Below are 57,671 nucleotides of genomic sequence, written 5' to 3' on the forward strand. Positions count from 1 at the left end.
AAGACCACAAACCAACAAATGGCCGCTCAGCCGTTATACACGGGTAATGGTTTGGCCCTAACCACAGACCATCTTCCCGCCGAAATTCAGTCGCAGCTAGCAGAAGCTTGGGATGAAGCAGAGAGCCAATATCAAATTGACCTAGCAGAATACGAGGCTGCTAAAGCAAAGTGGGAAGAGCTGGGCAAGCCCGATGGACTAGAACCTGAAAAACCGAAAGCCTCTCATGGTGAGAACTGGGCTGATGGTGTCTCCACTATTCTTGTGCGACCCGTAGACACAGGAACCCGTGACTCAGAACAGAAAACGGAAACCTTCCGTATTCTTGGCGGAGCACGTGGCGACCTGGCTAATGGCTGGGGTTGGGACACCTTCTTAAGCTATGGCAAAAATGAAGGTGAAAACACCTTAGCCAACGCCATCAGCAAAACAAAGTTGCAAGAAATTCTCGACGGCACCAGCGGCATTGAAGAGGAGAATATTCAGTTCTTCGGCGGTCTCAGTGATGAAGTAGCTAACTATATCGGCTACACCGACCGTGAAGATAATGAATATGAAATGATCAACTTTGGCGCCAGCCTGACTGGAGATATCGAGGCAGTTCAATTCCAAGGCGGCGCTCTTGGTTTTGCTACTGGTGTTGAGTATCGCAAAGAGTCTGGCGAGTTCAATCCAAGTATTGAAACCCAAAGTGGTGATACTTTCGCTAATAAGCAAGAAGCAACTTCCGGTGACTTCGCCGTTACCGAGGTCTTTGCGGAGTTTAACCTGCCAATTTTGTCTGGGGCCAAGTACGCAGATGAACTCTCTGTTGATGCTGCTATACGCTACTCCGACTACGATACTTTTGGCGGTCAAGCAACTTACAAAGTTGGTGCCGTTTACGCACCGACGGAAAACCTACGCTTCCGTTCCAGTCTATCTACCGCCTTCCGTGCACCTGGAATCTATGAACTCTATAGCGGCACCGCCCAGAGTTACCCATCACTAATCGACCCTTGCGCGACTAACAAAGAAGTTAATTCTAAAGGTCGAGGTGGTAACTGTGACGCACTGGGAGTTTCCGAAACTTTAGTACAGGTAGGCAGCCAAATTCCTGTAAATATTGGCGGCAATGCGGATCTACAACCTGAAGAGTCAACTAGCTTTACAGCCGGAGTTGTATGGACCCCAGCATTTACTGAAGATTTATCCATTACTTTGGATTACTTCAAGATAAAAGTTGAAGACGCGATCCAGTCTCCTGACCTCCAGCAAATACTGGATGACTGCTACCGCAATGAAGGCAAAGAAGCTGCCTGTAACTTTATTACACGCCTGAATAATAACGATATCATCGACATAAATGGCGCTAAGATGAATGTTGGTGAGATCAATACCAGTGGTATCGATATCGATGTTGTACAAAACTTCCACTATGACGCTGGTAAGCTAGCCCTCCGTGCTCAGGCTACTCACTTACTTGAATACGAAGAGCACAATTCCCAAACAGGTAGTACCACTGACTACCTCGACTACATCGGCAATACAGGCGATGCATATACCAAGTGGCGCGGCTTGGCGAGTGCAACCTGGTACGCCGATAACTGGGACTTTGGCGCAGACGTCCAGTACATTGGTGATGGCCATAGTGAAACGTTGGATATGCCGTCTCACACTTACCTGAACCTCAAGGCAGGTTGGGATGTAAATGAGGCTATGCGCTTAACCGCTGGTATCGACAACGTAACCGATCGCGATCCATCCTATACCGCAATCACTGGCGCTAACAGTTTCGATACTAATGGCACTTACGACTACCAAGGCCGCTATGCCTGGGCTGGTGTTACTTACCAGTTCTAATTAGCGAATCTCGCAAGTCAATAAATAAGAAAGGGGCCGATCAGGCCCCTTTCTTTGTTTAGCGATTAAGCATTTAAATTTAGTACGCACTTGTACTTAACATTTAATTACAAGTAGCAGAAGTTCTTAATCGTTCTGCATTATCAGGTGTAATTTTCTCTGATAGGCGTTGACTGTTGAGGGGCTAGTCACCAGCGAGAAAGCCTCTTCAAAACTCTTTCTTGATGCTGCCATTTCCCCAAGCTGATATCTGGCCAACCCGAGTAAGAAGTGGAAGCGATGATCACCCTCATAACGCGATACAGCCTTGCGCAAACGATGTTCGGCACGCTTAAAGTCGCCCTGCTCATAGGCATCCCGTGCCTGGTAGAAGAGATAATAGGGATTGCGTTCCCGGTGGTAGCGGGCACGCTTGGCATATTCATCGGCAAGTGCTTGCTGGTCGTTGTATCGGTAGAGGCGCTCCAGATTGCTGATTGCAACGAGGTTGCTGCTTTCTAAATGCAGGGCTTGCTGGTAACTATGCTGCGCCTCGATTAGAAAGCCGAAGTGGCTGTACATGGCTCCCAAATTGGCCCATAAATCGCTTCTCTGTGGACGCAGCTCCAGAGCCTTGCGCAGATATAAAAAGGCTTGCTCTCTCTCCCCTTCACGCATCAACTCAACCCCGCGATTACTGTAGTAGAGAGCAAAGGCCGTTGTGTCATCCAGGATATGCTGATCGTAAGCGGGGTCATAAGCGGCAAGGTTGAAATCGACTACGCGGCGGCCTCGCGAGCTTTCCGATACCATATTCACGTGTCGGTAAACGATGAAGGTCTCAGCCTCATCGTGGCTCCAGACGGGAGGTACTTCTACCTGGTTGAAGGAGGCCTCAGCCCCTAATTCCCTGGCCATCGCCACCATCATCAGAGTGAAGGCTAAGCAGTTACCTCGTGCCTGCCGATAGGTTTCCATGGCTGTTAAGGTAGCGCTTTCATCATACTCCACAGTGAAGTCGCGCTGCTCAAAGGCCCGTATCAGGGCTGCCAAACGACGTTGCGGGCTGGCATTTGGAACTAACCCTTTCAAATAAGCACGCATCTCTGAGTCTAACCCCAGAAGATCTTCTTGCGGCAACTCCCCCAGGGAGACCGCTCTGCCTAGCAAAGCCTCACCGCTTAAAGCATTTTCCAAGTCAACTGACTGAAGATGACCAGACGGTAGCCTCGCACATGCACTCAAGAACAGGAGCAAACTTAGCAGCAATAGGGTTTTCATTGTTATTTTCCCCTTAAAATTCCATGTTACGCAGGATTTACCACTTATCACACTGCAATGGAAGCACCCGATTACCATTTCTCTAAATTGTTCCACAACGGTTCGCCTGTAATTTAGTCAGCTGGTAAACTCTGTCCGCTGTACTGGAAGCTCTGGAAGCAGCCCAATCAATCCCGCCTCTTATTCCGGGAGAGTGGCTAGCGGAGGTTCCCCAATAACTATTACAGACAGAGGAACTTCTATGTCTTCTAATGTCGCGGACGTCACAACGGCGGCCTCTCCGAGCTCGGGCGAATTGCTCGGCCACCCGAAAGGGCTCTATATCTGTTTTGCTACAGAGCTGTGGGAGCGATTCTCCTTCTATGGGATGAAGTACTTGCTCCTACTCTACCTCACCAAGTATCACCTTTTTACCGATAGCGCGGGTTACGACGTACTCGGCGCCTATGCCGGCCTGGTATACGCCCTGCCCCTGATCGGTGGTCTGCTGGCCGACCGCTACCTGGGTATGCGCAAGGCCGTACTATTTGGCGGTGTCCTGCTGTGTCTAGGCCACTTGTTAATGGCTGTGGAAGGCCATCAGGCTATCTCCTATGCGGCAGGTACAGTTCTTTCAGAAGCCATTACTTTGAATGATGGCAGCGTGATTGCGGCAGGGACCACCCTGACTGAAAACGTAATTATTCAGGATGTGGTGGCCCTTAAAGTCTTCTTTATGGCCTTGGCACTGATCACCGTGGGAGTCGGCTTCTTGAAGCCCAATATTTCCACCATTGTCGGCCAACTCTATCCGAAAAATGATTCCCGCCGCGATGCCGGCTTTACCATCTTTTATATGGGCATCAACGTAGGTTCCTTTATTGCTACCCTGCTGTGCGGTTGGCTGGGAGAAACTTACGGTTGGGGCTATGGATTTGGTCTTGCCGGTATCGGTATGGTCTTCGGCCTGATCACCTTTGTTTGGGGCCAAAAGTACCTTGACGGCCTGGCAGAACCGAGCCGTCCGGAAGTACTGAAAGAAAAGGCGCTTGGTCCGATCAATAAAGAGTGGGCTGTTTACCTCGGCGCCATCCTGTCTCTTGGTTTGGTTTGGTACCTGGTACAGAGTGAGCCCATGGTGCACCTGGCTCAGAACAGCCTCTTGATCGTCGCAATCGTCGGCCTAATCCTGTTCTCCATGCTGTACAAAGACAATAAGAGTAAAGATGTTGTCGCCATTGGTATGGCAGCTCTCTCTGCCGGCCTTGGCCTGATTTGGGCCTTCAATGGCGACGACCTGTGGTTGGGCGGCATGTTGCTGGCTCTGGTAGCCTTTATTGGTTACGGCTTTGTCCGCCACTATAGTGAGGAGTTCTCACGCACCGTTGTACTGATGGTCCTTATTACTTCTACTATCGTCTTCTGGGCATTGTTCGAACAGTCCGCAGGTTCTATGACCCTGTATGCAGACCGTGTACTGGACCGCTCCATCGGCGACGGTGAAGTACGCGCCTCCATGTTTGGCTCACTCAACGCAGGCTTTATCATGCTGCTGGCCATTCCCTTCGCAACCCTGTGGGTTTGGCTGGGCAAGCGCGGATGGGAACCAAGTACACCGGTGAAATTCGGTTTGGGCATTATCCAAGCTGGCTTGGGCTTCGGCGCCTTGGTGCTAGGTGCTGCATACCCCACAGAGGCCGGTAAAGTGGCAATGATCTGGCTGGTGCTCGCCTACCTGTTGCACACCTCTGGTGAGCTGTGCCTCTCCCCTGTTGGTCTGTCCGCCGTGACCAAGCTGTCCATTGGCAAAGTGGTCAGTGTGAGTATGGGCACTTGGTTCCTGGCAACAGCCCTGTCAGAAACCGTTGCAACCCGTATCGGTAAGATGGCAGCTGTTCCCCAGGATGGAGCAACTGATCTCGCCTCCACTCTGGCGACTTATACCAACCTGTATGAGTATCTGATGTGGTGGGGCCTGGGTGTCGGTGCATTGATGATTGTTATCTCACCGCTGCTGAAAAAAGGCATGTGTGGTATCCGCTAGGAAGAACCACCATAGCACCAAAAGGCCGCTGTTTTACAGCGGCCTTTTTATTTTTGGCCTCCCACCTCTCTGGGATAAATAAAGCTCGGCGAACCTAATTGGCGCCGAGCCAGGCAACCAATACGCAGTCAGTAGCTTTAGCTCAGCCCAATTAATAAATTGAAGTTCTGCCAAATAAATCGAATGCCGATAATGCAGAGCAATAAGGCAAAGCAAAGTTTCAATCGCTTGGCAGATATCTTATGCGCCAGGTTAGCCCCAAGCTTGGCAAAGAGCACGCTGGTAAGAACAATCCCTAAAAAAGCCGGCCAATAGATGTAACCACTGCTCCAGTCCGGCAATAACTTATTACCCCACCCCTGAACAACAAAGCTCAGCGAACCAGAGATGGCAATAGGCAAACCAAAAGCCGCTGAGGTACCCACTGCCCGCTGCATTTTGACAGCAAAGTGCGACAGATAGGGAACAATCAGCGCCCCCCCGCCAATACCAAAAATGGCCGCGAGCCAACCAATTACCCCCCCCGAACAAATCAGCGGGAGTGAGCCAGGTAAGCGGTCATCACTCTCCTTCTGGGAGGCTGCGCGCAAGCCACTCACGCCCATACGCACAGCCATAATTATGGCGAAGACACCAATCAGGAGTTGTAGCCAGGCTCCAGGCAATAGGTCCGCAGTCACGCCGCCCAACCAAGATCCCACAAGTATCCCAGGAGTCATAATCCAAAATAGATGCCAGTCGACGGCGCCCTTAGCATTGTGAGCCCACACCGAACTTATTGAAGTAATAACAATGGTTGCTAGAGAAGTACCCACAGCCATATGGGTCAGCACTTCGGGAGAAATACCCGTCGCGGAAAAGATCAGCACCAGAGCAGGAACAATGATCAGCCCCCCACCAATCCCCAAGAGGCCTGCCGCGGTACCTGCAACAGCACCGAGTAATAAATAAACAAGCAACATTTCCATGTTGCTTCAGTTTAGTCACCCCTGTGGGACTAGGATGGGTTGTGGGCAACAGAGAAGGTACAAAGCACTCACCCCCTAACTGCGCTTTGCCAAAAGCTCAGATCAATATGACCTGAGCAACCTTACCTCACAGAGCCAGTAAGCCGCTATTCAGCCAAATGAAACGTCCACCGATAACGCAGAGCAACACTGCAAATCCATGTTTCAACCACTTTGCCGGTAGACGGTGGGCCAGATTAGCGCCGAAGCGCGCGAAGATCGTACTGGTCGCAACAATCCCCAAAAAGGCAGGCCAGTAGATAAATCCACTGCTCCAGCCTGGCAGTAGAGTGTTGCCCCAACCCTGCACCGCAAAGCTGAGAGCTCCCGCAATGGCGATGGGCAAACCGCAAGCTGCGGATGTAGCAACGGCTCTCTGCATCCGCACCTTGCAACGGGACAGAAATGGCACGGTGAGCGAACCACCACCAATACCAAAGATTGCCGAAACCCAACCAATCACTGCACCTGCGCCAGCTAATATGGGGGCTGCTGGTAAAATACCGGCACCCTCTTCCGCCCCACTGTGCCGCAAGCCACTCAGCCACATGCGAATGGCAATAACGATGGCAAAGACACCGATTAACAGCTGTAACCAGGCCCCAGACAACCAATCTGCTGTCATTCCGCCAAGCCAGGAGCCAATAAGAATCCCCGGAGTCATCATTCCAAACAAGCGCCAGTCCACCGCACCTTTTTTATTATGTGCGCGCACTGAGCTGATAGAAGTAATGATGATGGTTGCGAGAGATGTCCCCACCGCCATATGAGTAAGGATATCCGGGGAGATACCCATGGCAGTAAAAACCAGCACTAGGGCCGGCACGATAATTAAACCACCACCCACCCCAAAGAGGCCGGCAATAGTCCCTGCCGCAGCCCCCACTAACAAGTAAATAAGTAAGGTTTCCATCCAGTCTCTATCCTTTAAACAACCGCTAGCACTGACCGCAGCGCCCTTGGGCCTGTGAGTTATCACTATTTTTTGAGAGGAAATTTAGGTGGCACCCGAGTGCCGATTACTCTCGGGCTTCAACGGTGAGCCAGTCAAACCCTTCCTGCTGACAGGCAAAAATGCAGTTCTCGACACTCTCCACCATTTCTGCCAGAGCCGAACGAGCAAGTTCGAGAGTATTGTTTTTTTCGCTGATATGGGCGACCACCAGATGCTGCAGCTGCTCATAACCCACACGCTGTAAAAATCCCGCAGCCTGCTGGTTACTCAGGTGCCCATAGGCACCACCTACACGCCGTTTCAGAGAGGGGGGATAGGGCCCCTGGGCCAGCATCTGTGGATCGTGGTTGGCTTCCAGAACCAGTGCATCGCAACCTGCAAAATGGGATTCCACATGGGGCGTTACTGTGCCCAGGTCGGTCAATAAGCCCAAACTACTGCCTCGGCTGCGGAATACATACTGTGCAGCTTCTCTGGCATCGTGCGGCACGGCGACAGGTGTCACCTGAATATCCCCAATCAGGAAAGGCTGATGCCCTTCGATCAAGTGCACCTGTGGTAACTTGCCGATATCACGGGCGCGAAGAGTCCCAGGAGTCAGGTAAATCGGCAGGCCATACTTGCGCGCAAGCGGAGCGACACCGGAGAGATGGTCGCTGTGCTCGTGGGTTACCAGTATCGCAGCGAGGTCAGCCGGAGACATACCGAGCCGAGACATACGTCGCTCGGTTTCCTTGATGGTAAAGCCGCAGTCCACTAACAGACATTGGTCGCCACTGGCGACCAATGTACCGTTTCCTTTACTGCCGCTTCCCAGTGAGGCGAAGCGCAGACCCATTATTAAATCAGGTTCTGCTGAATAGAGAGCAGTAGCTGGGAGGCCTTGTTGCGCGAGAGAGGCTGACCGCGGGTATCGCGGATACGCACTTCGATCTCATCGTCACCACCCCGAATCACAATTAAGTAGCCGGGGAAGCCGCCCTCAGGAATTGAGCCGACACCCAAGCCTTTGATTTCCTTGAACAGCGCAGGCTCACTACCCTCAGAGGTATCGATACCGGCAAGGATCTGCTGCAGGGTTATCTGGTCAGCATTTTCGGCCAGCTCATCGTCCTGCTTGGACTTCTTACCCCAGGAGAACCAACCACCATCATCCTCTTCACTCTCCGCCAACTCGCGCTCTTCATCGTAGGTAACGTAGAAAAGACCGATATCGGAATCCTCGCGATGCAAGCGATAGGCGCCGGCATTCACAGCGTGGGCAACGGTAGCCCAAGCACGTTCCATCTCGAGCCCCATGGAAATATAGGGTTCGTGACCTACGGGTTCACGCAGTTGTACCTTTACAGAGCTACCACCTATGGCCTGGGCCACCAGAGAGGCCGAGGCTCCGGAGGCATCTGTGGCCAGGGCAGTGGACATCTCATCGATCATCCAGCCCTCGCGCTCCGGGCTGCTTGAGAGTTGCGGCCAGTTGACCGTTCCCCCCACAGGAGCATCCACCGCAACAGATAAGTGGCGCACGTGGACCTCAGTGGTGTCCGGCTGAACACCAGTCTCTATCTGCAGGCGATATTTATCCTTAGTATCGGGGCTCTCGTTAAATGTCATCCAGGCGGTTTCCATAATACCGGCACTGGCGTCAGACATCTCCACGGTCAGCCCGGAAGTGCGCAGGAAATAGTGCAGCTGGGGCCAAACCTCTTCGGGGGGTTGGGAAATCAATACCCAGCGGCTGTTGCCCAGCTTCTGAATTTTTACCCGCTCCAGCCCCGCATTGACCGATAGTGCCTGTGGACGCGGCACTTCAAAGTCCCCATCCTCTAAGCCATTTCCGGCGATCTGTGGAATCTCGTAGAGTTCTTCCTGGTGTTTGGCGTTGATACCCTCTGGAATCTGCAGCGGCGCCAGGCTGTCCGCCTGCTGGTAATCGTTACTGCGATCGCGAAAATAGCCATCGTTGCCGAACACACCACAACCCGCCAGGCTGAGACTAGAAATACAAAGCGCGACTCCAACGGTCAATTTGTTCATTAAAGCTTTCCTGGTTAATTCACGATTCGCAGGTTTATAGTACGCCGGCACTGCGAAGAGCCTCGCGCACTGTAGCATGATGCTCGGGCGAGAGACTGGTCAGCGGCAGGCGGATGCCACCATCAATACGGCCCATCTCCCGCAAAGCCCACTTCACCGGTATCGGGTTGGACTCCAAAAACAAAACTTTGTGCAATATTTGAATACGCTGGTCTATTGCCCGGGCAATCACGGCGTCTCCAGCCAGTGCGGCCTCACACATCTGAGCCACTGCCGCTGGGGCCACATTGGCAGTGACACTGATATTACCCTGGCCGCCCATCAACATCAGTTCCATGGCAGTACTATCATCTCCGGAGTAGAGTGCAAAGCCCTCTGGCAAGGTATCCAATAAAACTTTAGCGCGCTCCAGGTCACCGGTGGCCTCTTTAATCCCAACGATATTACCAATTGATGCCAGGCGCTGAACTGTCTCTGGCAACATATCGACGGCAGTGCGACCAGGCACGTTGTATAGAATCTGAGGAATCGGCACAGCCTTGGCGATAGCGCGGTGATGTTGATATAAACCTTCTTGGCTCGGCTTGTTGTAATAGGGCGTCACCAACAGACAGGCATCGGCACCACAGCGGGCGGCACCTTCAGTTAGATCGATCGCCTCGGCGGTAGAGTTGGCGCCAGTACCGGCAATTACCGGAATACGCCCCGCGACCTGATCCACAACCCGACGGATAATCTCAACATGCTCATTAACGTCGAGGGTCGCGGACTCTCCTGTGGTACCCACGGCCACCAGTGCACGTGTACCCTGTTCAATATGCCAGTCAACTAGGTTACGCAAACTGTCCCAGTCCAAGCTTCCGTCTGCAAACATTGGGGTGACCAGGGCCACCATACTGCCGGTAAACATCCTCTCTCCTTATTTATTGCGCTCGGCCTGGAATAGCACCGCCAAAGTCGAACTGGTATGTTACTTAGGGCGCAGAATCTATGCCAGTGCCACTAGCTCGCTACCTTCCTGCGCTTCTTTTTCTTCTTGCGCACACCTTCATAGACATTGGTTGCGCCCTCTGGACGGGTCTTAAAGCGGCGGTGAACCCACATATACTGCTCGGGCGCCTCGCGGATACGCGCTTCGATGAAGCGGTTGACCAGAATCGCGTCCTGTAGTTCATCACCGGAAGGAATTTCATCGATGGGATCGTACACTTTGAGGCGATAACCGGAATTGTCATCCAGGCGGGTAAGCACGTAAGGCACAACCCTAGCCCGCCCCACACGGGCAAATCGCGAAGTCCCTGTGACGGTCGCTGCAGGCACACCAAACAAAGGCGCAAAAACACCCTGCTTAATCCCATAATCCTGATCCGGAGCATACCAGACCGCCCGACCATGTTGCAGGGCGCGCAATACTCCACGCACATCCTTACGCTGATAAACGCTGCCACCGCCAGTATGTCGCTCGCGTCCTTTGCGTTGCATATAGTCGTAAACCGGATTTTTATGGGGCCGGTACATGCCATCCAGGGTAATACTCATACCCATCAGGGCCGCCCCCATCTCCAGAGTGGTGAAGTGCATGGCCATCAACAACACACCCTGCCCCTGAGACTGAATTTCCTGTAACTGCTCAAGGCCCTCGAAAGTACATCGCTTTCGCAACCAGCGCGCTGAGCGAAACCAGGCCATACCGGTTTCCATTAACGCGATGCCACTGGATTCAAAATTGCGGATAAGTAAGTTTGCCCGCTCGGTATCACCGAGCTCGGGAAAACACAGGGCCAGGTTGCGCTCGGCTATGGTACGGCGGCTCTTGGCCATTCTGAGCATTGCTCGGCCAAAACTGCGTCCCATTGCCAGCTGCCAGCGATAGGGCAGTTGAGCCACCAGGAACCAGAGACCGAACAACAACCAGGTCGGCCAGTATCGGGGGTGCAGCAGGGCCGCTCGAAAACGAGGTTTTTCCATCGGGTATCGCTACGCGGCCGGGGAGTTCCCCCGGCTTAATCGGTTGAATTCGGCGTAGTATAACCTATGGGATACGGCGCAGGGGTGGACAACTGGCCAGTGACACGGCGGATTAATGACGCAGCAGTGAGTCCAGCTCATCGACTGCGACGCACCAGTCAGAATCTTCTTCTATGGCACTCTCGAGAAATTGTCGCTGCCCCTCGGTCCAGAAAGATGCTGCGGACAATTTCTCATGCCGATGCAGGTAATGAGTGATCAGAAACTCGTGTATTTCCGCATCCTCTGAAGCCAGCCCGAGCTGGGCGAACAAATCATTAAGAGTGTGATGCCCGGTGGTCTCCATAAAAGCTCCCTAAAGTTTTCCCTTACCGGTTACGCAATTTTCTCTCCCAATTATAGATATCTCCACCCGCGCACTAAGGTGCCGGGTTAGGGTTTTCGCTGTGGATTGCCTCAATTGCGGCCAGCACTTCCTCATCGAGCTTCAAATCAAGGCTGGCAATATTTTGGCGCAACTGCTCCATGGTTGTGGCGCCGATAATATTAGAGGTCACAAACGGTTGCTGATTGACGAAGGCCAGGGCCATCTGCGCAGGGTTTAGATTAAATTGACGCGCCAATTTCACATAGGCCTCGGTAGCTGCACCAGTGCGCCCCCCCGTATAGCGCTGGAAGCGATCATATAGTGTCAAGCGTGCGCCGACGGGCTTTTCCCCTCCCAGATACTTCCCGGAGAGGACCCCAAAGGCCAGTGGCGAGTAAGCCAATAATCCACATCGCTCGCGCAGGGACATCTCGGCACAACCAATCTCAAAAGTGCGATTCAATAGGTTGTAGGGATTTTGGATCGAGACGATGCGCGGCTTGCCCAAAATCACCGACTCCCTAAGATACTCATGTATACCCCAAGGGGTCTCATTGGAAATGCCAATGTGGCGCACCTTACCCGCCTTGACCAGCTCCTCCAAGGCATCGAGAGTCTCGGCAATAGCGATGCCATCATCCCCTCCGTGCTGATAGCCGAGACGGCCGAAAAAATTGGTCAGGCGCTCGGGCCAGTGCACCTGGTATAGGTCGATATAATCGGTAGCCAGCCGTTTGAGGGAGTGGTCACAGGCCTCCAATATCTGCGCACGGTTCAGCCGCGGGCCCGAGCGCAGATGCCCAACGCCGGAGTTTGCCTCCCCACGCCCAGCTACCTTGGTGGCGATAATCACCTTGTCGCGCCCACCGCGGGCCGAGAGCCACCTGCCGATAAACTCTTCCGTCCGCCCCTGGGTCTCTGGCCGAGGTGGCACCGGGTACATTTCGGCGCAATCAATAAAATTCACCCCTTGCTCGAGGGCATAATTCAGCTGTTCGGAGGCATCATCGGCGCTATTTTGCTCACCAAAAGTCATGGTGCCCAGGCAGATCTGGCTCACTTTGAGATTGCTGGTACCGAGCTGGCGGTATTCCATGAAGTCCTCCCCGCAAAAACAAAATGGGAATTATGCCCCCTTGCTGCAGGTAGAAAACAGGGAAGTGAAGAAGTAATTAGGGAATAAGAGAAAATGCCATGCAGACCTTAACGCTGAGGCAAAATAAAGGGGAGTAGCGACACTACTCCCCGTCAATAGGGGCTCCAACTTGAGCCCCGCAAAAATCAACGAAACTCCGCCTCTACCAATGGGCTGGTATCCGCCTCATAGTCAACACTCTCAGAGCCAAAACCAAACAGCTTGAGAAAATCCGCCTGATAACCGTTGTAATCAGTCAACTCAAACAAGTTTTCCGCCGTTACCTGAGGCCACAGGTTTTCAATCTTAGCTTGGGTCTCCGGGCGCAGCTCTTTATCATCCATACGCAGGCGGTTCTCTTCATCGAGGCGCGGCGTATCGGTATAGAGCCCTTCGGTGTAAAGACGATACAACTGCTCAATACAGCCCTCGTGAGTGCCCTCTTCTTTCATCACCTTGTAGACTAGGGAGATATAGAGCGGCATTACCGGGATCGCGGAGCTGGACTGGGTAACCAGAGCCTTGAGCACCGCAACATTAGCGTTTGCCTTACCGCTCTCGGTAATCGCCTTGGCGGCGCGATCCAGGTCTTCCTTGGCCTTGCCGATGGTGGCGTGGCCATAAATCGGCCAGGTGAGCTTTTCACCGATATAGGTGTAAGCCACCGTCTTGCAGTTATCGGCCAGAACCCCAGCTTCGCCCAGGGCCTGCATCCATAGTTCCCAGTCCTCACCGCCCATCACCTTCACGGTGTTGGCAATCTCTTCTTCGCTGGCGGGGTCGACAGTGATATCGGAAATTTCCAGTTTGTCGGTATTCAGGTTTTTGGCGGTATAGGATTCACCGATGGGCTTTAATACGGAGCTGTAGAGTTCACCGGTCTTGGGATCTGTACGGCGAGGTGAGGCGAGACTGTAGACCACGAGGTCTACTTGCCCCAAGTCCTCTTTAATCATTTCAACAGCCTGGGCTTTTACCGTGTCGGAAAAGGCATCGCCATTGATACTCTTAGCATAAAGGCCGGCCTTATGCGCCTCGGCCTCAAAAGCTGCGGAGTTATAGTAACCAGCAGAGGCTGTGCGCTTCTCCGTGGGCGGTTTCTCGAAAAACACCCCCAAGGTATCGGCGCCACTGCCAAAGGCGGCAGTAATCCGCGAGGCCAATCCGTAACCGGTGGAAGCACCCACGACCAAGACACGCTTTGGACCATTTTCGATCACTGGCTGCGACTTGATGTAGTCAATCTGCTCACGCACGTTGGCAGCACAGCCCTGCGGGTGGGCATTGGTACAAATGAATCCGCGAACTTTCGGCTGGATAATCATCCTAACAGTCTCTCCCTATGCACTTGGGGAATCGTGGTTATGTGATCACAGATACGCGGAACACGCATCGGGGAAAACGGTGCTGCAAACCCTGCGCATCGACGCCTGAGTCACACTGATAGGTCATTCTAATGGTTGTGGCCTAGGAGTCCCATAGCCCCTTTTCCCTTCAAACAGCCTCACTGTCCAGAACCTCCCCAATAGCGGCCAAAGTGGCCAAACACCCCTAAAGTGACTTTTTGCACTATTTTTGCCCATCAGGATTAATTTCATGCCGGATATACGGCTTAAATCTCTTGTTATGGCACGCATTCCACCTGAAAAGCTCAGCTAGACTTTCTCAGGCTTGGCACGCTGTGTGCAGAACACTCCATATGCGAAAGCTATCGGTTTGAATACTGGAAGCATCCAATCCGAATAGTCACTGCGCAATTACTTACCCGTCGAGCGTTAAACCCAAAGTAAGTTAGGAAGGTCAGCGTGAAATATTACTCCCGTCACTGCGTCAAACCCTGCGATCTGAATCCCGCACAGCGCCTGTTTGGCGGTCAGCTGCTCGCCTGGATTGATGAAGAAGCCGCCATTTTTGCTGGCTGTCAAATGGGCACGCCCATGCTGGTCACCAAGCTGATGTCAGAAATTGACTTTGTTAGTTCAGCCTGCTGCGGCGATGTCGTGGAATTCGGCTTTGAAGTGGTTGGTATTGGTCAGACCTCCCTGACCGTTCACTGCGAAGTGCGCAACAAGCAGACCCAACAACTGATTGTGCAGGTGGAACAGATTGTTTTCGTGGCACTGGATGCCAACGGCAAACCCACTCCTCACGCCAAGGCCGGGATGACCCTTGAGCAGGCACGTATCGCTACGCGGCGTGAGCGGGAGCTTCGCGAGCGTCGATTGGCCGGTTAAAGCGCTCTTTAATCCCCAGAAAGCTATTCCTGTGGATGGCGGTATAATGACCATTTTGTCACTGCCGTTATCCACCATGTTGCAACTACGCTTTAAAACTCCGAGGGCCTGGGCAGAGGTAGTGCTCAAAGATTTCAATCGTTTTCTACAGGATCACGCCGCAGCCGAAAAGAAGGCCTCTGGCATGGCCGTCTCCATGTTCTCCCACTACCCGGACAAACCTCTGTTGGTGGAAGCCATGGTGAACCTGGCATTAGAGGAAATGAACCATTTTCGTCAGGTCATCAAAATTATGCACGAGCGAGGTATCTACCAAGCAGCGGACGAGAAAGATCCCTATATCCACGCCCTGCGCCAGTTAATCCGCCGCGGCCCTGATGAATACTTGATGGATCGCTTGCTCACCGCAGCCATTATTGAGGCGCGCGGTTGCGAGCGCTTTGGCCTGGTGGCCGAAGTACTACCAGAGGGGCCGCTGAAAACTTTTTATCGGGTAATCACTGAGAGCGAAGCCCGCCACCATGAACTGTTTTTAGAGTTGGCACTGGAATACTTTCCTAGCCATACAGTCGAGAACCGCCTTTGCCATCTACTGGATGAGGAAGCGCGAATCACTGAGGCACTGCCCTACCGTGCGGCTCTGCACTAGTCAGGGATGGAGGGAGTAATCCGATACAACCCACGGAGATAAGCAATCGTGTATGCTGGCGCGGATATACCTTGTCTGTAATGGGGTTTCTGCAGTTATGTCCACCCTTCGCCAACACTGGTACCGCTTGGTACTACTAAGCGTTTTCGCCTTTACTTGGGGTTGGTCCGCCTGGCAGCCCCTACATCCGGATGACTGGTTGCTGGAAAACTATCTGGTCTTTGCAGCCCTTCCCGTTATTTTGCTCAGCGCCCGGGTATTTCCTCTATCCAGGGTTTCCTACACGCTAATCACCCTGTTTATGTGCCTGCATGTCATCGGCTCCCACTACACCTACGCGGAGGTACCATTCGGTTTCTCCATGGGAGAGTGGCTCGGCAGCGAGCGCAATATGTACGACCGGTTGGTGCATTTTAGTTTTGGCTTATTACTGGCCTACCCGGTACGAGAGATATTGATCCGCCTCGCCGGCTTGCGCGGTTTTTGGGCTTACTTCTTCCCGGTAGATGTCACCTTCGCCCTGTCCTCCATTTATGAAATTATCGAGTGGCAAGCGGCGCGCACAGTTTCCCCGGAATTGGGCATCGCCTTTCTCGGTTCACAGGGGGATATTTGGGATGCGCAGAAGGATATGTTGCTGGCGGGCCTAGGCGCCATAGTCGCTATGTTGATTGTACTGGCCCTAAACCTGTGGCTGAACTCCAATACTTGGAAAGAAATACGCAGTAGTATGCGGGTTCCTGAAGGGGACAGGGCCAGAGGAGAAGCCAAACTCCTGCAATGGTGGCGCAACCGGCACAGCCATTAATCCTTCAGCCTGTCCCTGCGTAAGTCAGTGGCAGGCGGGTAGTCTGTTTCATGGTCTCCATCACAAAACTGGAACTGACATCGAATAGGTCAGCTTTGATCAGCGCCTTATAAAGGCGGTCGTAACCCGGCATATCGGTAACCACCGCCTTGATCAGGTAATCAAGGTCCCCACTCATACGGTGCACCTCCAATATCTCGGCGATGCCTTGCACCAACTCACCGAACTGAGCAGCCCAATGATCATTGTGCTGATTGGTTCGAATGGAAATATATACGGTCAGTGGCAGATTGAGTTTCTGCGGGTTCAGCAGTGTCACCCGTTCGGCAATCACGCCCTCCTCCTCCAGCTTGTTAATACGCCGCCAACAGGCGGATTTTGATAGCCCCACCTGCTCGGCAATATCCCCCACAGAGAGAGTCGCATCCCGCTGCAATAACTCGAGAATTTGTTTGTCCTGCCGGTTAAGTGCCGCTGCCATACCTGTCCCCACTCTGGCCATCAAATGGCCCATCGTCTCACTTAACCTTCAGAATTCAACACAAAGAATCTAAAAGCTTAAAATTACGGCACAAAACTTCGGTAATGAGCTGAAAAACCACATAAATAGGCACATTGTTTCACTCCCAAAGCCCTAGAGTGCCCCTATAAAACAGGGAAGAGAATCATGACCACTCTTATCAAGCACATCCGTGAATCTGTTATCGGCGATCGCACACCGATTCCGACTCCTTTTGGACCGAGGCCTTTGGTTTATGCCGATTACACCGCTTCCGGTCGTTCATTGACGTTTATCGAAGATGCCATCCGTCAGCAGGTACTGCCCTACTACGCCAATACCCACAGCGAGAGTTCCTTTACCGGTGCCCAGATTAGTGCGCTGCGCGAGGAAGCGCGGGAAGAAATTCGCCGTGCGGTCAATGCAAGCCCCGAACACAAGATCATTTTTTGTGGCTCTGGCGCCACCGCTGCGATCAACAAGCTGATTGATATCCTTAACTTGCGTCTGCCGGCTGACCTGGATAAGCGACACCAGCTACTGGAGCAAATCCCTCCGCAACAACGGCCGGTGGTTTTTATCGGACCCTACGAGCACCATTCCAATGAATTGCCCTGGCGGGAAAGCATCGCCGAACTGGTTTCTATTCCCCTGAATCGCCAAGGCGGGCTGGATCTAAACGGTCTGGAGTCCATGTTGCACACTTACGCCGAGCGACCCGTGAAGATTGGCAGTTTTTCCGCTGCCTCCAATGTAACCGGCATTAAAACCGACGTAGCGGCCGTCACCCAACTGCTACACCGCTACGGCGCTCTGTCCTTCTGGGACTATGCGGCTGCCGCGCCCTATGTGGGGATCGACATGTGTGCAGTTGGGGACAACGGGGACAAGGCAAATAAAGATGCGGTCTTTATTTCACCGCACAAATTCGTCGGCGGGCCGGGTAGCCCCGGTATTCTGGTGGTACACGAGCGGCTGTTAAAAAACTCTGTACCGGCGACTCCCGGCGGAGGCACAGTACTCTATGTCACCCCGCAAGATCACCGCTACCTGGAGGACCCGGAGCGCTGTGAGGAGGGCGGCACACCCGCCATTGTTGAGTCTATTCGCGCCGGCATGGTCTTCAAACTGCAGGGGATGGTGGGCACAGAAGAAATTGCCAGACGCGAAGAGCAGTTTATCAACCGAGCGCTGCAGCGCTGGTCCCGTGAAGAAAATATCGAAATTCTCGGTAACCTGCAGGCACCTCGCCTTTCCATCGCTGCACTGCGTATTCTCTGGCAGGGCAAGGACTTGCACTACGGTTTTGTTGTGGCACTGCTCAATGATCTGTTTGGTATCCAGGCCCGCGGTGGCTGCTCCTGTGCCGGCCCCTATGGGCACGCACTGCTCGGCATCGATATGGGGCACAGCCGCGCTCTGGAAGAACAGATTCTAAAGGGGCAAAAACTACTACGACCCGGCTGGGTGCGCCTGAATTTCAATTATTTTATCGACGAAGACACCTTTGAATACTTGCTAGAGGCAGTTGCCCTGGTCGCACAGCACGGCTGGAGGCTGCTGCCCTATTACGCCTTCGACACGGTTCAAGGAGTCTGGCGCTTCCAGCAAGAAAAACTCGGCCCAGTTGTCAGCTTGGCAGAGATGGATTTTTTCGTAGGGGCAATAAGCGAAGAAGAGGAGCCTCAACCGCTAAGGAACCTGAGCGACTACCTTGCTATCGCGGAGGAGGAGCTATGCCGAGCTCGGCCGGAGGCGCATTACTGCGAATTAACACTACCTGCAGATGCCGAAGTACTGCGCTGGTTCACCAGCCCCAGGGAGGCAGCGTTGGCACTCTGAGGCCGCAACTCCAGAGCTTCAATGATCAACGCAACAGCAGCAGGGGTTGCCGGGTTTTTAGCAGCATCTTGGCGGTGATGCTCCCCATTAACAGATCACGCAGGCGATTGTGGCTGAAGGCCCCCATCACTGTGAGGTCAATCTGGTGTTCTGACTGATAGGCAATCAAAGCTTCAACCGGATTGCCCTCCAGGTGGCTGGCTGTAACCGCCAGCCCCGCAGTATCCAGCTCAGCGCTGGCCTGCGCCAGCAGCTTCTCCGCCACATCCGCAGGTCCCACATTGACCAGGTGGCAGGACATCTGCCGGAACAGAGGGCTCTCTGCCACCAGCGACAGGGCCTTGCGCGCGGCTTCGCTACCATCGTAAGCGAGCATAATGCGCTTAGGTGGCTGGAATTCCCGGTTAACCACCAGAATCGGCTTGTGCAGGGCACGCACCACCGTCTCCAATTGCGCACCCAGGCCCTGGTCAGAATCCGCGTGCTCTTCACCGCGAATACCGAGCACCAGCACACGAATCGAATCCTCAAGCTCCACCACGGACTCGGGCAAGCTGTCGTGGCGCTGGCAGCTCATTACCTGCTCCACTCCAGCAGCCTCAACGCGAGTACGCGCGGCCTGCAACATCAGTTTGCCCTGTTTTACCAGCAGCTGCGCGCGCTGTTGCTCCAGCGCGGTCAGCTCTTCCAGTAACTCTTCCTGACTGCCGAGGCCGATGCTACCGGTGAAATCCGTTACCGCCGGCACCTCACTGCGTTCGATGTTATGCAACAGCTTTAGTGGCGCACCCAAGCTATCGGCCAGCCAGGCCGAATAATCACAGACTGCGCCGGTGTAATGGGAGCCGTCGATACAGGAGAGTATCAGCGGCGGTGTAGCACCATTACTAAAGGAGTTATTGTTATTGTCGCTGTTGCTTACGGCCATCAATGTCCTCCAAGAACCCTTTCAATTTCCTCGGGTTTATCATGTACGCCGAACCGGTCGACGATTGTCTCACTGGCTTGGTTAAGTCCCACCAGCTCTACCTGGGCACCCTCGCGACGGAATTTCAGCACAACTTTGTCTAGGGCGTTCACCGCGGAGATATCCCAGAAGTGCGCGCGGCTGAGGTCGATCACTACCGTATCCACGACTTCTTTGAAGTTGAATGATGCGGTGAATTTATCGGCGGAATTAAAGAAAACCTGCCCAATCACTTTATAGGTTCGACGGCTCTGCGCCTCGTCCAGTTTACTGCTTACATACATAAAGTGGCTGACTTTGTTGGCAAAAAATAGCGCGGCCAGCAACACCCCAACAAACACACCATAAGCCAGGTTATGGGTCCACACTACCACAATCACAGTGGCCAGCATGACCAAATTGGTGGAGAGCGGATAGTGTTTCAGGTTGCGAATGGAGCTCCAATCAAAGGTGCCAATAGAGACCATGATCATGACCGCCACCAGGGCCGCCATAGGGATCACCGCCACCCAGTCACTGAGGAACACCACCAGGGTCAATAGGCCAATACCGGCCACCAGGGTGGAGAGTCTACCGCGACCGCCAGACTTCACGTTGATTACCGACTGGCCAATCATGGCGCAACCGGCCATTCCACCGAGGGAGCCGGCAGCGATATTGGCAATCCCCTGCCCCTTACACTCGCGGTTTTTATCGCTGTTGGTATCGGTCAGGTCGTCGACAATGGTTGCCGTCATCAGAGATTCCAGCAGACCGACCACAGCCAGGCCAGCGGAATAAGGAAAGATAATCTGCAGGGTTTCAAAATTCAGCGGTACTTCGGGCCAGAGGAAGATCGGCAGAGTATCCGGCAGTTCACCCATATCGCCGACGGTACGAATATCCAGCCCCATAGTTACGGCCACTGCGGTGAGCAGTAGGATACACACCAGCGGTGAGGGCACCGCTTTACCAATCACCGGAATATAGGGGAAAAGATAGATAATCCCCAGGCCCGCTGCGGTCATGGCGTAGACCTCCCAGGAGCCACCAATCAACTCGGGCATCTGCGCCATAAATATCAGAATGGCCAGGGCGTTCACAAACCCGGTCACCACCGCCCGGGACACAAAGCTCATCAGGCTGCCCAGCTTGAGGTAACCGGCAATAATCTGCAGTACCCCGGTGAGCAGCGTCGCCGCCAGCAGATACTGCAAGCCGTGCTCCTTCACCAGCGTCACCATCAGCAGCGCCATGGCCCCCGTGGCCGCGGAAATCATGCCTGGCCGGCCGCCCACAAAGGCGATCACTACGGCGATACAGAAGGAGGCGTAGAGTCCAACCCTGGGGTCCACCCCCGCAATAATAGAGAAGGCGATCGCCTCTGGAATAAGAGCCAGGGCCACTACCAGGCCTGCGAGAACGTCGCGACGTATATTGCCGAACCAGTCGGCTTTGGTCGATGAGAGCAACGATGGAAGGAACATAAACGCAATAAATTTGAATTGATCAAAAAAAGGCCGCGCACTCTACCACATGCACAGTCCCCCCGCATAAATCCCCACTACAGACCAAAGATTCAGCGGATAGACCTCGCCTTCAGTCTCCCCAGCCCTAGCTTTATGCATCTTCCACGGCCTCTTAGCACTAGCGGACAAAGCGGACAGCGGACACTTTTTGCGGACACCCCCGAAAAAGCCCCGGACTACCAATAAGTCAAAAAATTCATATTTTTCAAGGAGTTAGAAATTATTTCAAAGTTGGCACACCCCTTGCTGAATACCCGGCAAAACCAGTTTTTTTGATTTGCATCCGAATAGAAAATTTTTTGCATCCAAGTTGGAAAAGCAAAAGCCCCAATTAGAGAGTAATGGAAAGCGAGATGATCAGAGACACTTCCAGGCAAGATACAAAAATCGAAGCCGTGCCGCTGTGGAAGAATCCAAAAGTAATTAAGAGTACCCTCGGCCTCGGCCTGGCCACCGCTTTCCTCACCTGGGGTATCAGCGCCTGGCATAGCACCAGCTCCGTGGATAACACCCTATCTCTATCAAGGATCAATATCGCCCAAGTGGAGCGCGGTGATCTAGTGCGCGACCTGGTGGTTCAAGGCAAAGTCGTCGCCGCCAACAGCCCCACCCTATTTAGCCCCGCTCAAGGTATCGTGAAGTTTTCCGTGAAAGCCGGAGATAGCGTAAAGGCCGGTCAGATCCTCGCCAGCGTCGACAGCCCAGAGCTGTCCAACCAACTGGCCCAGGAAAAGGCGCAACTGAACCAGCTCGGTGTGCAGCTGCAACGGCAGAAAATCCAGGCCAAGCGCCAACAGATGGAGAACGAGCAAAAAGCCGACCTGGCCAAAGTCGATCTCACTGCAGCTAAGAGGGAGTTAAAGCGCTCCGAACTCTCGATGGAGAAACAGATTATCTCCCTACTCGACTTTGAGCGCAGCAAAGATGAAATGGCCCGCGCCCAGCTGGAATACCAACAGGCCGTACAAAATGCAGAGCTGGAGAAAGAGTCCCTCACCTTTGAAACCCAGACTCTGGAGCTGCAGCTATCACAACAACAACTGCAAGTGGAGGAATTGGAGCGCCGTGTGCGCGAGCTGCAGATCCTCTCTCCAGTGAATGGCACAGTCGGCAGTCTCGCCGTCACCCAACGTAGTGCAGTGCCCGCTAATTCACCGCTGATCACTGTAGTGGATCTCACCAGTTTCGAATTGGAAGCCGCCGTGCCAGAAAACTACGCCGACGACCTGGGTCTGAATATGGCCGTGGCTATCAACCTTGGAGGACGTGAACTGCCCGGCGAAATCACCGCGATATCCCCTGAAGTCATCGACAGCCAAGTCATCGCCCGTGTGCGCTTTAGTGAGGGACAACCCCAAAACCTTCGCCAGAACCTGCGTCTCACCGCTCGCGTACTGCTAGAGAACCGCAATGATGTGTTGCTGGTAAAACGTGGAGGCTTTCTGGATCAGAGTGGCGGCCGCTTTGCATTCCGTCTCAACGATCAACAACAGGCAGAGCGCGTTGACATCCAAGTCGGCGCGCTGGGATTGAAGCAAGTGGAAATTGTTTCCGGCCTGCAAGAGGGCGACCAAATCATTATTTCTGCCTCCGAAGGATTGGATACGGCGCAGCTGGTAGCCCTGAAAGAATAAGTCGAGCAAGACATTTAACACACGCAAGCTACACCCACTCAGCTTGCGCAACTAATCAACGATTTAAAAATTCAGTGATAAACAAGGAATATCGCCATGCTTAAAATGCATAACGTCCGCAAGAGTTTCCGTACAGACACCATAGAAACCCACGCCCTCCGCGACTTCAGCCTGGAAGTAAAGGAAGGGGAATTTGTCTCTGTCACCGGACCCAGTGGTTCAGGCAAAACCACCTTTCTCAATATCGCAGGGCTACTGGAAACCCCAACCGGTGGCCAATATTTGCTGGACGGTGAAGACGTCAGCAACCTGAATGACCGCCAGCGCTCCCGCCTGCGCAACGAGAAAATCGGTTTTATTTTTCAGGGATTCAACCTGATTCCAGATCTCAATCTATTCGACAATATCGATGTGCCTCTGCGCTATCGCGGCTTTAACACTAAAGAGCGCCGTAAGCGCATCGAAAAAGTCCTGGAACAAGTAGGTCTATCTGCCCGAGCTAAGCACCTTCCAGCACAGCTGTCCGGTGGTCAGCAGCAGCGTATCGCCATCGCCCGTGCCCTGGCCGGCGAACCGCGCTTCCTGCTCGCGGACGAGCCCACCGGAAATCTCGACTCCCTGATGGCGCGCCAGGTTATGGAGCTTCTGGAGTTTATCAATGAATGGGGCACTACTATCGTGATGGTCACCCACGACCCCGAGCTGGCCCGCCGCGCGCATCGCAATATTCAGATTGTGGATGGGCAAGTGTGTGATCTGCGCCCGGTCACCGAGCAACCTGAAGCCGCTACTGCTTAAGGAGCCTGCAGTAATGATTGGATACTATATTTCCCTGGCTCTGCGCAGCCTGCGCAGTACACCGATATTAAGTGCACTGATGGTCGCGGCCATCGCGGTGGGTGTTGGTGCCTCCATGACAGTGCTTACTTTGAACTACACGATGTCAAAAAATGCTCTCAAGCATAAAGATGACGTACTTTTCGCAGTACAGCTCGATGGCTGGGATGTTAATGAAGCCGCAAATACCACCAATGAAATTCCCTGGCAGCTAACCTATAGAGACACTCAGGCCCTGCTACGCTCCGATATCCCCACTCACCAGGTGGCCATGCACCGCTATGGTTTCACCGTGGAGCTGGAAGATTCAGCGATCCGACCTTATACCGCCGATATCCGCATAACCACTCGCGACTTCTTCGCTCTGTTCGATGTTCCTTTTATCTATGGAGGAACCTGGGAACAAGCAGCTGATAACTCCCCCTCGCAAGTGGTAATACTCTCCAAGGCCACTAATGAAAAATTATTCTCGGGAGAAAACAGCGTTGGCGAAACCGTTATATTAAATAGCCAGCCTTTTACAGTCATTGGCGTTATTGATACCTGGGAACCCTCACCCAAAGTTTACGATGTAAACAACAGTTCCTTTGCAAAAGTTGAATCCCTTTTCGTGCCTTTTGGCCTCCACCGCAAGCTGGAAATTTACAGCTGGGGGAACACTAATGGCTGGGGTAATAGTGGAGAAGGAGAGGGAGAAGGCTACGAGGGTTTCCTACAAAGTGAGAGCGTCTGGATTCAATTTTGGGTTGAACTCCGCGATAGCGAACAGAAAGCTGAGTACGAAAACTTCCTAACCGCATATATTCAAGGACAAAAGGACCAAGGGCGCTTCGAGCGACCATTAAAGTTTGCCCTGAGTAAACCTTCCGAGTGGCTAGTTCTTAACGAAGTTCTCAGCGATGACAATCGTATATTGGGCTGGGTATCTCTGGCTTTTCTGTTGGTTTGCGTTATCAACGCAGTAGCTCTGCTACTAGCCAAGTTTCTGCGCAAAGCGCCCGAAGCGGGTGTGCGCCGGGCGCTTGGTGCCAGCCGTAATGCCATCTTCACACAGCACCTCATTGAAAGCTCTACCATCGGTATTCTCGGTGGGATAGTTGGTATTTTACTTGCTTTTATGGGCATCAGTGGAATCCGTTATTTGGCCATGGGACAACTGGATACAGTGGCCAAGATGGATTGGATAATGGTAATAGCCGCCATCGGGCTTGCCCTGATCGCAAGCCTGCTGGCAGGGCTTTACCCAGCTTGGCGTATCAGTCGCACTAATCCATCCATTTACCTGAAAACCCAGTAAAGGACGAGTCATGCTTGAATTAAAACCCATGTTATCCGCCCTCTGGCGTAACAAAGTTCCTGCCATGCTGATCGCTCTGCAGCTTGCATTGACACTGGCAATCATCAGCAACACGGCTGTTATCGTAAAAGATCGCATTGCAAAAATAGAAAGACCTACTGGTATTGCCGTAGAGGAGATCATAGCCATCAACGTAATGGCGATCCCTAATAACTACGATATGATTGGAGCTGTATCTTCTGATTTAGAATTACTGCGAAAACTGCCTTTCGTCCAAGATGCAACGGTTACCAATCAAGTACCTTTATCCCGGTCAGGTTCCGCGGGCACTTTTTACAATCAACCTAATCAGGAAATCGGTGGAGAAGTCTCTAACCGTTACAATACAGACCCAAACTTTATCAATACTCTGGGCCTAAAATTAGTGGCGGGGCGAAACTTTACCAGTGCTGAAATGCAATATTTTGATCCCAGTGAAAATCGGGATATCAATGTCGCAGTTATTACCCAGCAATTCGCGGATAAAATTTACCCAGACCAAGATCCTATTGGAAAACCCCTCTATGATGGCAACACTTCCCATCCAATAGAAATTATTGGTATTGTCGAACGGCATCTGGGCGCTTGGGTGGATTGGCCAAAAGCAGGCAATGTGGCCTTTTTCCCCATTGTCAGAAATACTCAGGACGTCAATTATTTAGTACGTGCCGAGCCGGGAAAGCGCGATGAAGTGTTGAAGACCTTAGTAGAGAAACTGTCAGAAAGGGATCCTCAAAGAGTTATAAGAACCAGAGTTCTCTCAGAGTATGTCGCTCGCAGTTATGCAGGCGATAACTTAATGGTAAAAGTGTTATCTATTGTTGCAGCCACGCTCAGCTTTATCGTAGCACTGGGAATTGTCGGCCTGACAATCTTCTGGATTAATCAGCGGGCCAAACAAATTGGTGTAAGGCGTGCACTAGGTGCAACCCGCAGTAATATCAGCCGTTATTTTCTGATTGAAAACAGCCTGATTGCCGCTACTGGTATTGCCCTGGGCAGTGCCGCAGCCTTAATCGCCAACCAATATATGGTGCGCGATTACTCCCAGCCGGTATTAACCCTGCTGCCACTCACTATCTGCGCTCTATTGGTACTGATTGTCAGTCTTTCTGCAGCTCTAGCACCAGCACTTCGCGCTGCCAATATTTCCCCGGCGACTGCAACACGAAGTGTATAAAGATTGGACTTGGTGGTCAGCCTTCTTAATAGCCTGACCACTATTCTTAAGAAAACATAGAAGGATTTTTTATGCGCAATTATTTTAGAGCTGTAGGTTTTACAGCTATATCGCTTTTCATGTCCACAGCACTTGCCGAGCAGCACCCAGTCGTTGCCGGCCCTCAAGCCACAAAGGAATTAGAACAAGAAATCACAACTGTGGATTTACAACTGTTTGATGCAGTTTTCAACAGCTGTGACATCGACAAACTGAGCCAGCTTATAACCGAAGACTTGGAAATGTACCACGATAAATGGGGAAAAACGGCAAGCTCCGCACAAGAGTTTCTCGATGGTATTAGCGGTATGTGTGAACGACAAAAATCTGGCAGCGATATCAAGGCACGCCGCGAGTTAATTGCTAAAAGCGTAAAGATATTCCCAATCAACAACTACGGCGCGATCCAAACTGGAACACATAATTTTTATGGAATTCACGCCAACAACAAAGAAGTACTGCGTGAAAGTGGACAATTTACCCATCTCTGGCAAAAGGTAGATGGACAATGGAAGCTCGCCAGGGTGCTGAGCTTTGATCACCAACCTGCCATCAATAGTCAATAACTCCTAACACTTTGGTGAATTCCTTCGGCTGGGGCACATATTGCCCTAGCTGCAGTTCCCCCTTAATACCCACTCATTGCATAATGCTCAGCTTACAAGCTGGCTCTTGGTCCTATGGATAAAATACTCATTATCGACGATAACAGCGGTATCGTCTCAGCCCTAGAAATACTGTTGTCACTGCACGACCTACAGCCTCTCTGCGCCATTACCCCCCAGGCAGGTCTGCAACTGTTGCGGGAAAACCGGGATATCAGCCTGGTGATCCAAGATATGAATTTCACCGCGGATACTACCTCTGGTGAGGAGGGGCGCGAATTGTTTTTTGCCATTCGCGAAATTAACCCAGATCTACCCATCATTCTTTTGACCGCCTGGACGCAATTGGAAATGGCCGTGGAGCTGGTCCGCGCCGGTGCTGCCGATTACCTGGGCAAACCCTGGGACGATAACAAGCTGATTTCCACCATCAATAATCTTCTTGAACTCGGTGAATTGCAAAAACGGCAACGGGCTTCCCAGCAAAAGGCCATCGATGCCCGCAGTGAATTACAGGATAAATTCGACTTGCGCGAGATCATCTACCGCAGCGATAAAATGCAACAACTGCTAGAGATGGCCACGCAGGTGGCCAAATCTGATGTACCAGTTCTAATTACAGGGCCCAATGGAGCCGGCAAGGAAAAAATTGCCGAAATTGTGCAGGCCAATTCCATGCTACGTGACCAACCTTTTGTAAAGATCAATGTGGGCGCCCTACCGGAAGAGCTGATGGAGGCGGAACTATTTGGTGCCGAGCCAGGCGCCTATACCGGCGCTGGTAATAAGGCCCGTGAAGGACGTTTCGAGGCCGCCGATGGCGGCACCCTCTTTCTCGATGAGATCGGCGAACTTTCTGCCAGTGGGCAGGTGAAGTTATTGCGTGTACTGCAAACCGGCGAGTTCCAGCGGCTCGGTAGCAGTCAAACCCGCAAGGTTAAGGTACGAGTGATCAGTGCCACCAATAGCGATCTGCCCCAAGCCATCACTAATGGCAGCTTTCGCCAGGACCTGTTCTACCGCCTGAATGTGATTGAGTTGCGCCTGCCCCCCCTGTGTGAACGCCCCGAGGATATAGCCCCGTTGGCCATGAATTTTTTACAGGATAACGGCAGTTCAAAAAAACTCTCCCCCCAAGCGTTGACCGCCCTAACCCGCTATCAGTGGCCCGGCAATGTGCGTGAACTGCAAAACGTGATGCAACGCGCTTCGGTTCTCTGCCGTGGAGATACGATAGATGAAGCACTGCTTGCCCTGCCGAAACAGGCCTCAATAGACAGGGCCGAAGTACATTTCGAGCCCAGCCGCGAACTCCTACAGCAAACGCTGGCCAGCTGTAATGGCATTATCGCCCAAGCTGCCAGGGAACTGGGCATGAGCCGTCAGGCACTGTATCGCCGACTGGACAAACACGGTATTCCCTATTGATGTCGAAATATTTCTCTCTGGAAGGCCGTATCCTCGCCTTCTCCATATTGGCTCTAGCCATCGCCGCCGGCCTGCCGTGGTTATTAAGCTTTATTGGTTTGGACGCCCGTCTCTCCTGGACCCTGGGCCTTATCCTGGGAATTTGTACTCTTATCAGCCTGATACGTCTGGCACTAAAGCCCCTGACCTCCACCCTGAAATCCCTACAGGGTGGATTGCTCAACTTTCGCGATGGTGACTTTTCTATTTCACTGGTCTCTCCCCGGGATACTGAACTGAGCAAGATCACGAATTTATACAATGATATCGGCGAGCACCTCAGGCGCGAACGCGCCCATATCTATCAGCGGGAATTACTTCTGGATACAGTAATACAAAGCTCTACCCAGGCTTTGATCCTGGTGGACCAGAGTGATCATATTATTTATTCCAACAGTAGCGCTAAAAAGTTACTCAATGGCGGGAAACCTATTCAGGGTTTACTGTTGCAAAAGTTGCTGCCCAACAGCCCGAAAGAAATTGCCAGCGCCATACAAAATTGGGATAACGGCCTGTTTAATTACACGGATAAATATGGCAGCCACTCCATGCATATTGGCAACAGCACATTTGTACTCAACGCCCACAAGCACCGCCTGATTGTTATGCGCGAGATGACAAAGGAGCTCACCAAGGCGGAAGTAGAGGTATGGAGAAAAGTGATTCGCCTGATTAGCCATGAATTAAATAATTCCCTCGCCCCCATCTCCTCCCTGGCCCACTCAGGAAAAATGCTGATCGCCAAACCGGATAAAGCCGCGGCGCTTGGAAAGGTGTTCGATATTATTGCCGAGCGCTGCAAACACCTGACTGAGTTCACCCAAGGCTATGCCAGCTTTGCCAAATTACCCCCACCAAGCTGTGAACAAGTCAGCTGGCAAGAACTTGTAGAACGCACAGCCCCCTTACAGGAATTTATTTTAAAAGGTGAACTACCAGAGCGACCAGGCTACTTTGATCCGGTACAAATTGAGCAAGCTCTACTAAATTTAATCAAAAATTCCCGTGAAGCAGGTTCCAGCAGTAATGATATCGAACTGTCGATTCACACTGATGGTCTGGGTCAACAACTGGTTATTGCCGACCGTGGTTGTGGCATGAGTGAAAAAGTGTTGCAACAAGCGCTGCTGCCATTTTTCTCCACCAAAGAACAGGGAGTGGGCCTGGGCCTCGCCCTCTGTAGAGAAATTGTCGATGCACACGGAGGGCACATTCAGTTAATGAACCGAAACGGTGGCGGCTTGCAAATCTCACTATGGCTACCCTGGGAGCAAGAAGCTTAATAGCAAAAATTTAAATTAAACAATTAAAATAGAAATTAAGCCTTCCAAGAAGGGTTAAGATAAAAAAATAATTCCAGAGTGTGCACCCACTATCTCAGTGCAAAGCAACGTAAATAACCGAGTAAAAAAATACCAAGTCCATCACAAAAAAAGTGCTGTGGCTCTTCCCTCTTACTTCGTTGAACAACATGGGGCTACTGAAAAGTTCAGCCGGCCCTTAAGGCTCGGGTAACGCACCGGCAAAGTGCCCTTAAAATTTATAAAAATCTCCCGAGTTCTTTGTTAAAACAAAAATGAAAGAAGGGATCAATGCTAAAAGTAAATAGTCTGCTGCCCGTCAGCGCGCTTGCTCTCAGCCTGATGGCTGCGAACAGTTACGCTGCACCCTCACCTCAGCTACAAGGTGGCAATCAGTTCGACCTGGTAATCGCCAACGAAGCCAAGCTGATAGACATGCTCAAGCGCTCAGGCCGCATTAGTAAAAATGCATCCATTGGCGAAGCCGAGCGCACTCTACACCAGTTTCTGAAAGAACGTGCCAGTAAAAACCAGAACCTGGCCCAGGATTTGTCCAGTGAAACGGTACAAATGATGAAGCATGCCCGTGGCGGCAAGCATCCCAAATTAGGACGCGGTAAAGGCAAGGGGCGCTTTCATGGCATCGGCCGTGCACCGGCACCTATTCAGCTCGAAAACTATGAAGGTGAGATGCGTACCGCGAAGGTTCTCGCAATCCTGATGGACTTCCCCGATTTCCCCCACAACAGCATTGAGCCAGGGGAAACGGATATGTACTACGAGGACTATGCCGCACAACACTATGCAGACCTGCTGTTCTCCCAACAGGGCTTCACTGGCCCCCAGGGTGAAAACCTACTGTCTATGCAGCAGTTCTACTGGCAGCAATCCGGCAATAGCTACTCCGTCGAAGGTGCAGTAGCAGGTTGGTACACTGCCAGTCAGCCAGCAGCTTTCTATGGCAACAATGAAAACGGCGATGCCCGTGCTCTGGTGCGTGAAGCACTGCAGGCTGCCGCAGCTGATCCCAGCGTTAACCTCGCTGACTTCGATATCGAAGACCGCTACGACCTTGATGGGGATGGCAACTATTGGGAAGCCGACGGCTTGGTGGACCACATTATGATCTTCCACTCCTCAGTGGGGGAAGAAGCGGGTGGCGGCCAGCTGGGAGAAGACGCGATCTGGGCGCACCGCTGGAATCTCGGCGATGTTTTCTCTATTGAGGGAACTACCGCATCAGTGGATTACTGGGGCGGCACCATGGCGGCCTACGACTACACAGTACAGCCTGCCGACGCAGCAGCAGGTGTTGTCAGTCACGAGTACGGCCACGACTTGGGTCTACCCGACGAGTACGACACCGATGGTTCCGGCCGCGGTGAACCCGTCTCCTCCTGGTCAATCATGTCCAGCGGCAGCTGGGCCGGTGTTATCCCTGGCTCAGAACCCACGGGTTTCTCTGCTTGGGCAAAGGAGTATTTGCAAACCAACCACGGCGGCAACTGGCTGCACGGCGAGACCATCGCCCTGCAAGATATTCCCCGTCGCGGCATCCCTCTCCTGCTTGACGAGGCGGTACACAAGGGCACCAACAACGATGCGATCCGTATCGACCTTCCCAAAAAGGAAGTGGTCGTGACCGTACCAACCAGCGGTGAGTACGCCTATTTCAGTGGCAGTGATAACAACCTGCAAAACTCCATGGTAATCCCTGTCGACCTGACCGATGCTCAGAGCGCAAGCCTGACCTTCAAGGCCTGGTATGACATTGAGCAGGATTGGGATTACGGTGCGGTTATGGTTGACCTGGGTGAGGGCTTCGTCTCCATTCCCGGTAACATTACCACCGAGACCAGCCCCAATGGGCAAAACCCGGGCTTCGGTATTACCGGCAGCTCCAGTGGTTGGGTCGATGCCGAATTTGACCTGAGTGCCTACGCTGGCCAACAGTTCAACCTGTCCATCGCCTATATTACCGATGCCTATGAAGCCAACCCCGGCCTGTTTGCCGATGACATCACCATCAATATCGACGGCCAAGCCGCCCTCTTCGATGATGCGGAGAGCGACGGCAACTTCAGCCTGACCGGTTTCAGCCGCCACCCCGGCTACAACCTCCACGACCACTACTACCTATTGGAATGGCGTACCCACCGCGGTGTAGACCAAGGTCTGGCACACATAAATGTGGCCGGTCAAATGCTGACCTATAACGAGGGTCTCCTGATTTGGTATGCGGACACCAGCTATGAAAACAACTGGGTAGGTGTCCACCCCGGTAATGGCTTCCTCGGCGTAGTCGATGCAGATCAGCAGGTTCTGAAGTGGAGCGATGACTCCGTTGCATCTACTCGCTACCAGATCCACGATGCCACATTTGGTGTCGACTGGGCCCAGCGGCTGACACTGGATCTTCTGGAAGATTACGGCATCACCATGACCGATATCCACAACCGCCCCCATCGGGTATTCAACGATCGTAGAAGCTTTAGCAGCGATGAGATCCCCGATGCTGGCCGCGCGATTACCCCTTACGGTTTGAAAGTTCGCGTAGTCACGCAGAGCAGAGACAAGTCGGTAGGTAAAATCCTTATCTCTCAGAAGTAATTCTGTTTTGAGATAAATCTGGAAGGCGGCCAGATGGCCGCCTTTTTTTATAAGCGAATAAGATTTTTTCTCATTTCGTTTCCTTTCTGCAGCAATACAAACCCTCCTGCAGAAATTCCAAACCGAGCTACTCTGAAATTCTGAAGACTAAAGCAAAGCGTTTTGGAAATTTTGCCAATGGAAAAACATCAGAATATTACCCGCAGAAGGTTCCTTAAGTTATCCGGCGGTGCCCTGGCGATTCTTCCGGTTAGCATAATCGCCACTGATCGGGCCAGCGCCCAAATCAAGGCGACCAAGGAATCGGTCAATTACCAGGACACACCGAAAGATGGCAAGAAGTGTGTGGACTGCCAGCTATTTACACCACCCAATGCCTGCATAGTGGTGGAGGGCGATATCAGCCCCGAGGGCTGGTGTAGCCTGTTTGTTCTCAAACAGGGCAATGCCACTTCAGACTAAGCCGGCACCCGCAGCTCACCGCGCAGCTTACTGACATCGGCGCGAGGCGGTAGGCCGAACATGCGGCTGTATTCACGGCTGAAATGGGAGGGACTTTCGTAGCCCACCCGATAACTGGCGGAAGCTGCTTCCAACCCCTCTGAGAGCATCAGACGGCGTGCCTCGTGCAGACGCAGTTTCTTTTGGAACTGCAGTGGCGACATGCGGGTTATCTGCTTGAAGCTGTGATATAGGGAGGACTCGCTCATATTGGCTTGTTCGGCCAGATCGCTGATACGCAGGGGCTCGGAGAAGCGGTCTTTGAGCACCTCTATCACCCGCGATACCCGGTTAGCCTGGCTGTCCGCCATGGCAAACTTGCGCATGCGCGCACCGATCTCACCCATCAGAGCCCGATAGATAATCTCCCGCCTCGCCATGGGCGCCAGTATTTGCGCGTCTGTAGGATTTCCTGCCAAGTGCACTAAGCGGCTCACTGCATCGAGAATGCCCTGATCCATCTGTGTTACACAGAGGCCGCAGCTGACCTCCGGGCAGTCATAGCCCGCTTCAATGCCGGGAGCCTTATCTCCCAGCTCCAGGACCAGGTCTGCCACCTCTTTGGGGTCAATAATCAACTTTACCCCAAGAAAGGGGACATCCTTGGAGGCCCGCTCTACTCGCCCCAAAATCGGCAAATGTACAGAAGTTGCGACATAACTGAGGGGCATATAGGAAATTTCCCTATCCCCCAACTCCAGGGTTTTGCTGCCCTGGATAATAAAGTTCAGTGAAGGCGTATAGACTGACGAGGCACAGGCGAGCGGCTCATTGCAGCGAATCAAGGCCAAGCCATCCAGCTCAGTCTCCGTCAAGCCTTGCTCTGGTGCCTGACGCATCAGGGTTTGGATCAGTTTTTGCCTGGTCGTCTCCAACTCCGCCGGAATAACTTCTGCTACCGCTCTCTCTTCACTACTCATAGTTTTTCCTCGCGCCCACGTGCCCTGGGCGGCATCAAACAAGGTGGCTGACAGTATACGGAGTTTTAGGCAACTCTCGCAGGATTTTGCAGGATTGGGCAATTACTGTGCAGCAATAGATAACTTACCGTAATCTCCTACCGTATAAAGCCGTGATAAATTCATTAGTGATTCACAAACCTAGTTATATATACAGTACTAATTGATTGACTTAAAGGTCTTTCTCAGACTGTCACCTCACTGAGAAAAATAGAAATAGGCAATCAAGCCATAGTTACCGGATACCGCCCCCCTATTGCGCCCTATTAAAGTTGCCTCCCAACTGAGAGGAGTGCCAAACGGCCCCTCTCTTCCGAAGCAAAGGGAGTACACGCGTTATGGTGAAGAAACTTACCGCCACACTGTTCGGCCTCTCCGCACTGGTCCTGGCTGGCTGCGGCAGCGAAGAGCCCACTGGGCAGCAACCGCCCCCTCCGGCCGTAGAAGTTGCCCAGGTTAGCACCGAGGCAACCACTTTGTGGCGCAGTTTTACCGGCCGCGTTGTCGCTCCGGAGACCGTTGAACTACGCCCCCGTGTCAGCGGGTATATCGACCAGGTATCTTTCACTGAAGGCGCCCTGGTAGAGCGAGGTGATGTGCTATTCACTATCGATCAGCGCCCCTACAAAGCCAAACTGCGTGCCGCTGAAGCGGATTTACAGCGGGTACGCAGCGAACTGGCATTCAATACGAAGCAGGCCCGCCGCGCCCAGCAGCTGCTGGACAGTAAGGCCATTTCACGAGAAGAATACGACCGCCGCATCGCCGCGCGGGATGCCAAGCACGCAGCCCTGAATGCCGCCGAAGCCGCTGTGGAAAACGCGCGCCTCAACCTGCAATACACCGAGGTGACAGCCCCTATTAGTGGCCGTGTTAGCCGCGCCCAGATAACCCGCGGCAATCTGGCCAACGCGGATACAACCCTGCTGACCACCCTGGTTTCTGTAGATCCCATGTACGTGTATTTCGAAAGTGACGAGCAGACTTTTGCCGCCAGTCGCAACCTACTTAACAGCGATGCCAGGCCCCCAGTTCATATCGGCTTAGCAGGCGAACACGGCTACCCGCATAAAGGTCAGTTGGATTTTATCGACAACCGCCTCAACAGCCACACCGGCACTATCCAGTTCCGAGCTGTAGTCTCCAACCCCGAAGGCACATTTAAGCCAGGGCAGTTCGCCCGCGTGGAAATGCCTATCGAAGAAATGGCCCAGGCAGTACTGATCGATAGCAAGGCAGTACTCACCGACCAGGATCGACGCTATGTCTATGTGGTCACGAAGGAGAACTTGACGGAGCGTCGCCCGATAGAAGTGGGCCCGCGGCAGGGGGAGCGCACGGTAATCCGTAGCGGCCTTCAAACTGGCGAACGAATTGTAGTCAACGGCCTCCAGAAGATCTTCTTCCCCGGCATGCCGGTCGCACCCGAGATGATCGCCCAGCAGGGTCAAGGCAGTAGCGCTCAGGCCGCCGGACACTGAGCCTAGGTGTTTCCACTACTTTTGGACACCGAGTTTTGGGCACCGAACGCCCAACGAATCCTATCAATGGAATCCGAGCGGCCTGAAAGCCGCTTCCCAGGTAGCAGCGTATGAATTTTTCCCGTTTCTTTGTCGACAGGCCCATCTTTGCCTCGGTGCTGTCGATTATTATTTTTGTAGTGGGATTGATTAGCATCCCGTCATTACCAGTCAGTGAATATCCTGAGGTTGTACCGCCCAGCGTGCAAGTAAGTGCCCGCTACCCTGGTGCCAACCCCAAGACGATATCCGAAACTGTTGCCACACCACTGGAAGAAGCCATCAATGGTGTGGAAAACATGATCTACATGAAGTCGGTGGCCGGCAGTGACGGCACCCTCACTTTGAATGTCACTTTTAAACTGGGCACCGACCCAGACCAGGCCCAGGTTCAGGTACAAAACCGGGTATCCCAGGCACTACCCCGTCTACCGGAAGACGTGCGCCGCCAGGGGGTAACCACGCAGAAGCAGTCGCCCAACCTGATGATGGCGGTGCATCTGATCTCTCCAGACGACAGCCTCGATGCCACCTATATTCGCAACTATGCGGTATTGCATATCCGTGATGAGCTGTCGCGTATTCCCGGTGTGGGCCTCGCCGCCGTCTTTGGCTCCGGGGACTATGCCATGCGCCTGTGGGTAGACCCGCAAAAAGCGGCGGCCCTGGGCGTGACTGCAGCGGATATCGTCAGCTCAGTGCGTGAGCAAAATGTGCAGGTGTCGGCCGGACAGATCGGCGCCTCGCCGATGCCCAATGGCTCTGATTTCCTGATCTCTATCAACGCCAAGGGCCGCCTGCAAAGCGAAGAAGAGTTTGGCAATGTGGTACTGAAGACCGGCAGCGATGGTGAAATTACCCGATTGCGTGACGTGGCGCGGGTTGAACTGGCCTCATCCCAAGACTCTCTACGCGCCTTACTAAACGGCCGCCAGGCGGTCGCCATTCCGATTTTCCAGTCTCCAGGCTCCAATTCCCTGGAAGTCTCCGCTGCAGTGCGCGAGAAAATGGCGGAACTGGGAGAACAGTTCCCCGAAGGCCTGGAATGGAAAGTTGCCTACGACCCAACCGTATTTGTCAGCACTTCCATCAGCTCTGTGATCAAGACCCTGCTTGAGGCGGTATTGTTGGTAGTGCTGGTGGTTATCCTGTTCCTGCAGACTTGGCGCGCCTCCCTGATTCCACTCTTGGCCGTGCCGGTATCCATTGTTGGTACCTTTGCGGTGCTACTGATGCTGGGCTTCTCGATCAACACCCTGACCCTGTTCGCCATGGTACTGGCCATCGGTATCGTGGTGGATGACGCCATCGTGGTGGTGGAAAACGTTGAGCGGAATATCGAGGAGGGACTGACACCCTTAGCCGCTGCCCACCAGGCCATGCGCGAGGTGAGCGGTCCGATTGTCGCCATCAGTTTGGTGCTCTGTGCAGTGTTTGTGCCCATGGCCTTCCTGGACGGCATCACCGGCCAGTTCTACCGCCAGTTCGCCACCACTATTGCCATCGCCACCATTATCTCCGCGATCAACTCCCTGACCCTGTCCCCGGCCCTGGCGGCTACCCTGCTGAAGCCCCACGGTGCCAAGCCGGATATGCCCGCGCGCATTATCGAGCGCCTGTTCGGCTGGTTATTCCGCCCGTTCAACCGCTTCTTCCAGCGCAACTCTGAACGCTACCAGCGGGTGGTGGGCCACAGCCTCAAACGCCGCGGTATCGTATTTGGGGTCTACCTGATATTGCTCGGCGGTACCTTCGCCCTGTTCCAACAGGTGCCCGGAGGCTTTATTCCGGTTCAGGATAAGACTTACCTGGTGGGCAGTATCCGCCTGCCTGAAGGTGCCTCCCTGGACCGCACTGAAGAAGTTGCGCGCCGCGTGAGTGAATTGGCTCTGGAAACAGAGGGCGTTGCCAACGCGGCCGCTTTTGTTGGCTTTAACGCCCTGCAAGGCACCAATACCCCCAACGTGGGCACGGTATTTATCTTATTCGACGACTTCGATGTGCGCGAACGCAGTGCCACCGAAATCGCCGCGGAGCTAAACGGCAAGCTCTCCCAGATCAAGGAAGGCTTCGCCATGACCTTTATGCCACCGCCCATCTTCGGGCTGGGCGCTGGCTCCGGTTACTCCCTCTATGTCCAGGACCGTCGTGGTGCCGGCTACGGTGAGCTGCAAAATGCCACCAATATGCTGGCTGGGGCCTTGAGCCAAGCCAGCGGCCTCAGCTATCCCTTCAGCTCCTACCAGGCCAATGTGCCGCAGATGGACGCCGAGGTAGACCGCCTACAGGCCAAAGCCCAGGGCGTGCGTATGGACGACCTGTTCGGCACCCTGCAGCTGTATTTCGGCTCCATGTATATCAACGACTTCAACCTGTTCGGTCGCACCTACCAGGTGGTTGCCCAGGCAGATGCGCCTTTCCGCGATGAAGTGCAAGATCTCGACAATCTCTACACCCGCAATATGAATGGGGAGATGGTGCCCATCAGCACCATGGTGACCCTGCGCCAAAGCTACGGACCCGACCCGGTCATCCGTTACAACGGCTATCCCGCCGCCGATTTGATGGGGCAATCCGATCCCAGCATGCTGTCTTCCTCTGAAGCACTGGCGGCGGTTGAGCAGGTAGCCGACCAAGCCCTGCCTCCGGGTATGCAAATCCAATGGACCGACCTCAGCTTCCAGCAGGTCAATCAGGGCAATGCCGCTATGGTGGTTTTCCCACTCGCAGTACTGCTGGTATTCCTGGTACTGGCCGCACTCTATGAGAGCTGGGTGATGCCGCTGGCGGTTATTCTGATCGTGCCCATGTGTCTGTTGGCTGCACTATTCGGTGTTTGGGCTACTGGCGGCGACAACAATGTATTTGTTCAGGTAGGGCTGGTTGTATTAATGGGGCTCGCCTGTAAAAACGCCATTCTAATTGTGGAGTTTGCCCGCGAGCTGGAAATGGACGGCAAGGGTACCGTAGAGGCAGCCTTGGAGGCCTGTCGCCTGCGTTTGCGTCCAATCATTATGACTTCCGTAGCCTTTATTGCCGGCGTGGTGCCCCTGGTACTAGCCAGCGGTGCCGGTGCCGAAGTGCGCAACGCCATGGGTATTACCGTATTTACCGGCATGATTGGCGTAACCCTGTTTGGCTTGTTCCTGACCCCAGTGTTTTATGTTGCACTGCGCAAACTTGCCGGTGGCAGCTTGTCCAACACAACAAAAACTAATGAGCCAGCACTGATTCAGGATTCAATGGAACAACCGGCGCATAGCTAGAAATAACCCCCAACTTCAAGCCCCCGCTGCGCTCTGCTCGGGGGCTTTTTTTTTGCTATGGCTCTTCCTTTTTCCAGCGGGCACTGGGGAAAACCAATACATAAAGCCAGGTAAACAGACAGAGAGGCATGCAGAAAAAAATCACGATCACCCCCAGCAGCACACGCATAAAGTCACTGCCCTCTTCATGCTTTTCTGCGCGATCCCACAGATAAGACCGGTAGCAATGATCCGGCCCATCGATAGGGATAAAGGTAAAATTGATCACCCATTCCAAAATCCGCCAATAACGGCGTAAACGTGTCTCCTGCACCCGTGAGAAATAACCGCAACGACCAGAAATAGTGGCATCGGGATTGCCACCAGCAATAGCATTACCGAGCTGATCAATTGCGATGCAGACATTGATTATCCAGCTTCTTCTGGCGCCTCTCATTACACGCTCGTCTAATTAAAAGAAATCCGGCAAGCACTGCCACTCGCCAAGTAATGTATAGACGTATCGAGACAAGAGCAGCCCCCGAGTTGTACAGACCTGTCACTTCAGATAAAAGGGTCGGCTAGACTTCTCACAGGTGGCAAAGAAACCTTTGCCGGCTTAGAAAGTTGTAGGCGCAGGGGTTTCTCCTAAAAAATGTTGCATATCGCCACCATTGCCACCCACTCGGAAAGAATGTTTCCCGTACTCCAGGAATCCGCCAGACGCAATGGCGTATCACTTACCATTCTTGGGCGCGATCACCCCTGGAAAGACTTCTCATCCAAAATGGATATTTTGCTTCCTTTTTTTCAAACGCTACCTGAGGAGGACATAATCTGCTATCTCGACGGTTTCGACTCATTGATATTACCGTCAGTACGCCTGCTCGAAAAAAACTTTCATTCCTTTGGCAAGGATATTATTTTTTCCAATGACTACCGGCACGATGGTGTTCAGGGGTACTTTGAAAAAAAATTCTTTCCTAACGAACATGTTTTTTCCACGGGAATATTTATTGGAAAAAATAAAGCGCTACAAAACCTATTCCAGGCAGCCCGCGGAATGTATCCCAATTACTGCGATGACCAGAAAATACTGCGGCGCTATTATGCGCATCACACTTGTGAGCAGGTGGATATAGATCACGAGGCCAAGTTATTTTATAATTTTGACATGGCCGATCCCAGTTACAACCTGCTCAATCAAGTGGACCATATTCAGGGAGGAAAAATTTACCTGCTCAACGGGCAGAGTCCCAGCATTATTTCCTTCCCCTGCAGCTGGTTCGCCATTGGTATCAAGAAAAACCTGCATATCCTGCTGGAAAAGCTGGGCTATGACTACTACCCGGAAGTGAATATCAAGGGCACACTTAACGGCTTAAAGTACTATATAGGCACTTCGATAAAAGAAAGTATTAAAACACTGCTGAAGTAACGCAATACCTTTGCCGCTTCCATAATTTTACCCCTGACTTCACCCGAAGCAGTCACGAGCAATATCGATCAATAGAAGCTGTAACTTAATTCAAATGGTGAATAGGGCCCGGCACACCAGTCGCCAGTATCCAATTGATAACAAGGCACTCCCGCAGCAATGCAGTTGTCCAGTTCACCCATATAGGGATCACAAACCAGGCAAAAGCGTGGGAATGCAGTCAGTTCATCGGGCGGAACGGGACTGTGCTTATAGGAATAATAAATTGCGGTGCCATTTAAATCCTGCCAAAAACCATCGGCACAGCCACCGAGCAGCTGCGCCACAATCAATGACAGTAAAACTTTACTCTTCATAGGAAATACAACGCCTTCCACCGGAAATATCAAAGCAACGGGCACTCTCAGGACAAATTGATCCGGGCGCCAATTCCTCAGAGTCACCGGGGCAACTGGAATGACTGGACCTGCGTGTTGAGGGAGCTGCGGGCATTGCTTGAGAGGGATATGCGCGATATTCCGCATGGCGGGGTATCGGCGCACTGGTTGGGTAGACCACCTGGTTGCGCGTATCCGGGGTACCGCAAGCTGGAAGCAGCAAGCTGGTACACAACGCGGCAATGGCTATAGGGAATTTTTTCATGGGCTTGCCTCCGTATCGGCACCACGCGAAACCTAATTCGCGTACTTCGGTAAATGATCGGACGGTGCAGCCACAACCTTGCGCACTACATTCCCAGACTCGCAGCTCGGTGCTTAGTACACCCTCAGAACCGGGAAGAACCAGGCGGTGGAGTCGTACACCTGGTGAGTGCAATGCCCTTCACACTCATTATTAACAGGCAAGGCCTGAGCAGGCGATGAAACAATCGAGTCGGCTTCGACAAAGCCACCTTCCTGCCCGCTAGCCTGAGCCTCGAAAAAGAAAGGGTCTTCCCCTTCCACTTCCTCCGCGGGTAAGAATAAGCAACCCTGCACCGCCAGAGCCGCTACAAGCGGCAGAGCGAATTTCCTTGAAGGCCTCATGATCCGACACTCCACTTTCAGTGTTGCGCTGATAGCTGTCTTTCAAAAAAGTCTAGCCGGCGAGGATTATCCAGCCAGTTGGCGCCAGGTCATTTCTGCGTGCAATTCATTTTTATAAAGTTTTATGCGCCATTTTAGGTACTTTTGTGGGTAACTGGTTAAAAGTTTCTTCGCAGTAAGGCACCTAGGAGTCCGTTCTGACTAAAAAAAGCGGCCATAGGCCGCTTTTTGAGGGTTGTGCTGTAGCTTATGAATAGGCTATAGCAGCAGGCGCCGCACATCCGCAAGCACACTCACCAGGTAGGTCATAAAGCGTCCGGCATCGCCACCATTGACCGCGCGGTGGTCGTAAGAAAGCGCCAAAGGCAGCATCTGCCGCGGCTCGAAGTCCTCGCCGTTCCACACCGGCTTCACCGCCAACTTGGAAACACCGAGGATGCCCACTTCTGGCGAATTGACGATCGGGGTAAATCCGGTACCGCCAATAGCACCCAGGCTTGAGATGGTGAAACAGGCACCCTGCATCTCGTTGGGCTTCAGCTTGCCATCGCGGGCTTTCAGGGCCATTTCAGTGGCCTCGGCCGCCAGCTCGTACAAGCCTTTTTTATCCACATCGCGGATAACCGGCACCATCAAGCCTTTTGGCGTATCCACCGCCATACCCACATGTACATAGTCCTTGCGCACAATCTGCTCGCCATCGTTGTGCAGGGACACATTGAAGCTGGGCTCTGCGCGCAGGGCCGCGGCTACCGCTTTCAGCAGGAAAGGCACAGGCGTGAGTTTCACACCGCGCTTCTCCGCCTCAGCCTTCATAGACTTGCGGAAGGTTTCCAGCTCTGTGATATCCGCATCATCAAACTGGGTGACGTGAGGCACATTGAGCCAGTTGCGCGACATATTGGCTGCGGTGATCTTGTGGATCTTGCTCATCGGCTCCACGCTCACCGGGCCAAACTGGCTGAAGTCGATATCCGGCATCTTGGCGATACCGATTCCACCGCCGACACCAACCGCACCGCTCTCGGCTTTCTTCACCTGCTCGCGGATATAATTATGCAGATCGTCCTTGGAGACCCGGTTGCGCGGACCGGTGGGCTTCACCTTGTTCAAGGTAACACCCAACTCACGGGCCAATTTGCGTACGGCGGGACCGGCATAAACCTGGGCTGCAGCAGTGAGATTGCGTTCCAGCTGGTAATCTTTCTGCGGCACTGCCGGCGGCTCAACAGATAAAGGGGCCTGCTGTGGAGCACTCTCGACAGGCGCAGCAGCTGCCGGAACCGCGGCTTGAGCTGCGGGCGCGGCGGCACCGCCTGCGGCAACCACGTTCAATACACCGAGGGTATCGCCCGTAGAAACCTTATCGCCTTCTTTAACGGCGATAGAAACTACAGTACCGGCGCTGGGGGAAGGGACATCCATGGAGGCTTTATCGCCTTCCACCACAATCAGAGAATCACCCTCTTCGACGGTATCACCGGGTTGCACACTGATCTCGATCACATCAACCGCATCGGCACCGCCCAGGTCCGGGATCTGGATCGTTTCCTCTTTCGGCTCGCCGCTCGCTGCTGCCGCAGGGGCTTCAGCTACAGGCTCTGCCGCCGGCGCAGCTTCTTGCTTGGCGGGGGCTGCAGCGGGCTCCTCTGCTGGAGTTTCCGCGACATCGGTTTCGATCTCACCGATCACATCGCCTTCAGAGACCTTATCGCCCTCTTTTACGCTGATGCTGAGGATTTTGCCGGCCACCGGGGCCGGCACATCCATGGAGGCCTTGTCGCCCTCCACCACAATCAGAGAATCCTCTTGCGCGACGGTATCACCGACGGCAACCGTAATTTCAATCACATCCACCTGATCGGCACCGCCGAGATCAGGCACTTTAATGACTTGTTTTGCCATAGGAGTTCTGCCTTCTCTTAGCTGATGCGCGGGTTAACTTTTTCGGCGTCGATATTGAGCTTCACGATCGCTTCGGACACTTCTTTCGCATCAATCACACCCTGCTTCGCCAGCCCATTCAGAGCGGCAATCACCACATAGTTGCGATCCACCTCGAAGAAGCGACGCAGCTGCTCGCGGCTGTCACTGCGGCCAAAACCATCAGTACCCAGGGTGGTCAAGTCCCCATCGATAAATTCACGCAGGGGCTCCACATAGGAACGGATGTAGTCAGTGGAAGCGATCACCGGTGAGGTATTGCCCTCAAACTGCTCGGTGATCCAGGCTTTGCGCAACTCGGCTTCCGGGTGCAGCATATTCCAACGCGCCACATCCTGGCCTTCGCGGGCCGCTTCCACAGCAGAGGTGAGGCTCCAGACATCGGAGGTCACGCCAAATTGATCGGCGAGGATATCCGCTGCTGCCAGCACTTCGCGCAAAATAGTACCGCCACCAATCAACTGCACATGCTTCTTGGCAGTCTTGCCCTTGGCGCCTTTCTTGACGTTGGACTGGAGTTTGTAGATACCGCGAATAATGCCCTCTTCCACGCCCTGGGGCATTTCTGGTTGCAGGTAATTTTCATTCTCGATGGTGATGTAATAGAAGACATTCTTCTGCTCCTCGTACATCTCCTTGAGGCCCCGCTGCATAACCACAGCCAACTCGTAACCGTAGGCCGGATCGTAGCTGCGGCAGTTGGGGATAGTGGAGGACAGTACATGGCTGTGGCCATCCTGGTGCTGTAGGCCCTCACCATTCAAAGTGGTACGGCCGGCGGTGGCGCCTATCAGGAAGCCGCGCGCCTGCATATCGCCAGCGGCCCAGGCCAGATCGCCCACACGCTGGAAGCCGAACATGGAGTAGTAGATATAGAAAGGCACCATCGGCACGCCGTGGTTGCTATAGGCCGTAGCCAACGCCATCCAGGCAGACATGGCACCGGCTTCGTTGATACCCTCTTCCAGCACCTGGCCTTTCTTATCTTCCTTGTAATACATGATCTGGCCGTGATCCACCGGGGTATAGCGCTGCCCTTCAGAAGAGTAGATGCCCAGCTGGCGGAACAGGCCTTCCATACCGAAGGTACGGGCTTCATCGGGCACAATCGGCGCGATGTTCTTGCCGATATTCTTGTCTTTTACCAGTGCGGCGATAGCGCGCACAAATGCCATGGTGGTGGAAATTTCGCGCTCGCCGGAGCCTTTGGTCAGCGCGCTGAAGGCATCGAGACCGGGCACTTCCAGTTTTGGGCACTCAATCGGGCGACGGGGAACCGGACCGCCCAGGGTCTTGCGGCGCTCCGCCATATATTTCATTTCCGGGCTATCCGGAGACGGACGATAGTAAGGCACTTCTTCCAGCTCTTTATCGGTGAGCGGAATGGCAAAACGGTCGCGGAAGCGCTTAAGGGAATCCAGATCCAGCTTCTTCACGGAGTGGGTATCCATCGCCGCTTCACCGGCGGAGCCCAGGCCGTAGCCTTTAACTGTTTGCGCCAGGATCACAGTGGGCTGGCCTTTATGGGCCATGGCAGCCGCGTAAGCTGCATAGACTTTATAGGGGTCGTGGCCGCCGCGATTGAGCTTCATAATCTCATCGTCGGACATATCCTTGACCAGCTCCAGCAGCTCCGGGTACTTGCCGAAGAAGTGTTCGCGGGTATAGGCGCCGCCGTTGGCCTTGAAGTTCTGCATCTCGCCATCGACCACTTCGTCCATGACTTTCTGCAGTAGCCCCTTATCGTCTTTCTCCAGCAGCGGATCCCACAGGCGGCCCCAGAGTACTTTAACGACATTCCAGCCGGCACCGCGGAATACACCTTCCAGCTCCTGCACGATTTTACCGTTACCGCGCACCGGGCCATCCAGGCGCTGCAGGTTACAGTTAACCACGAACACCAGGTTTTCCAGTTGCTCACGGCCGGCCAGGGAAATGGCGCCCAGAGTTTCCGGCTCATCACATTCGCCGTCGCCGAGGAAAGCCCACACCTTGCGGTCACCGCGCGGTGACAAACCACGTGCGGACATGTAGCGCATAATATGCGCTTGATAAATTGCCTGAATCGGTCCCAGCCCCATGGAAACTGTGGGGAACTGCCAGTAATCCGGCATCAACCAGGGGTGTGGATAAGAGGAGAGACCGTTGCCGTTCACTTCGCGGCGGAAGTTATCCAGCTGCTCCTCATCGAAGCGTCCTTCCAAGTAAGAACGGGCATAAATACCCGGCGCACTGTGGCCCTGGAAGAAAATCAGGTCGCCGCGCTCCTCACCTTCATTGCCGCGGAAAAAGTAGTTGAAGCCCACATCGTAGAGTGTGGCGGCAGAGGAGAAGCTGGAGATATGACCGCCGAGGTGGTCGTTATTCTGGTTGGCACGCACCACCATCGCCAGGGCATTCCAGCGAATCAGGGAGCGAATACGGCGCTCCATAAATAGGTCGCCGGGCATGCGCTTTTCCGCATTGGGCGGAATGGTATTGCGGTAAGGGGTAGTGATAGCCGCGGGTAGCTGCACTCCGACATCGGTAGCGCGATCAGACAGCTGCTTTAGAAGGAAGGCGGCGCGCTCTTTGCCGCTGTAGCGGATAACCGCCTGCAGCGCATCCAGCCATTCCTGCGTTTCGAGGTTATCGGTATCTTCGTGCATCAAATGCTCCTCGGCGAATTAGGCGACGTCGAGTCGGTCTATTTCTCAAAAATCGGTACGCGGGCAAACTACAGCGCAGGCGAAAAAATGCTTCCTTTTTTTCGGGCTTCCGCCAATTCACCGCCGTTGGTGGCGGAAATGCAATGTGTGAATCTTCACCCGATCGCGGCGGAGAGGAAAAGCGGCGCCAGTCTGTGCCGCGAATGCTTAGTTTGACTGTAATTATCTGTTCCGGGCCCCACTCTAACGTGGCGGACAAAGCCCCATTCCCGGTTATTAGCGGAAGCGATTGTAGTATTACTACAAAAAATTTTCCAGATAGGACGGTTAGTAACAAACAAAACAAAACGGCAAAAAAATTATTTGCCATTTTGCTGTTTTACCGGAATATTTTATGGAAAGTTTGAGAAATCAAATTACAAAATCGAGTCTCAAATAAAGGTGCCAGTCACAGCTGCACCAGCTCCCCGCCAGATTGGTATTCAGCGTAGACCAAGTAGCGCAGTGGACCACCCGCCGCCATAGCATCGAAGGGATAGCAGGTCACCAGTAGCAGGCCGCGCTCGGCAAAAACCGGCAGACGTTCGCGCGCACTATTTACGATGCGCAGCTCCGTCACCCGATACGTGTGCCAGCGCCCGTCTTCACCCTGCAGGTAAATGCCATTGCCGCGCCGCAGGGTTTGCAGCCCGGCAAAGTGCGTATCCCGGTGCGCAGCGATTACCGTGGTGCGAAAATCACCGGGCTTGCCGGAACCATTAAGCAAGCCGGGACCAAAGGCGAGGGATTCTCCACTGCCCCCCGCCAGCACTATAAAAGGACGCTGGCCCTGCAGCTTGAGCTTGGCCACCGGCCGGGTATCCGCCCAGGGCCAGGGCTTTTGCGGAACCCCGCCCTGCAACTGCTCCTCCCAGGCACTGGCAATCAGCAACTGAGCCAGCTGCGCCTTGGCCAGCAGCCAGGAGGCGGAGCCCAACTGCCACAAACCCACCAGCAGGCACGCTGAAAAAAGCAGCAGGCGCATCACTGCGGCGTACTCCCCAGCTGCGCCTCCAGACCACTGTTACAGCGGCGCAAATCCGGCACAACCTTGCGCAGCAGGCGGCGGATTGCCCCCATCAAATTGGCGCGCATTGAGCGGCCGCGGCGTAACAATGCTGCCAGGCTGAGCAGACTCAAGGCTGCGAGCAGCTGCGCATAAACGCCTGTGGCCGTACTGGGGTAAGCCTGGCGCTGCAACACCTGCCCTCTAGGCACCATGTTGGTGAGCGCAGTTTGGGAGAGCTTTTCTTCGGGCTTGCGCACCAGCTCTTCTTCAACCGCAACAAAGCTGGTGTAGGGGCTGGCGAGTTGATGATCCAGGGCAAGCTGTAAAATCTGTGCACGCAGAGCCTGACCCGCATCGCTCTCCTCACCCAGCTGGGTCTGGCGGTCGCGCAGGGATTCCATTTTGTTGCGCGCCCACAAACTGCCGATGCCCTTGCTACTGGGGGCCTGCTCCAGTGTCAGCGCCAGGTTGCGCACAAACTGCTTACCGGCCATACGCCCACGCAACTGAATGCCCCCCTGCAGCGACTGCCCTTCCACCCTGGCCACCAGCTGCAACGGCTCGCCGCGATAGAGATCGGGGATTCGCTTGGGATAGGCATCCGCCAGCACACCCTCGGGCCAGCTCAACTGCAGATCGGTGGCCATAGGGTTTTCCAGCTTGGCGAATAAGGTCTGCATGCGCCTGCGCACCTCGGAAAGATCGCCGATGGTGACGAAAGAACCGCGGCCAAACTGGGCGGCTTTACGCATAAAATGGCTGTTGGGCGCCGAGCCAATGCCCACCGTAAATAAACGCGCATCGCCCAGGTGTTGGTGGATTAACTCGAACAGCGCCTGTTCATTGCCCACCGCACCATCGGTAATAAATACCACCTGGTGTACCAGGTTGTTGTTATCGGGCAACTGCTGGCCTAACGCCAGGCGCAGCGCCGCAGCCATCTCGGTGCCGCCATCGGCATTTAAACGTTCAACTTCCCGGCGGGCGCGCTGAATATTCTCCGCACTCGCCGCCAGCGGGCGTGGGAAAAAAGCACGGGGGCTGTTATTAAATTCGATTACATTAAAACGGTCACCACCATCTAGACGCGAGAGCGCCAGGGTAAGACTCTCCTTGGCCTGGCGGATAGAGTTACCGCTCATAGAACCGGAGGTATCGATCACGTAAACCACTTCCCGCGGCAATCGCTGGGCGCGAGTGCCCTCATCCGGTGGCAGCAGCATTAGCTGCAAATAGGTACCGGATTTTTTATCCGCACTTTCCCTGCCATCCGCCTGCACCCCGGCGGCACGCTCACCAACATGCTCACTAAACAGCGCCGCACGCGGCATGGCCGAGGGCTCCGGCTGCCAATTTAAAAGAAAGTCCCGATCCATTTTTGCCCTGCCCTTGCGCAGACGGATCGAGTAGCGCTCTCCGGCTTTTTCATCGATAGCAATATCGTGATAAGGACTGCCGATTTTCACCAGCGGCAAGCCGCCCTCCAGCTCCACCTCAATGGCAATATTGTGACTGCCCACCGCTTCCAACTCTGCCGCCGACTGCATCAACGGGGTAATCGCTGCGGCATCCGGTACCTGATCAGTGGGCAGCGCCCAGCCACTGCTCTGAGTGGCCAGCTCCAGCTCGGTACCACCGAGGGCTTGTGAGGAAATGGGTTCACCGGGGATATAACGGGGAGTCAGGGTGGTGGGTAGCCGCAAAGAAAAAACGCCGTTGTCATAGGTCACCGGCTGCAGGTAGCGAATATTCACCTGCACCGTTTCTCCCGGTGCGATATTGGCCACTTTGTTGGTAAACAGGTTGGGCCGCTGTTGCTCCAGGAGGGCCGCGCGCTTACCCGCCGCGCGCGCGGCCTTATAAATCTTTGCCGCCTGTTTGCGTTCGCGTACCTTGCCAACAATACGGCGCTCGCCCAATTGAATCTCGAGGCCAGCCACCGCTGCCTGCTCGGGCAATGGCAGTGCGTAAACCGCCTCCTGCCAGCTATCGCTGGTATTTTGAAAAGCCTGCTGTAATTGCACTTCCGCAACCAGACCACGCACCACCATTTTGACACTACTGTGCAGGTGCACGGCGGGCACATAGCGGCCCGGCTCTGCGCCGCTAAACAGTAAATCCCCCGCTTGCACATCGTCCAGGGTAACCGGCTCAGCGGTAGCCGTATCATTTTCAGAGACAAGCGCCTGAGCACTGACCTCGGCCCCGATTGCCGCAATCACCACCGCTAATACCACCACAATAAACAACAGCCAACGCCCCGCCCCCCCGGCCTTCTGGCGGCGGCGGTAATATTCCTCTGTCGGCAACATCAGATCGTCTTTATGGAACCGCTGCCCAAACAACATCACCCTGTTCACTCACTTCCCTCCACTTTTAAATTGGATGTTGAAGTGATTAAACAGGGGGATGTGGGCAAAAGGCGGCAGGGAATCGGGTGGGAAATGGGTGGAATTATGGCGAATTGTGGCGAAAAAAACAGATCAAGAGGACCTGGGTTTCTAAAGTAACCGAATCAGCAATACACCTTAGAAAAAAGTAGCCTATAAAAATAAAACTATGAACAAAAATCTCTGACAACCATTTGGAGAAAAATTAAGCCATCTCGCACGCAAAGACTTTTTTAGATTAATCATGCCTAATATATTCAACATCGAAACTACACTTCACAAATATCAACATGATGCATAGCCCCGCAAAGGGGTCACCTTCCGCCAACACCCACCTGAGTTATTTATTTTCCCACTTAGGACCCACATTGAACGTAAACCCCTCTAAACTCTTTTTATGCGGGCATGTTACACCACTACCTGGAACCCCACTTAGAGTGCTCCAATTTTTAGCCAGCGTCAAAATCTCCCGAGCAGAAGCCCCAATACCGTTAAAAATTTTATCAACTACCATTTCCTTCCCAAGTCTCTCATTAAATCTAATTGCCTCACTAACCAAAACACACATTGTGGCAAAAGATTTTTTCGCATCCTTTCTAGCTGACGAATCATTATCATTCGCCTCAGAGCTATAATTAATAAGATTCCCAAAGTGGGCGGTAACTGTACTGACACTGAAAGGCTCAACCTGATTATCAGTAAGCCCTAAATGATCATAATTTCCAAAATCAGAAAAAACATGTGAATTGTTATCTTTAGATAGGCCATACTCACCTACATAAAACTTTTCCATCTTACTATTTTCAAAAGCAATCAAGTACAAATCTTTAGTGCGCATATGAAGCTTCAAACTAGAGCAACCATGTCGCACAATCACATACGCTAATCCACTCCTATTATCTACGACCCTTAGTTCGCGTGCAATAAATCTTATATCTGAGAGGTAACACCCCCCTCCATTAAATTCAACTTATACTCTTTTGGCATTATAGCTCCTTTTCTCATCCCTCAAAACTGGCAGGATATTATCAAAACAAGCTATACAAGGCCTCAATTTATAATTACAAAAAATTACAATTTCAAAAAAAACCACCCCAAACATCTAACGAGCTAGCAAAAACAATCTAACTCATAAGAATAATTAAACTGGATACCGAAGACCCTCCACATCAAATCGCATTAATAATACATAAAGCACTACTAAGCATCTGAATTTTCCAACAATGTAAAACTAGCACCAGCTCAAATTTTGATGACATCCGTATCTAGCCCGCACCTTAAGGATCGCTATAGCCTTCATAACATTTCCAATAACATCCCACCCCAAGCCATGAAAATAAAAACCATCAAACATAAAAAAACCGGCGTAAACGCCGGTTTTTTTCAATCAATCTGATATCAGTCGATCAGACCATAATCCCTACGCAATACTTCAAGCAATTCCGCTTTGGGATTATCGGATATCTCCAGTTTCGTACCAATAATCTTCTCAGCAATACCAACATAAGTATTAGAGAGATCCATCAGCATAGATTCTGGCAGCTCATTGTCGCGAGCCAGAGCCAGGCGCTCATCCATACGGTCTTTGTTTAGCAGGATATCGGCATCGGCGAAGTAGTTGAGCAGAGCCTGGCGGAAACCCTCTTTGGATTTTTCCACAACCTTGCCCGCGCGATACTGTTCGCCGTCCCAGATACGGGAGGAGTCCGGGGTACCCACTTCGTCCATATAGATCAGCTTTTCTTCACCATTGGCATCGGTGACATAGCCGAACTCAAACTTGGTATCGACAAAGACCTGGTCGAGCTTTTCCAGCTCGGCGGAGATCAAATCGAAACCTTCTTTTAACAACTGCTCGTACAGGTCGATATCGCCCGCGCTGCGAAAGCCGAAGGCCGCGAAATTGTCTTCGATATTCTTGCGAGTGACATTGACGTCATCTGCTTCCGGCACGCCGGGGATGCCCTTGAGAATACCTTTGCTGGAGGGGGTAATCAGCAATTCTGGCAACTTCTGGTCTTTCTGCAGGCCATCGGGAATTTCAATGCCGCAGAACTCGCGCTCGCCCTTTTGGTAAGAGCGCCACATAGAGCCAGTGATGTACTGGCGGGCGATCGCTTCGATCATCACCGGGCGCGCCTTCTGTACGATCCACACCAGCGGATGTGGGATATCCAAAATATGGCTGTCGGCCAGGCCCTGCTCTTTAAACCGCTTGAACCAGTGGTTGGAAATCGCGTTCAGTGCCGCGCCCTTGCCGGGTACGCCGCGCATGCCGCCTTCGCCGATCCAGATGCAGTCGAATGCGGAGATGCGGTCGGAAATCACCATTACCGCGAGAGGGGTGTCCGGGGAAACCGGGTAGCCTTTTTCCTCAATCAGGCGGCGGCTATCTTCTTCGCTCAGCCAGTAAACGGAACGGACTTTGCCGCTGTGGACAGGCTTGTCGGTACGGATCGGCAGGTCATTATTGACCGCTAGAACTTTGTCAGCCAGGCTCATGGGCTCTCACCTATTCGAAGGAGCAAATAAAAGAAAGCGCGGCATTCTAGCAATGGCCCGCGTCGATACAAAGAAAAGAAGTTGGCAGGGAGCCCCTGAACAATTCCGTGATGCCTCTGGCTTTCAGGCCGGTTACAGGCAGGGCTCGGCTGTGCAGGAGTGCCTAGACGTTTCAATAAGTCGCAACGCAGAGTGTGAGTCACTCTAAAAGCTCTCTAGGGCGGGCCAGGTATTGCGAAATAACAATGGCTCAGAGGCTCCCTGCGGGTGCGCCGGCATTACTCCGATATACGCTTGGCCTCCCACTCGGCCTGGTGCTCGCTGGTGGGCCAGGCACTCATAATGGCCTTAAGCAGGGTCGCCAGCGGAATAGCGAAGAAGACGCCCCAGAAGCCCCAGATACCGCCGAAAAACAGTACCGCCAGGATAATTGCCACCGGGTGCAGATTGACGGCCTCAGAGAACAACAGTGGCACCAATACATTGCCATCGAGCAGCTGGATAATGCCGTAGGTCATAATCAGGTAGAAAAACTCATTGCTCCAACCCCACTGGAACAGGCCAATGGCCGCCACCGGGATGGTCACCACCGCCGCGCCGATATAGGGAATCAATACACTCAGGCCCACCGCCACCGCCAGCAGCAGGGCGTAATTGACCCCCAGCAACAGGAAGGCGGCGTAGCTCACCGCTGCCACTATACCGATCTCCACTACTTTGCCGCGCACATAGTTGGCCACCTGGTCGTTCATCTCGTGCCAGATCTGGTGCAGCATGGGGCGCTGCTTTGGCAGGAAAGAGGTACACCAGCGGATCAGCTGGTCGGAGTCCTTCAAGAAGAAAAATACCAGGATCGGCACCACCACCACATAAATCAGCAGGCCGGCAAAAATAGGCAGGTTGGTGAGAGAGAAAGCCAGCAGGGTCTGCCCCATGCCACCCAGCTCTTTGCCGAGGGTATTAAAAACCTCGTCGATCTGCGCCGCAGAAATCAGGCGCGGGTAACGCTCCGGCAGTAGCAACAACAGCTCCTGGCCGCGCTGCACCATATTCGGCAACTCCGCACCGAGGCGCACCAGCTGGCGCCAAATAATCGGTAGCACCACAAATAGCAGGCCCACGATAGTGCCCACTAACACCAAGCAGGAAAGTGTTACCGCGAGCCAATGGGGCACCCGCCAGGACTTCAACTTTTGCACCATGCCCTGCATCAGGAAGGCGATTACCAGGGCCGTAAGCACAGGCGCCAGCACACCGCCGAGCGTGGCCAGTACCACCAGCGCTACGGTGAGCAGCAGCACGAGCAACACCACTTCTTCCTGACTGAAGTAGCGGTTCACCCAGCCTTTAACAATCGACAACATAGACTCTCGGGATTGATTCTTCATTTGCCAGCGTACAGCCAATATAGAAAGGTATTATCACGCCTCTCGGCGCGCAGCAGGGGCCTGCCACTCAGTGCGGCAAAGCTGTGAAAATCGCGCCAGGAACCCTCATCGGTGGCCATCACACACAGTAAGGTCCCCGCTTCGTATTGGCGCAGAGCCCTGCGCATAGCCAGCAGAGGCTGGGGGCAGGGCAACTGGCGAGCGTCCACCGTTACCGCCGCATGCCAGTTCGGCACAGAGTTTTTATCAACGGTATCGGAAGGGGGCACGGCCATTGGCTATTTGGTCACAAGCTTTACAGAGCCGCGGATTATAACGCGTAATCTGCGCCAGTTACCGACAATGCTTAACCCTTTTTAACCTTCCCACTGGCGCCGGCCAGAACCTTTACCGCCCCACCCTGTCTAACCCTCGACAGTTCAACGGGGTTGCGTATAGAGTTGGACTATAGATCCTTCATGGACAGACCGAGCAGTAATCAAAATGACTGATCCCCAAAAAAGCCTGCCTCGTCGATCAAACAAAGCGCCTCTCTCACTGCGATTGCGCAATACCCTAAAGGCACTCGGCTTAGGCCTGTTGCTCAGCAGCACTCCCATTGCAGCCACCGCTGACTCTGAGGGAATCCGCCTGCCGGAACTTGGAGACAGCACCAGCGGCCTGGTATCCCCCCAGCGCGAGAAAGAACTGGGCCAAATGTGGCTGCGTATATTTCGCAGTCAGGTTAAAACCTCCTCCGATGCACTGCTGCAGCAGTACGTCGAAAAAACCGTTAAGGGCCTGGCAGAATACAGCCCCCTGGAGGACAAGAATATTGATGTGGTCGTGGTAAATAATGAAACCATGAACGCATTTGCGGTACCCGGTGGCATTATGGGTATTCACACCGGTCTCTTCCTATTTGCGAAAAACGAAGATCAGTTTGCTTCGGTGGTCGCCCACGAACTGGGCCACCTCAGCCAGCGCCACTACGCCCGCTCCCTCGAAGCCCAGCGCAACAACACCCTGCCCACCCTGGCCGGCATGCTCGGCGCCCTGGTACTCGCCGCCACCGCCGGTGGCGAAGCGGGGCTCGCCGCCCTAACCGCAACTCAGGCCGCAGCGCTCGACAGTCAGCTGCGCTTTAGCCGCAAGAATGAACAGGAGGCCGATCGGGTCGGTATCGAAACCTTGGCAAGATCCGGCCGCGATCCAGATGCCGCCGGCGAGATGTTCGAGCAGATGCTCAAAGCCACCCGCTACTACCGCCGCCCACCAGAGTTTCTGCTGACCCACCCGGTGACAGAGAAGCGTATCGCCGACGCCAAGCTGCGCTCCCAGCGCATGGAGGATGTCGAACCCAGCGATAGCCGCGATTACCATATGATGCGCGCGCGAATTCGCCTGGCCACTGAAGCCACGCCACAGCAGGCCGTTAAACGCTTCCAGGCCGAACTTAATGGTATCCATGACAACGAAGATGCCGCCCGCTACGGCCTGGCATTGGCACAAATCGCAGCAGGAAGGCCGGATTCCGCCCTGGACACCCTGCAGCCGCTCCTCGATAAGGAGCCCTCCAAAGCGGCTTTTGTCCTGGCGCGCGCCGATATTGACCTGGTACGCCAAGACTATTCAGGCGCCACCCAGCGCTTACAACAGGCACTGGACCGCAACCCCGGCGACCACGCCCTGGTGATGGGGCTCGCCAACGCTCATTTTAAAGCGGGCAATTATCTGGCGGCAGAGCGCATGCTGGCCAAATACAGCCGGGTGCGCAAGAAAGACCCCGCCGTATGGTACCTATTGGCCGAGAGCCATGGCTTGGCCGGGGATATCGTCGGGGTGCACGAGGCACGAGCCGAATACTATATTTTGATCGGTGTTTTCGATAAGGCCCTGCAGCACCTGCGCCACGGCATTCGCATGACCAAAGACGACTATCAAACCAATGCCATCCTGAAACAGCGCCTTAAAGACGTCATCAAGATGCAGGAAAAAGCCAAGGAGCTTTGACCTCACTCATTAACAACACAAACAAAAAGAGCGGCCTCTAGCCGCTCTTTTTTATTGGCACTGGAGCCCGCTAGGCACCTTTAACCCTTGCGGAAATCCAGCATTCTCTGCAGCGGAATCATCGCCTTACGGCCCAACTCCGCATCTACAAAGATCTCGTTATCACCGCGCTCCAACACCCCACACAAATTCTCCAGGGAGTTCATCGCCATCCAAGGACAGTTCGCACAGCTGCGGCAGGTGGCGCCAGCTCCGGCAGTGGGGGCAACCATCAATTCTTTATCCGGGCACTCCTGCTGCATCTTGTAGAAGATGCCCTGGTCGGTAGCCACGATAAAGCGCTTCTCTGGCCGGGTCTTGGCTGCATTGATTATCTGCGAGGTGGAACCCACCACATCCGCCAGTGCAACCACCGAGGCAGGGGATTCCGGGTGCACCAACACTACGGCATCCGGGTAGAGCGCCTTCAGGTCCTCCACACCTTTCGCCTTGAACTCCTCGTGCACAATACAGGAGCCATCCCAAAGCAGAACATCCGCACCGGTTTCACGCTGCACATAACCACCGAGATGCTTATCCGGGGCCCACAGGATTTTTTCACCGTTGGCATCCAAGTGGTCCACTACATCCAGGGCGATACTGGAGGTAACCACCCAGTCCGCTCTCGCCTTCACCGCCGCAGAGGTATTGGCATAGACAACGACCGTGCGATCCGAATGCTGATCACAGAACTCGGAAAACTCATCCGGGGGACAGCCCAAATCCAGGGAGCAGGTAGCCTCCAGGGTGGGCATTAACACACGCTTATTCGGCGTCAGGATCTTGGCGGTCTCGCCCATAAACTTCACACCGGCCACCACCAGGGTATCGGCGCTATGCTTGGCACCAAAGCGGGCCATCTCCAGAGAGTCGGATACACAGCCACCAGTCTCTTCGGCCAACGCCTGGATTAATGGGTCTGTGTAATAGTGAGCCACTAACACGGCATTCTGCTCTTTAAGCAGACGCTTGATACGCTCGCGCCAGGCTTGCAACTCCTCCTCACTGTACTGAGACATAACCGGCTCCGCCAAGTGCGCCTGCACCAGGGAGAGGGAATCTACCGTTTCTGCAACAACGGACTTTTGGGTCATGGCTAACTACCACCAGCGAAAAACGCGCAGTATACCGCATTGCGACGCCATATCAGCGCACCTAAAGTATCAACAGCTGGTAATTCGACAGCACCGCAAGATGAGTTACGCCCCATGCCCGGGCTGCAGAGCCCAGGAGAACAGAGAAGCAGTTTTGCGAGCCCACATCCAGGCAAAAAAGCCTTCCTATTAATGGGGAACCCCTAAAATGGAGCAGGTTGAAAACATTGTGATTGGTGCTGGAGCCATTGGCCTCGCCAGTGCCTATACCCTGGCCATTAGAGGGCAGGATGTGCTGGTTCTGGAACAACACACCAATATCGGCACAGAGATTAGCGCCCGCAGCAGCGAGGTGATCCACGCCGGCATTTACTACCCAAGCAGCAGCTTAAAGGCTAAAGCCTGTGTCGCGGGCAAAGCCAAGCTGTATCGTTTTTGCCGCGAGCATGCGGTCCCACACAAAGCCATCGGCAAATTAATCCTGGCTACCAACGAAGCCCAACTCCCCCAACTCAAAGCCTTGAAAGCCCAAGGAGATAAGAATGGCGCCGGCCATTTACAGCTGCTGAGCGCAAAAGAAGCCAAGGTAATGGAACCCCAGCTGCAGTGTCACAGTGCAATTTATTCACCCACCACAGGTATCTTCGATAGCCACGCCCTACTATTGGCACTGCAGGGCGCCCTGGAAGCACATGGCGGCCAAGTGGCACTAGACACAGCGGTAAAAAAACTATCGCGTGAAAGTGACCACTACCAACTCACCATGAGAGATGGCTACCAGCTCGGTACCAAGAATTTGATCGTAGCCGCAGGGCTACACAGCCACCAACTGCTCTGTAAAATCAACGACAAAAGTATTCGACAACTAGTCCCAAACCAATTCCTGGCAAAGGGGAATTATTTTTCTCTCGACCACAAACCCCCTTTTTCCCACCTGATCTACCCCCTGCCAGAACCCGGCGGACTGGGCACTCATCTCACACTGGATTTGGAGGGCTATGCCCGCTTTGGACCCGACGTTGAGTGGGTAGAAAAAATTGATTACACCGTGGATAAAAAACGAGGGGAAAGGTTTTATAAAAGTGTTCGCCTTTATTGGCCCGAGCTCCCCGCAGAAAGCCTAAAGCCAGATTACGCTGGCATTCGCCCAAAGCTCACGGCAAAAGGCGGCCCAACCGAGGACTTCAAAGTATTCCACTGGGGCGAAAATCAAGAACCACAACTAGTAGCCTTTTTCGGCATTGAGTCACCCGGCCTTACCAGTTGCTTATATTTAGGGGAGATGGCAGCAGACTGTATTTGCCGCTAAATACTGCACTCCGTGAAGACAAATAAATGCCTTAAAGGCTCAGCCAAGTAGGGAATTTTCAGGCGCGAGCAAACCAGTGCTCACATGAAAGTAAAAAAATAAAAGTAAATCTGTAGAGAAATGGTGGGTCGTGCTGGATTCGAACCAGCGACCAATTGGTTAAAAGCCAACTGCTCTACCAACTGAGCTAACGACCCTTAGGAAGTTGGGCGAACTTGGTATGTCCCAACTCAGGATGCTTTTACTTCTCTCGCAGATCTGTAAAAGCTGTGGGGTTACTGTGGATATCCCCGGCGGAAATGGTGGGTCGTGCTGGATTCGAACCAGCGACCAATTGGTTAAAAGCCAACTGCTCTACCAACTGAGCTAACGACCCTTTTCCGTGCCTCGATGTGAGGAGCTGCGTATCTTACGGATCTATTTTGAAAAGACAATACCTAACCCGAAAAAAAATCTAACAAATTTAAGGGGTTAGGTATTTCCCATAAAAATGACACCAACTGACAATCAGCTGGCATACAC

48 protein-coding genes and 2 tRNA genes (2 of these 50 running past the window's edge) are annotated in these 57,671 nt (G+C 53.5%); 20 read left to right on the forward strand and 30 right to left on the reverse strand.

All coding sequences use genetic code 11. The features are described 5' to 3' along the window. Positions 1-1,842, forward strand: the 3' portion of a protein-coding gene (locus tag ACJJIC_RS20125; RefSeq protein WP_444899016.1) for a TonB-dependent receptor plug domain-containing protein. The gene continues 900 nt to the left of window position 1, outside the view; only the last 1,842 of its 2,742 coding nucleotides appear in the window; the start codon falls outside the window, past its left edge; its stop codon occupies positions 1,840-1,842. Between the two features lie 126 nt (positions 1,843-1,968). Here the strand turns inward: ACJJIC_RS20125 and ACJJIC_RS20130 are convergent, their stop codons facing one another. Beyond that, positions 1,969-3,102, reverse strand: coding sequence for a tetratricopeptide repeat protein (locus ACJJIC_RS20130; RefSeq protein ID WP_445357740.1), 1,134 nt, complete (start codon positions 3,100-3,102; stop codon positions 1,969-1,971). Between the two features lie 241 nt (positions 3,103-3,343). On the opposite strand from ACJJIC_RS20130, the gene ACJJIC_RS20135 reads away from it, so the two are divergent. Further along, positions 3,344-5,125 carry a peptide MFS transporter gene (locus tag ACJJIC_RS20135; RefSeq protein WP_252084672.1) on the forward strand — a complete coding sequence of 594 codons (1,782 nt, stop codon included), beginning with the start codon at positions 3,344-3,346 and terminating at the stop codon, positions 5,123-5,125. 137 nt (positions 5,126-5,262) lie between these two features. Here the strand turns inward: ACJJIC_RS20135 and ACJJIC_RS20140 are convergent, their stop codons facing one another. From ACJJIC_RS20140 to fabV, 9 genes are all read right to left on the reverse strand, one after another. Next, positions 5,263-6,087: a sulfite exporter TauE/SafE family protein gene (locus tag ACJJIC_RS20140; protein WP_444908768.1), complete on the reverse strand. Its 825-nt coding sequence runs from the start codon at positions 6,085-6,087 to the stop codon at positions 5,263-5,265. A gap of 133 nt (positions 6,088-6,220) precedes the next feature. Continuing rightward, a complete protein-coding gene (locus ACJJIC_RS20145; RefSeq protein WP_252084670.1) occupies positions 6,221-7,045 on the reverse strand; it encodes a sulfite exporter TauE/SafE family protein in 825 nt (274 codons plus the stop codon). A 106-nt stretch (positions 7,046-7,151) separates the two neighbouring features. Next, positions 7,152-7,925, reverse strand: a complete 774-nt coding sequence (locus ACJJIC_RS20150) for an MBL fold metallo-hydrolase (RefSeq protein ID WP_444883845.1) — start codon at positions 7,923-7,925, stop codon at positions 7,152-7,154. Between the two features lie 2 nt (positions 7,926-7,927). Further along, positions 7,928-9,121: an NlpB/DapX family lipoprotein gene (locus tag ACJJIC_RS20155; RefSeq protein WP_252084668.1), complete on the reverse strand. Its 1,194-nt coding sequence runs from the start codon at positions 9,119-9,121 to the stop codon at positions 7,928-7,930. 34 nt (positions 9,122-9,155) lie between these two features. Further along, complete coding sequence (gene dapA / locus ACJJIC_RS20160) at positions 9,156-10,031, reverse strand: 4-hydroxy-tetrahydrodipicolinate synthase (RefSeq protein WP_444908766.1); 876 nt, start codon at positions 10,029-10,031, stop codon at positions 9,156-9,158. 92 nt (positions 10,032-10,123) lie between these two features. Further along, entirely contained in the window at positions 10,124-11,089 is a 966-nt protein-coding gene (lpxL, locus tag ACJJIC_RS20165; protein ID WP_444908765.1) for an LpxL/LpxP family Kdo(2)-lipid IV(A) lauroyl/palmitoleoyl acyltransferase, read from the reverse strand. A 112-nt stretch (positions 11,090-11,201) separates the two neighbouring features. Further along, on the reverse strand, positions 11,202-11,435 hold the full coding sequence (locus ACJJIC_RS20170) for a DUF2789 family protein (RefSeq protein ID WP_252084665.1): 234 nt from the start codon (positions 11,433-11,435) through the stop codon (positions 11,202-11,204). Between the two features lie 73 nt (positions 11,436-11,508). Then, entirely contained in the window at positions 11,509-12,552 is a 1,044-nt protein-coding gene (locus tag ACJJIC_RS20175; RefSeq protein WP_445357741.1) for an NADP(H)-dependent aldo-keto reductase, read from the reverse strand. 185 nt (positions 12,553-12,737) lie between these two features. Continuing rightward, a complete protein-coding gene (gene fabV, locus ACJJIC_RS20180; RefSeq protein WP_444908763.1) occupies positions 12,738-13,916 on the reverse strand; it encodes an enoyl-ACP reductase FabV in 1,179 nt (392 codons plus the stop codon). Between the two features lie 480 nt (positions 13,917-14,396). Here fabV and ACJJIC_RS20185 point away from each other — a divergent pair, with 480 nt between their 5' ends. The 3 genes from ACJJIC_RS20185 (at position 14,397) to ACJJIC_RS20195 (ending at position 16,282) form a co-directional block, all read left to right on the forward strand. Beyond that, on the forward strand, positions 14,397-14,825 hold the full coding sequence (locus ACJJIC_RS20185) for an acyl-CoA thioesterase (protein ID WP_252084662.1): 429 nt from the start codon (positions 14,397-14,399) through the stop codon (positions 14,823-14,825). A gap of 76 nt (positions 14,826-14,901) precedes the next feature. Then, complete coding sequence (locus ACJJIC_RS20190; RefSeq protein ID WP_444910997.1) at positions 14,902-15,474, forward strand: tRNA-(ms[2]io[6]A)-hydroxylase; 573 nt, start codon at positions 14,902-14,904, stop codon at positions 15,472-15,474. 97 nt (positions 15,475-15,571) lie between these two features. Next, the gene (locus ACJJIC_RS20195) at positions 15,572-16,282 is read left to right on the forward strand and encodes a DUF2238 domain-containing protein (RefSeq protein ID WP_444908762.1); all 711 of its coding nucleotides are present in this window, start codon (positions 15,572-15,574) and stop codon (positions 16,280-16,282) included. A gap of 4 nt (positions 16,283-16,286) precedes the next feature. On the opposite strand, the gene ACJJIC_RS20200 is transcribed toward ACJJIC_RS20195, so the two are convergent. After that, positions 16,287-16,763 carry an Lrp/AsnC family transcriptional regulator gene (locus tag ACJJIC_RS20200; RefSeq protein WP_444883841.1) on the reverse strand — a complete coding sequence of 159 codons (477 nt, stop codon included), beginning with the start codon at positions 16,761-16,763 and terminating at the stop codon, positions 16,287-16,289. 186 nt (positions 16,764-16,949) lie between these two features. Between ACJJIC_RS20200 and ACJJIC_RS20205 the strand changes: the two genes are divergently transcribed. After that, complete coding sequence (locus ACJJIC_RS20205; RefSeq protein ID WP_444908761.1) at positions 16,950-18,623, forward strand: aminotransferase class V-fold PLP-dependent enzyme; 1,674 nt, start codon at positions 16,950-16,952, stop codon at positions 18,621-18,623. Positions 18,624-18,648: 25 nt separating this feature from the next. Here ACJJIC_RS20205 and ACJJIC_RS20210 read toward each other — a convergent pair whose 3' ends face one another. Next, a complete protein-coding gene (locus tag ACJJIC_RS20210) occupies positions 18,649-19,551 on the reverse strand; it encodes a universal stress protein (RefSeq protein ID WP_444908760.1) in 903 nt (300 codons plus the stop codon). Next, positions 19,551-21,056 carry a SulP family inorganic anion transporter gene (locus tag ACJJIC_RS20215; protein ID WP_445357742.1) on the reverse strand — a complete coding sequence of 502 codons (1,506 nt, stop codon included), beginning with the start codon at positions 21,054-21,056 and terminating at the stop codon, positions 19,551-19,553. The genes ACJJIC_RS20210 and ACJJIC_RS20215 overlap by 1 nt, the downstream gene beginning before the upstream one ends. A 395-nt stretch (positions 21,057-21,451) precedes the next feature. Here ACJJIC_RS20215 and ACJJIC_RS20220 point away from each other — a divergent pair, with 395 nt between their 5' ends. From ACJJIC_RS20220 to ACJJIC_RS20260, 9 genes are all read left to right on the forward strand, one after another. Continuing rightward, positions 21,452-22,732 carry an efflux RND transporter periplasmic adaptor subunit gene (locus ACJJIC_RS20220; protein ID WP_444908759.1) on the forward strand — a complete coding sequence of 427 codons (1,281 nt, stop codon included), beginning with the start codon at positions 21,452-21,454 and terminating at the stop codon, positions 22,730-22,732. 96 nt (positions 22,733-22,828) lie between these two features. After that, entirely contained in the window at positions 22,829-23,530 is a 702-nt protein-coding gene (locus tag ACJJIC_RS20225; protein ID WP_444908758.1) for an ABC transporter ATP-binding protein, read from the forward strand. A gap of 13 nt (positions 23,531-23,543) precedes the next feature. Next, positions 23,544-24,866, forward strand: coding sequence for an ABC transporter permease (locus tag ACJJIC_RS20230; RefSeq protein ID WP_445357743.1), 1,323 nt, complete (start codon positions 23,544-23,546; stop codon positions 24,864-24,866). Between the two features lie 10 nt (positions 24,867-24,876). Further along, a complete protein-coding gene (locus ACJJIC_RS20235) occupies positions 24,877-26,085 on the forward strand; it encodes an ABC transporter permease (protein WP_444899029.1) in 1,209 nt (402 codons plus the stop codon). Between the two features lie 71 nt (positions 26,086-26,156). Next, complete coding sequence (locus ACJJIC_RS20240) at positions 26,157-26,690, forward strand: nuclear transport factor 2 family protein (RefSeq protein WP_444908756.1); 534 nt, start codon at positions 26,157-26,159, stop codon at positions 26,688-26,690. A 114-nt stretch (positions 26,691-26,804) separates the two neighbouring features. Next, entirely contained in the window at positions 26,805-28,157 is a 1,353-nt protein-coding gene (locus ACJJIC_RS20245) for a sigma-54-dependent transcriptional regulator (RefSeq protein WP_444891276.1), read from the forward strand. Next, positions 28,157-29,479: a sensor histidine kinase gene (locus tag ACJJIC_RS20250; protein WP_444908755.1), complete on the forward strand. Its 1,323-nt coding sequence runs from the start codon at positions 28,157-28,159 to the stop codon at positions 29,477-29,479. The genes ACJJIC_RS20245 and ACJJIC_RS20250 overlap by 1 nt, the downstream gene beginning before the upstream one ends. Before the next feature lie 309 nt (positions 29,480-29,788). Further along, complete coding sequence (locus tag ACJJIC_RS20255) at positions 29,789-32,107, forward strand: immune inhibitor A domain-containing protein (protein ID WP_444908754.1); 2,319 nt, start codon at positions 29,789-29,791, stop codon at positions 32,105-32,107. A 177-nt stretch (positions 32,108-32,284) separates the two neighbouring features. Continuing rightward, a complete protein-coding gene (locus ACJJIC_RS20260) occupies positions 32,285-32,569 on the forward strand; it encodes a hypothetical protein (RefSeq protein ID WP_444888065.1) in 285 nt (94 codons plus the stop codon). On the opposite strand, the gene ACJJIC_RS20265 is transcribed toward ACJJIC_RS20260, so the two are convergent. Beyond that, positions 32,566-33,528: an AraC family transcriptional regulator gene (locus ACJJIC_RS20265; protein WP_444908753.1), complete on the reverse strand. Its 963-nt coding sequence runs from the start codon at positions 33,526-33,528 to the stop codon at positions 32,566-32,568. The two genes, ACJJIC_RS20260 and ACJJIC_RS20265, sit on opposite strands and share 4 nt — an antisense overlap. 377 nt (positions 33,529-33,905) lie before the next feature. Here ACJJIC_RS20265 and ACJJIC_RS20270 point away from each other — a divergent pair, with 377 nt between their 5' ends. Both ACJJIC_RS20270 and ACJJIC_RS20275 read left to right on the forward strand, forming a co-directional pair. Then, the gene (locus ACJJIC_RS20270; protein ID WP_445357744.1) at positions 33,906-35,048 is read left to right on the forward strand and encodes an efflux RND transporter periplasmic adaptor subunit; all 1,143 of its coding nucleotides are present in this window, start codon (positions 33,906-33,908) and stop codon (positions 35,046-35,048) included. 110 nt (positions 35,049-35,158) lie between these two features. Then, positions 35,159-38,353, forward strand: a complete 3,195-nt coding sequence (locus tag ACJJIC_RS20275) for an efflux RND transporter permease subunit (protein ID WP_444891280.1) — start codon at positions 35,159-35,161, stop codon at positions 38,351-38,353. A 55-nt stretch (positions 38,354-38,408) separates the two neighbouring features. On the opposite strand, the gene ACJJIC_RS20280 is transcribed toward ACJJIC_RS20275, so the two are convergent. Next, positions 38,409-38,789 carry a hypothetical protein gene (locus ACJJIC_RS20280; RefSeq protein WP_252084645.1) on the reverse strand — a complete coding sequence of 127 codons (381 nt, stop codon included), beginning with the start codon at positions 38,787-38,789 and terminating at the stop codon, positions 38,409-38,411. A 198-nt stretch (positions 38,790-38,987) separates the two neighbouring features. Here ACJJIC_RS20280 and ACJJIC_RS20285 point away from each other — a divergent pair, with 198 nt between their 5' ends. Further along, a complete protein-coding gene (locus tag ACJJIC_RS20285; RefSeq protein WP_444883826.1) occupies positions 38,988-39,770 on the forward strand; it encodes a glycosyltransferase domain-containing protein in 783 nt (260 codons plus the stop codon). Positions 39,771-39,838: 68 nt separating this feature from the next. Here ACJJIC_RS20285 and ACJJIC_RS20290 read toward each other — a convergent pair whose 3' ends face one another. The 11 genes from ACJJIC_RS20290 to ACJJIC_RS20340 all read right to left on the reverse strand — a co-directional run bounded on the left by ACJJIC_RS20290 (position 39,839) and on the right by ACJJIC_RS20340 (position 52,990). Then, on the reverse strand, positions 39,839-40,126 hold the full coding sequence (locus ACJJIC_RS20290; protein ID WP_444899035.1) for a hypothetical protein: 288 nt from the start codon (positions 40,124-40,126) through the stop codon (positions 39,839-39,841). Next, positions 40,116-40,412, reverse strand: a complete 297-nt coding sequence (locus tag ACJJIC_RS20295; protein WP_444883825.1) for a hypothetical protein — start codon at positions 40,410-40,412, stop codon at positions 40,116-40,118. The genes ACJJIC_RS20290 and ACJJIC_RS20295 overlap by 11 nt, the downstream gene beginning before the upstream one ends. A 113-nt stretch (positions 40,413-40,525) precedes the next feature. Then, positions 40,526-40,795, reverse strand: a complete 270-nt coding sequence (locus ACJJIC_RS20300) for a hypothetical protein (RefSeq protein ID WP_444883824.1) — start codon at positions 40,793-40,795, stop codon at positions 40,526-40,528. A gap of 258 nt (positions 40,796-41,053) precedes the next feature. Next, the gene (gene aceF / locus ACJJIC_RS20305) at positions 41,054-42,700 is read right to left on the reverse strand and encodes a dihydrolipoyllysine-residue acetyltransferase (RefSeq protein ID WP_444908750.1); all 1,647 of its coding nucleotides are present in this window, start codon (positions 42,698-42,700) and stop codon (positions 41,054-41,056) included. 17 nt (positions 42,701-42,717) lie between these two features. After that, the gene (gene aceE / locus ACJJIC_RS20310; protein WP_252084639.1) at positions 42,718-45,387 is read right to left on the reverse strand and encodes a pyruvate dehydrogenase (acetyl-transferring), homodimeric type; all 2,670 of its coding nucleotides are present in this window, start codon (positions 45,385-45,387) and stop codon (positions 42,718-42,720) included. Positions 45,388-45,835: 448 nt separating this feature from the next. After that, the gene (locus ACJJIC_RS20315) at positions 45,836-46,411 is read right to left on the reverse strand and encodes a class GN sortase (RefSeq protein ID WP_444910996.1); all 576 of its coding nucleotides are present in this window, start codon (positions 46,409-46,411) and stop codon (positions 45,836-45,838) included. Further along, positions 46,411-48,795, reverse strand: a complete 2,385-nt coding sequence (locus tag ACJJIC_RS20320; RefSeq protein WP_445357745.1) for a marine proteobacterial sortase target protein — start codon at positions 48,793-48,795, stop codon at positions 46,411-46,413. The genes ACJJIC_RS20315 and ACJJIC_RS20320 overlap by 1 nt, the downstream gene beginning before the upstream one ends. A 370-nt stretch (positions 48,796-49,165) precedes the next feature. Further along, complete coding sequence (locus ACJJIC_RS20325; RefSeq protein WP_445357746.1) at positions 49,166-49,702, reverse strand: ribosome-inactivating family protein; 537 nt, start codon at positions 49,700-49,702, stop codon at positions 49,166-49,168. A 521-nt stretch (positions 49,703-50,223) separates the two neighbouring features. Further along, positions 50,224-51,327: a phosphoribosylaminoimidazolesuccinocarboxamide synthase gene (locus ACJJIC_RS20330; protein ID WP_445357747.1), complete on the reverse strand. Its 1,104-nt coding sequence runs from the start codon at positions 51,325-51,327 to the stop codon at positions 50,224-50,226. A 278-nt stretch (positions 51,328-51,605) separates the two neighbouring features. Further along, positions 51,606-52,691 (reverse strand): AI-2E family transporter, encoded by a 1,086-nt coding sequence (locus tag ACJJIC_RS20335; RefSeq protein WP_252085962.1) that lies wholly within the window; start codon positions 52,689-52,691, stop codon positions 51,606-51,608. A gap of 20 nt (positions 52,692-52,711) precedes the next feature. Beyond that, complete coding sequence (locus ACJJIC_RS20340) at positions 52,712-52,990, reverse strand: sulfurtransferase TusA family protein (RefSeq protein WP_445357748.1); 279 nt, start codon at positions 52,988-52,990, stop codon at positions 52,712-52,714. A gap of 208 nt (positions 52,991-53,198) precedes the next feature. Between ACJJIC_RS20340 and ACJJIC_RS20345 the strand changes: the two genes are divergently transcribed. Beyond that, positions 53,199-54,707, forward strand: a complete 1,509-nt coding sequence (locus ACJJIC_RS20345; protein ID WP_444908745.1) for a M48 family metalloprotease — start codon at positions 53,199-53,201, stop codon at positions 54,705-54,707. 80 nt (positions 54,708-54,787) lie between these two features. Here ACJJIC_RS20345 and nadA read toward each other — a convergent pair whose 3' ends face one another. Continuing rightward, positions 54,788-55,840 (reverse strand): quinolinate synthase NadA, encoded by a 1,053-nt coding sequence (nadA, locus tag ACJJIC_RS20350; protein WP_444908744.1) that lies wholly within the window; start codon positions 55,838-55,840, stop codon positions 54,788-54,790. A 208-nt stretch (positions 55,841-56,048) separates the two neighbouring features. On the opposite strand from nadA, the gene ACJJIC_RS20355 reads away from it, so the two are divergent. Further along, a complete protein-coding gene (locus ACJJIC_RS20355) occupies positions 56,049-57,149 on the forward strand; it encodes an NAD(P)/FAD-dependent oxidoreductase (RefSeq protein WP_444908743.1) in 1,101 nt (366 codons plus the stop codon). A gap of 121 nt (positions 57,150-57,270) precedes the next feature. Here the strand turns inward: ACJJIC_RS20355 and ACJJIC_RS20360 are convergent. From ACJJIC_RS20360 to queC, 3 genes are all read right to left on the reverse strand, one after another. After that, positions 57,271-57,346 (reverse strand) — tRNA-Lys (locus tag ACJJIC_RS20360). A gap of 103 nt (positions 57,347-57,449) precedes the next feature. Next, positions 57,450-57,525 (reverse strand) — tRNA-Lys (locus tag ACJJIC_RS20365). Between the two features lie 131 nt (positions 57,526-57,656). After that, on the reverse strand, positions 57,657-57,671 hold the 3' end of the coding sequence (queC, locus tag ACJJIC_RS20370) for a 7-cyano-7-deazaguanine synthase QueC (RefSeq protein WP_444883815.1). It continues 663 nt past the right edge of the window; 15 of the gene's 678 nt are visible here — the last part of the coding sequence; its start codon lies off the right edge, out of view; its stop codon occupies positions 57,657-57,659.

The sequence above is a fragment of the Microbulbifer mixtoriginis (SeqCode) genome (assembly GCF_052468275.1).

Coding starts and splice junctions, on each gene's coding strand:
- ACJJIC_RS20130 (WP_445357740.1), bottom strand. CDS start 3,102: ATGAAAACCCTATTGCTGCTAAGTTTGCTCCTGTTCTTGAGTGCATGT.
- ACJJIC_RS20135 (WP_252084672.1), top strand. CDS start 3,344: ATGTCTTCTAATGTCGCGGACGTCACAACGGCGGCCTCTCCGAGCTCG.
- ACJJIC_RS20140 (WP_444908768.1), bottom strand. CDS start 6,087: ATGTTGCTTGTTTATTTATTACTCGGTGCTGTTGCAGGTACCGCGGCA.
- ACJJIC_RS20145 (WP_252084670.1), bottom strand. CDS start 7,045: ATGGAAACCTTACTTATTTACTTGTTAGTGGGGGCTGCGGCAGGGACT.
- ACJJIC_RS20150 (WP_444883845.1), bottom strand. CDS start 7,925: ATGGGTCTGCGCTTCGCCTCACTGGGAAGCGGCAGTAAAGGAAACGGT.
- ACJJIC_RS20155 (WP_252084668.1), bottom strand. CDS start 9,121: ATGAACAAATTGACCGTTGGAGTCGCGCTTTGTATTTCTAGTCTCAGC.
- dapA (WP_444908766.1), bottom strand. CDS start 10,031: ATGTTTACCGGCAGTATGGTGGCCCTGGTCACCCCAATGTTTGCAGAC.
- lpxL (WP_444908765.1), bottom strand. CDS start 11,089: ATGGAAAAACCTCGTTTTCGAGCGGCCCTGCTGCACCCCCGATACTGG.
- ACJJIC_RS20170 (WP_252084665.1), bottom strand. CDS start 11,435: ATGGAGACCACCGGGCATCACACTCTTAATGATTTGTTCGCCCAGCTC.
- ACJJIC_RS20175 (WP_445357741.1), bottom strand. CDS start 12,552: ATGGAATACCGCCAGCTCGGTACCAGCAATCTCAAAGTGAGCCAGATC.
- fabV (WP_444908763.1), bottom strand. CDS start 13,916: ATGATTATCCAGCCGAAAGTTCGCGGATTCATTTGTACCAATGCCCAC.
- ACJJIC_RS20190 (WP_444910997.1), top strand. CDS start 14,902: ATGTTGCAACTACGCTTTAAAACTCCGAGGGCCTGGGCAGAGGTAGTG.
- ACJJIC_RS20195 (WP_444908762.1), top strand. CDS start 15,572: ATGTCCACCCTTCGCCAACACTGGTACCGCTTGGTACTACTAAGCGTT.
- ACJJIC_RS20200 (WP_444883841.1), bottom strand. CDS start 16,763: ATGGCAGCGGCACTTAACCGGCAGGACAAACAAATTCTCGAGTTATTG.
- ACJJIC_RS20205 (WP_444908761.1), top strand. CDS start 16,950: ATGACCACTCTTATCAAGCACATCCGTGAATCTGTTATCGGCGATCGC.
- ACJJIC_RS20210 (WP_444908760.1), bottom strand. CDS start 19,551: ATGGCCGTAAGCAACAGCGACAATAACAATAACTCCTTTAGTAATGGT.
- ACJJIC_RS20215 (WP_445357742.1), bottom strand. CDS start 21,056: ATGTTCCTTCCATCGTTGCTCTCATCGACCAAAGCCGACTGGTTCGGC.
- ACJJIC_RS20220 (WP_444908759.1), top strand. CDS start 21,452: ATGATCAGAGACACTTCCAGGCAAGATACAAAAATCGAAGCCGTGCCG.
- ACJJIC_RS20225 (WP_444908758.1), top strand. CDS start 22,829: ATGCTTAAAATGCATAACGTCCGCAAGAGTTTCCGTACAGACACCATA.
- ACJJIC_RS20230 (WP_445357743.1), top strand. CDS start 23,544: ATGATTGGATACTATATTTCCCTGGCTCTGCGCAGCCTGCGCAGTACA.
- ACJJIC_RS20235 (WP_444899029.1), top strand. CDS start 24,877: ATGCTTGAATTAAAACCCATGTTATCCGCCCTCTGGCGTAACAAAGTT.
- ACJJIC_RS20240 (WP_444908756.1), top strand. CDS start 26,157: ATGCGCAATTATTTTAGAGCTGTAGGTTTTACAGCTATATCGCTTTTC.
- ACJJIC_RS20245 (WP_444891276.1), top strand. CDS start 26,805: ATGGATAAAATACTCATTATCGACGATAACAGCGGTATCGTCTCAGCC.
- ACJJIC_RS20250 (WP_444908755.1), top strand. CDS start 28,157: ATGTCGAAATATTTCTCTCTGGAAGGCCGTATCCTCGCCTTCTCCATA.
- ACJJIC_RS20255 (WP_444908754.1), top strand. CDS start 29,789: ATGCTAAAAGTAAATAGTCTGCTGCCCGTCAGCGCGCTTGCTCTCAGC.
- ACJJIC_RS20260 (WP_444888065.1), top strand. CDS start 32,285: ATGGAAAAACATCAGAATATTACCCGCAGAAGGTTCCTTAAGTTATCC.
- ACJJIC_RS20265 (WP_444908753.1), bottom strand. CDS start 33,528: ATGAGTAGTGAAGAGAGAGCGGTAGCAGAAGTTATTCCGGCGGAGTTG.
- ACJJIC_RS20270 (WP_445357744.1), top strand. CDS start 33,906: ATGGTGAAGAAACTTACCGCCACACTGTTCGGCCTCTCCGCACTGGTC.
- ACJJIC_RS20275 (WP_444891280.1), top strand. CDS start 35,159: ATGAATTTTTCCCGTTTCTTTGTCGACAGGCCCATCTTTGCCTCGGTG.
- ACJJIC_RS20280 (WP_252084645.1), bottom strand. CDS start 38,789: ATGAGAGGCGCCAGAAGAAGCTGGATAATCAATGTCTGCATCGCAATT.
- ACJJIC_RS20285 (WP_444883826.1), top strand. CDS start 38,988: ATGTTGCATATCGCCACCATTGCCACCCACTCGGAAAGAATGTTTCCC.
- ACJJIC_RS20290 (WP_444899035.1), bottom strand. CDS start 40,126: ATGAAGAGTAAAGTTTTACTGTCATTGATTGTGGCGCAGCTGCTCGGT.
- ACJJIC_RS20295 (WP_444883825.1), bottom strand. CDS start 40,412: ATGAAAAAATTCCCTATAGCCATTGCCGCGTTGTGTACCAGCTTGCTG.
- ACJJIC_RS20300 (WP_444883824.1), bottom strand. CDS start 40,795: ATGAGGCCTTCAAGGAAATTCGCTCTGCCGCTTGTAGCGGCTCTGGCG.
- aceF (WP_444908750.1), bottom strand. CDS start 42,700: ATGGCAAAACAAGTCATTAAAGTGCCTGATCTCGGCGGTGCCGATCAG.
- aceE (WP_252084639.1), bottom strand. CDS start 45,387: ATGCACGAAGATACCGATAACCTCGAAACGCAGGAATGGCTGGATGCG.
- ACJJIC_RS20315 (WP_444910996.1), bottom strand. CDS start 46,411: ATGCGCCTGCTGCTTTTTTCAGCGTGCCTGCTGGTGGGTTTGTGGCAG.
- ACJJIC_RS20330 (WP_445357747.1), bottom strand. CDS start 51,327: ATGAGCCTGGCTGACAAAGTTCTAGCGGTCAATAATGACCTGCCGATC.
- ACJJIC_RS20335 (WP_252085962.1), bottom strand. CDS start 52,691: ATGTTGTCGATTGTTAAAGGCTGGGTGAACCGCTACTTCAGTCAGGAA.
- ACJJIC_RS20340 (WP_445357748.1), bottom strand. CDS start 52,990: ATGGCCGTGCCCCCTTCCGATACCGTTGATAAAAACTCTGTGCCGAAC.
- ACJJIC_RS20345 (WP_444908745.1), top strand. CDS start 53,199: ATGACTGATCCCCAAAAAAGCCTGCCTCGTCGATCAAACAAAGCGCCT.
- nadA (WP_444908744.1), bottom strand. CDS start 55,840: ATGACCCAAAAGTCCGTTGTTGCAGAAACGGTAGATTCCCTCTCCCTG.
- ACJJIC_RS20355 (WP_444908743.1), top strand. CDS start 56,049: ATGGAGCAGGTTGAAAACATTGTGATTGGTGCTGGAGCCATTGGCCTC.